Genomic DNA, 57,671 nt, shown 5'->3' on the forward strand with positions numbered 1-57,671 from the left:
GGTGCGCAGCAGCGTGGACTTGCCGCAGCCGGACGGGCCGATGAAGGCGGTCACGCGCTGTTTCGGGATGTTCAGGCTGACGTCGTACAGCGCTTGTTTGTCGCCGTAGAACAGGTTCAGGCCCGGCACTTCGATGGCAACGGTTTCCTGCTCAAGACTCAGGCTCTGTTTGTCGCGGCCCAGGGCAGACATGTTGATGCCGTGGGTATGTGCTTCGTGCTGCATGGGAGGCTCCCTGTGCTAACAAATTCGGTTCGAGGCCGCAGGCCAGGCCCGCGGTTACGCAATTCGTTGTAGGAGCCGGCTTGCTGGCGATGCAGACAACTCGGTCCCGCAGGCTCACCGCGGTGATGCCTTCGCCAGCAAGCCGGCTCCTACAGTTCGGTGTTGATTAGCTATCCAGCGCTTTGTATTTTTCGCGCAGATGGTTTCGGATATAGACGGCCGACAGGTTCAACGTGGCGATCACCAGCACCAGCAGCAGCGCCGTGGCGTACACCAACGGTCGTGCGGCTTCGACGTTCGGGCTCTGGAAGCCGACGTCATAGATGTGGAAGCCCAAGTGCATGATCTTCTGGTCCAGGTGGAGGTACGGGTAGTTGCCGTCCAGTGGCAGCGACGGCGCCAGTTTCACCACACCCACCAGCATCAGCGGCGCCACTTCACCGGCGGCGCGCGCGACGGCGAGGATCATGCCGGTCATCATTGCCGGGCTGGCCATCGGCAGCACGATCTTCCACAAGGTTTCAGCCTTGGTCGCGCCGAGGGCCAACGAGCCTTCACGCACGGTGCGAGGAATTCGCGCCAGGCCTTCTTCCGTGGCCACGATCACCACCGGCACCGCCAGCAGCGCCAGGGTCAGTGACGCCCAGAGCAGACCCGGCGTACCAAAGGTCGGTGCCGGCAACGCTTCAGGGAAGAACAACCGGTCAACCGAGCCGCCGAGCACATAGACGAAGAAGCCCAGGCCGAACACGCCGTAAACGATGGCCGGAACGCCTGCCAGGTTGTTCACGGCGATACGGATAATCCGGGTCAACGCGTTCTGCTTGGCGTATTCACGTAGGTAAACCGCCGCCAGCACGCCGAACGGCGTCACAATCATCGCCATGATCAACGTCATCATGACGGTGCCGAAAATGGCCGGGAAGATCCCGCCCTCGGTGTTCGCTTCACGCGGGTCATCACTGAGGAATTCCCAGACCTTGCTGACGTAGAAGCCGATCTTGGTGAAGGTGCTCATGGCATTCGGCTGATAAGCGTGGACCACTTTGCCGATGCCGATCTCAATCTCTTTGCCGTTCGCATCGCGGGCCGTCAGGCTGTCGCGATTGAACTGGGCGTGCAGGTCGTTCAGGCGGGCTTCGATGTCCTGATAACGGGCATTGAGCTCGGCGCGCTCGGATTCCATGTCCGCTTGCGCGGCGGCGTCGAGCTGACCGGCCAGTTCCAGTTTGCGACCGTGCAGACGCAGACGTTCCAGACCGGCGTTGATCGCGCCGATGTCGACCTTTTCCAGGGTCTTGAGCTGAGCTGCGAGCTGGTTGACGCGAGCAACACGCGCCTGCAACTCGGGCCATGCGGCTTCGCCTTCAGCGATGACTTTGCCGTCCTGTTTGACGTTGACCAGGTAGCCGTAGAAGTTGCCCCACTCGCGACGCTCGATGGCCATCAGCTCCGGCGGCGTCTTCTGGTTGGTCAGCCACTCGCCGACGATCCAGGTGAAGTCGTTGCCGTTCAGGTCACGGTTGCCGACCTTGATCAGCTCGCGGGTCATGAACTCCGGGCCCTGATCGGGCACCGGCAGGCCAGCGCTTTTCAGACGCTCACGTGGCACTTCTTCCTTCTGTACCACTTCGCCGATGACCAGGTGATTGGCCTGGCCCGGTACGTCGTAGCTGGCGTGAATCAAATCCGCCGGCCAGAAGTGACCCAGACCGCGCACGGCAATCACCGCCAGCAAGCCAATGGTCATGATGACCGCGATGGACACCGCGCCACCGCTGATCCAGACGCCGGGGGCGCCGCTCTTGAACCATCCTTTCAGGGAGTTCTGTTTCACAGACTTCTACCTTTCTTAAAGCGACGAGTATTTCTTGCGCAGGCGCTGACGAATCAGTTCTGCGAGGGTGTTCATGACAAAGGTGAACAGCAACAGCACCAGCGCCGAGAGGAACAGCACGCGGTAGTGGCTGCCGCCGACTTCCGATTCAGGCATTTCCACCGCAACGTTGGCCGCCAGGGTGCGCAGGCCTTCGAACAGGTTCATTTCCATGACCGGGGTGTTACCGGTGGCCATCAGCACGATCATCGTTTCACCGACCGCACGGCCCATGCCGATCATCAGCGCCGAGAAGATGCCCGGGCTGGCGGTGAGGATCACCACACGGGTCATGGTCTGCCACGGTGTGGCACCGAGGGCCAGGGAACCGAGGGTCAGGCCGCGAGGCACGCTGAACACGGCGTCTTCAGCGATGGAGTAAATGTTCGGGATGACCGCGAAGCCCATGGCCAGACCAACTACCAGAGCATTGCGCTGGTCGTAGGTGATGCCCAGGTCGTGGGAGATCCACATGCGCATGTCGCCGCCGAAGAACCAGGTTTCCATGTACGGGCTCATGTACAGCGACAACCAGCCCACAAACAGGATCACCGGGATCAGGATCGCGCTTTCCCAGCCGTCCGGCACTTTCAGGCGGATGGACTCAGGCAGGCGGCTGAAGACGAAACCGGCGACCAGGATGCCAACCGGCAAGAGCATCAGCAGGCTGAAGATGCCCGGCAAATGCCCTTCCACATAAGGCGCGAGGAACAGGCCGGCGAAGAAACCGAGGATCACCGTCGGCATCGCTTCCATCAGCTCGATCACCGGCTTGACCTTGCGGCGCAAGCTTGGGGCCATGAAGTACGCGGTGTAGATCGCAGCAGCGACGGCCAGCGGTGCCGCCAACAGCATGGCGTAGAACGCGGCTTTCAGGGTACCGAAGGTCAGCGGCGACAAGCTCATCTTCGGTTCGAAGTCAGTGTTGGCAGCGGTCGATTGCCAGACGTATTTAGGTTCGTCGTAGTTCTCGTACCAGACCTTGCTCCACAACGCGCTCCACGAAACTTCCGGGTGCGGATTGTCCAGCAGCAGCGGCTGCACCTTACCGTTGGCCTCGACGATGATACGGTTGGCACGCGGCGACATGCCGAAAATGCCTTGGCCTTCCACCACCTGATCGACCAGCAACGTGCGGTGAGCGGTACTGTGGAAGACGCCAAGCTTGCCGGATGCGTCGAGGGCTACGAAGCCTTTGCGACGCTCTTCAGCACTGATCTCAACAATCGGTGTAGTGCCCATCTGGAAGGTACGAATCTGCTTCAGACGCAGTTCGCCGTCCGGGTCGCGAGCCATGAACCACTGGGCCAGACCACCTTTGGAGTCACCGAGGATCAGCGAGATACCGCCCACCAACTGGGTGCTGGCGGTAATCTCGGCATCGCCGTTCTCAAGCAGCTTGTAGCGACCGTTGAGGCTCTTGTCGCGCAGGCTGAACACGTCGGCCTGGGCGCGACCGTTGATCACGTACAGCCATTGCTGACGCGGGTCGACAAAGATGTTCTTCACCGGCTCGGTCATCTGCGGCAGATCGATACGCTTCTGCTCGTTGGTGACTTCGCCGGTCATCATGTTTTCTTCGCTGGTCAGCGACAGGACATTGAGTTGCGAACCGGTGGAGCCGACCAGCATCAGGGTCGTATCGGTGGCGTTGAGGCTGACATGCTCCAGCGCACCGCCCGTCTCGTTGAGCGCAATCGGGGTTTCGCCATACGGGTATTCGATGGCTGGCGAGATGGTCTTCTTGCCGTCCGGGTAGCTGACCTTGTACGTGTGGCGAAACACCAGCGCCTGACCGTTGGACAAGCCAACCGCCACCAGCGGATGGCCGGGTTGGTCTTCAGCAATGGACGTGACCGTGGTGCCCGCCGGGATAGGCAGATCGACGCGCTTTAGTTCGGCGCCACTGTCGATATCGAAGAATAGTGCCTGCCCTTTGTCGGAAACCCGCATGGCGACCTGATTCTGTTCTTCCAGGGAGATCATCAGCGGCTTGCCGGCATCTTGCATCCAGGCAGGCGTGATGGCGTCCTTGGCGGTCAGGTCGGCACCCTGGAACAGCGGCGCGACGACGTAGGCGAGGAAGAAAAAGATCAGCGTGATCGCGCCGAGAACGGCGAGGCCGCCCACAAGGACGTACCAGCGGGTCAGGCGATCTTTGAGCGCGCGGATGCGGCGCTTGCGTTGCAGTTCAGGCGTATTGAAATCAATTCGCTTGGGGGGATTAGTAGTCATGGTGGAATTGGCCAGATCATTCATGCGCACACCCTAGCGATCCTGTATGACAGAAAGATGACAATGCAGTGACGCAACAAATCCGCCGCCAGCGGGAACTGGCAGTGGACCGGAAATTTGGGGGCCGGCGTACCGGCATTTGTGGGAGCGAAGCTTGCTCGCGAAGGCGTCATTACATTCAACGTCAACGCTGACTGAACCACCGCGGTCGCGGGAAAGCCTCCCTCCTACAGGTCCGGGTTTACCCCGAACCTAGGGTGTTACTTCTTTACGACTTCAGCGCCGCCTTCCTGCAGACCCAGGTCAGCCAGTGCTTTGGCTGCAACTTTGGCTGGCAGTGGGATGTAACCGTCTTTCACTACAACTTCCTGGCCCTGTTTGGACAGAACCAGTTTCACGAACTCGGCTTCCAGCGGGGCCAGAGGCTTGTTCGGGGCTTTGTTGACGTAAACGTAGAGGAAACGCGACAGCGGGTATTTGCCGTTCAGTGCGTTTTCTTCGGTGTCTTCGATGAAGTCAGTGCTGCCTTTCTTAGCCAGAGCCACAGTCTTCACGGAAGCGGTTTTGTAGCCGATGCCCGAGTAACCGATGCCGTTCAGCGAGGAGCTGATCGACTGCACGACCGAAGCCGAACCTGGTTGTTCGTTCACGTTTGGCTTGTAGTCGCCTTTGCACAGGGCTTCTTCTTTGAAGTAGCCGTAGGTGCCGGAAACCGAGTTACGGCCGAACAGCTGAACCGGCTTGTTGGCCAGGTCGCCGGTCACACCCAGGTCGCCCCAGGTTTTGACGTCGGTTTTAGCGCCGCACAGACGAGTGGACGAGAAGATCGCGTCGACTTGTTCCATGGTCAGGTGCTGGATCGGGTTGTCTTTGTGAACGAAGACAGCCAGGGCGTCCACGGCAACCGGGATAGCGGTTGGCTTGTAGCCGTACTTCTGCTCGAAGGCAGCCAGTTCGGTGTCCTTCATCTTGCGGCTCATCGGGCCCAGGTTAGAGGTGCCTTCAGTCAGCGCAGGTGGCGCAGTGGCGGAGCCAGCGGCCTGAATCTGGATGTTGACGTTCGGGTATTCTTTTTTGTAGTTCTCAGCCCACAGGGTCATGAGGTTGGCCAGAGTATCGGAGCCGACGCTGGACAGGTTGCCCGACACACCAGTGGTCTTGGTGTAGCTCGGGATCGACGGGTCAACAGCGGCGAACGCGTTGGCAGTCGCAACGCCAGCAGCGACAAAAGTCATTGCCGCCATCAAACGCTTCAGTTTCATGCCTTACTCCTAGCAGATAGGGTGTGTTAAGTCGGGGCCAAGTATCAGCAGGCCGTGTGAACACTCTATGGCTGAAATATGACAATTGGATGAAAGGCCAGCATTCGAGTTTTTACCGGATAATTCATGCACCCCAAATCGCTAGCAGGCTATCTCCCACATTGGAATGCATTTCAATGTGGGAGCTAGCCTGCTAGCGATAGGGCCGGTACAGCTACAGACAGTTTCGGGGATCAGCGTCCCTTTTTCCAAAGGTACGCACCAACCAGAATCCCGACACCACATATGATCGCCACATAGTAGGCCGGCCCCATCGGGCTCTCCTTCAGCAGCAGCGTTACGACCATCGGCGTCAAACCACCAAAAATCGCGTAGGCCAGGTTGTAGGAAAACGACAACCCGCTAAACCGCACCACCGCCGGGAAGGCCTTGACCATCACATACGGCACCGCGCCGATGGTCCCGACCAGCAAGCCGGTCAAGGCGTACATCGGGAACAGCCAGTCCGGGTGATTGAACAGGCTGTGATAGAACGTCCACGAGCTGATCAACAACGCCGCACTGCCGAACACAAACACTCGCCCAGCACCGAAACGGTCAGCCAAGGCACCGGAAACCACACAGCCCACGCTCAGGAACACGATTGCCAGGCTGTTGGCCTGCAACGCGGTGGTTGGCGAGAAGTGGTAGACGGTCTGCAGCACGGTCGGGGTCATCAGAATGACCACGATGATGCCGGCAGACAGTAGCCAGGTCAGCAACATGGAAATCAGAATCGCACCGCGGTGGTCACGCAACACGGCACGCAACGGAACTTCTTCGGCCAGGGCCTTGCGCAGTTGCAGTTCGGCGAACACCGGGGTCTCGTGCAACCAGCGGCGCAGATACACCGAGAACAGGCCAAACACGCCGCCCAGCAGGAACGGGATCCGCCAGGCGTAATCGGATACTTCCAGCGGGGTGTAAATGCTGTTGATCGCGGTGGCGACCAATGAACCCAGGAGGATGCCAGCCGTCAGACCGCTCGTCAGGGTGCCGCAGGCATAACCGATATGACGCGCAGGCACGTGTTCGGAAACGAATACCCACGCGCCCGGCACTTCGCCGCCAATCGCCGCGCCTTGAATCACCCGCATCAGCAGCAGCAGGATCGGCGCCCACATGCCGATCTGCGCATAGGTTGGCAGCAGACCCATGATCAGGGTCGGCACCGCCATCATGAAAATACTCAAGGTAAACATCTTTTTGCGGCCCAACAGGTCGCCGAAATGCGCCATTACAATGCCGCCCAACGGACGAGCAAGGTAGCCGGCGGCGAAGATGCCGAACGTCTGCATCAGGCGCAGCCACTCGGGCATGTCCGCCGGAAAGAACAGTTTGCCCACCACCGTGGCGAAGAACACGAAGATGATGAAGTCGTAAAACTCCAGCGCGCCGCCCAGAGCAGACAGCGATAAAGTCTTGTAGTCGTTGCGGGTCAACGGGCGTGCGGGCTGAGTCGGCTGCGCGATGCTAGAGGGCGCTGTGGTCATGGCAAGGGCTTCTCTTATAGTCGGATCTGCAACCCCAACAACGCTGGCGAGGGCTTGGGCAGGTCCGGCACGATAGCAAATTGTTCGAAAAAGCACATAGAGGTGCGTATTTGACGGTCAAAATGAGAACCGGACGGTCGTCTCGGAGTCTACCGATCGATATACTCGCTGCGTTGCAGCTTTGTAAGGGGTTGCTGTGCGAAAACGCGCTGGATGACTGGCAAGGTCATTGCGTGGCTCAGTCGCTTTCGCAGAGTTTCCCCTTTAGGCGCTTTTCGAAAAACGTGACGAACGTAGTATGTTCGGGCTGAATCGTTTTTCCTTGAGACGGCTATTCACCTGAAGTACCAATGAAGAGTCACGGGTCAGAGGCCCCCCCGGCATGATAGAGCTCGAACAAGAAGATCCAATTCCGCAAGGCGATCTGGCCCTGCAAATCACCGCGCTTCCGCGTGAAACCAACGGCTTCGGCGATATTTTCGGCGGCTGGCTGGTGGCTCAGATGGATTTGGCCGGCACCGCAATGGCCAGTAAAGTCGCTGGCGGACGCGTGGCGACCGTGGCGATTGATCGCATGGCGTTCCTGGTCCCGGTGGCGGTGGGCGCTCAGCTTTCCTTCTATACCCAGGCGCTGGAAATCGGCCGCAGCTCGATTCAGATGATGGTCGAAGTCTGGAGTGACGATCCGCTGTCCAGCGAGTGGCGTAAAGTGACTGAAGCCGTGTTTGTGTTTGTCGCGATCGATGGCAGCGGCCGTACTCGTTCGGTTCCGCCTCGCGCGCGTTAAACACTGCGACCTTTCTGCGGTCCATTGCAGTCATTGTTCCTGATCGAGAGTTGCCCCATGAGCACGCCCAACGTTGAAGCCGTGAAACTGGATGAACTGAACTGCTGGCGCATCCGCCACGGTCAGGCCGAATTGCTGGTCGCCCAGCAAGGCGCGCACATCCTCAGTTATCAATTGGCCGGCCAACCGCCGCTGATCTGGCTCAACGACGAGGCCGTGTTCAAGACCGGCAAGAGCATCCGCGCTGGCGTGCCGGTGTGCTGGCCGTGGTTCGGCAATTTCCCGCGCAACCCGCAAAGCGTCCAGGCGATGCGCGTCAGCAACGAACCGCCGACCGCCCACGGTTTCGTCCGGGCGATGGATTGGGAATTGGGCGGCATAGAAGCCGAGGGCGAGAGCCTGAAGGTGGAATTCGTCCTGCCCTACCCCGAAGGCGGTTTTCCGGGCTGGCCGCATCAGGTGGATCTGAAGTTGAGCATCCGTCTGGATGAGCAACTGCACATCAGCTTGACCAGCCACAATCAGGGCTCCGATACCGTCACCATCAGCCAGGCGCTGCACAGTTACTTCGCGGTCAGTGATGTGCGCAATGTGCACGTTGAGGGGTTGGATGGCTTGAGCTACATCGAGACGCTGGATGACTGGAAAACCGTCACTCAGAGCGGCGATTTGCGTTTCACTGGCGAAACCGACCGCATCTACCTCAATGCCCCGGCGAAGCTGAATATTGTCGACCCGGCCTGGGAACGACGCATCGAGCTGACCAGCAGCGGTTCGCGCACGGCGGTGATCTGGAACCCGTGGATCGAACGCGCAGCGGCGTTCAACGATATGGCCGACGATGGCTGGCAGAAGATGCTGTGCATCGAGACGGCGAATGTGATGGATGATGTGGTGACGCTGAAACCAGGCGCCACCCATACACTCGGCGTCAGCATCGCCAGCAACCCTTTATAAGCAACACCACAAAACCAATGTGGGAGCGAGCCTGCTCGCGATAGGGCCATAACATCCAACATCAATGTTGACTGTTAATCCGCCATCGCGAGCAGGCTCGCTCCTACATTTGATCACTGCCAAATTGACTGGCGCTGTTACAAATCCGACTCCTGCACGACCCGCACCTTCGCCGCATCCAGCGCATACGCCGCGTCAGCCAGATCGTTGTTGACCTTCTCGACCTTTAGCGTGCCCGTCACCCACAGCGGTGTGTAGATATCATCCAGCTTCAAGCCTTTGGGATAACGCACCAGCACCAACTGATTCGGTGGCGGTGGCGGCACGTGGATGCAGGCGCCCGGGTACGGCACAAGGAAGAACAACGTGCTGCGGCCCTTGGCGTCGGACTCCAGCGGCACCGGGTAACCACCGATTCGGATGTTCTTGTCGTTCATCGACGGCACGGTTTTGGTCGAATACATCACCGCCGGCAAGCCCTTGCTCTGCTTCATGCCACCTTTTTCGGTAAAGGTGCCATCACCCTCAGGGGAGTTGTGGTCGATTTCGGGCATGGCTTCGAGTGCTTGCTGGTCCGACTTGGGCATCAGTTCGAGCCAGTCGGTTTCCGGCAGTTCGCCGGCATGGGCCAAACTGCTGCCCAAAAGGAGGAGAGTCAAAAAAAGACGGCGCATGGAGGTGCTCGGTAAGGAAAGGACGGTTTAACGCCGAGCATTCTAGCCCTCCCCGCGCGCGCCGCAGAGAGGACTTTGTCGCTTGAATCAGTTCTTTCTGATCAAGCCGTAGATCACCAGCAACACCACCGCGCCGACCAGCGCACCAATGAAGCCTGCGCCTTCGCCCGCGTGATAGATGCCCAGAGCCTGACCGCCGTAAGTGGCCGCCAGCGAACCGCCGATACCGAGCAGGATGGTCATGATCCAGCCCATGCTGTCATCGCCCGGTTTCAGGAACCGAGCCAGCAGGCCGACGATCAAGCCGATAAAGATGGTTCCAATAATTCCCATGACATTTCCCTCTGATTGAATTGGCGGTGTCCTGTCTCACCAATAATGTTCCTCTTTTGACGAGGGTTTGTTGTCGTCAGGAGCGGCAACGCAGCATGACGGCAACAGGCTCCGTTAAAAAGGAACAGTATTGGTGAGACAGGACACCTCGCCAAAGCCTAGACAGACTTTCGCATCCTGCCATGAGAGAACGGCGGCCCCTGAATGGTTCCGCCGCTGCCAAATGAAACTGTTTATTCGGCAATGAGCGCTTCGACCTTGAGGATCTGCTGCTCCAGCGTGGCCTTGTCAGCGCAGCGCAGGTTGGCATGACCGACCTTGCGGCCGACCTTGAACGCCTTGCCATAGTGATGCAGATGGCAATCGGCGATGGCCAGGACCTTCTCGGTCTCCGGCACTTTACCGATGAAGTTGAGCATCGCGCTCTCACCGACCTTGGCCGTCGAACCCAGCGGCAGGCCAGCAACGGCCCGCAGGTGGTTTTCGAACTGGCTGCACTCGGCGCCTTCGGTGGTCCAGTGGCCGGAGTTGTGCACCCTCGGGGCGATTTCGTTGGCCTTGAGGCCACCGTCGACTTCGAAGAACTCGAACGCCATCACGCCGACGTATTCCAGCTGTTTGAGCACACGGCTGGAGTAGTCTTCGGCCAGCGCTTGCAGCGGGTGGTCGGTACTGGCCACGGACAGCTTGAGAATGCCGCTGTCGTGGGTGTTGTGAACCAGCGGATAGAACTTCGTTTCACCATCGCGAGCACGCACGGCGATCAGCGAGACTTCGCCGGTGAACGGCACGAAGCCTTCCAGCAGGCAGGCCACGCTACCCAGTTCGGCGAAGGTGCCGACCACGTCTTCCGGTTTGCGCAGGACCTTCTGGCCCTTGCCGTCGTAACCCAGGGTGCGGGTTTTCAGCACGGCCGGAAGACCGATCGACGCGACAGCGGCGTCCAGGTCGGCTTGCGATTGAATGTCGGCGAACGCCGGGGTTGGAATCCCCAGGTCCTTGAACATGCTCTTCTCGAACCAGCGATCACGGGCGATGCGCAGGGCTTCGGCGCTCGGGTAGACCGGGACGAATTGCGACAGGAAAGCGACGGTTTCGGCCGGGACGCTTTCGAACTCGAAGGTCACCAGATCGACTTCATCAGCCAGCTGACGCAGGTGGTCCTGATCGCCGTAATCGGCCCGCAGGTGTTCGCCCAACGCGGCTGCGCAAGCATCCGGTGCCGGGTCCAGGAAAGCGAAGTTCATGCCCAGCGGAGTGCCCGCCAACGCCAACATGCGACCCAACTGGCCGCCACCGATTACACCGATCTTCATCGTCAACAACCTCAGGCGATGCGTGGGTCTGGATTTTCCAGGACGCTGTCTGTCTGCTCAGCGCGGAATTTTTTCAGCACCGCGTGGAACTGCGGGTGCTTGGCGCCGAGGATACTCGCCGACAGCAAGGCGGCGTTGATCGCGCCGGCCTTGCCGATGGCCAAGGTGGCAACCGGAATGCCCGCTGGCATCTGCACGATCGAGAGCAGCGAATCGACGCCCGAGAGCATCGACGACTGCACCGGAACGCCCAGCACCGGCAGGTGGGTCTTGGCCGCACACATGCCAGGCAAGTGGGCCGCGCCACCGGCACCGGCGATGATCACCTCGATGCCACGCGCCTCGGCCTCTTCGGCGTACTGGAACAGCAGATCCGGGGTGCGGTGGGCAGAGACCACTTTCACCTCGTAAGGAATGCCGAGCTTTTCCAGCATATCGGCGGTGTGGCTAAGGGTGGACCAATCGGACTTGGAGCCCATGATCACGCCAACCAGTGCACTCATCGTCGTGCCTCTTCTCTCTGGGCGCCCGCAGGCGCGTCAAAAACAACAAGCCACGCAGAAATGCGTGGCTTGATTGTACGAAAAATGGCCGGACGAACCGGCCGAAGGCCGCGCAGTATACCTCAATGAAGCAGATAAACAGCCCCCGAAACGACCATCTGTCATACCGCGCAAAGCGCCGGTTTTATTGACTCGGAGGTCAGCCAAAAACAGCGTAAATCTACCCCGATCCTGTAGGAGCCAGGCTTGCCGGCGAAGGCGATCTTACGGACGATTTCGCCGGCAAGCCTGGCTCCTGCAAAACATCATTGACCGGTTGTGCCTTGCGCGGCGCCCCCCTCAAGTTTGCGCCACAACAACCGCACGTTCGCCTTGCGCACCAGCGCGCAGCGATACAGGCGAATCTCCAGCGGCACGTGCCATTGCGGGCCGCCGCAGACCACCAGTTCACCGCGCGCCAGTTCAGCGCGCACGCTGAGTTGCGGTACCCACGCAATGCCCAGGCCTTCCAACGCCATGCTTTTCAGGCTGTCGGCCATGGCGGTCTCATAGATGGTGGTGAAGCGCAGCGCACGCTGGCGCAGCAACATGTTCACCGAACGCCCGAGAAACGCACCGGCGCTGTAAGCGAGCAGCGGCACACTGCCTTCGCCTTCCAGGTCGAACAAAGGTTTGCCTTCCGCATCCGCCGCGCACACCGGGAGCATCTCGGTGTGGCCAAGGTGCAGCGACGGGAAGATTTCCGGGTCCATCTGCAAGGCCGCGTCCGGGTCATAGAACGCCAGCATCAAGTCGCAACCACCTTCGCGCAGCGCATGCACAGCGTCGCCGACGTTGGTCGCCACCAACCGCGTGGCAATGTTCAGGCCTTCATTGCGCAACTGCGCGATCCAGCGCGGAAAGAAACCCAATGCCAATGAGTGAGCGGCAGCCACTTGCATCACTTCGCCCTGCCCGCCTTCCAGGTGATGAAGGTGGCGCAGCACTTCGCCGAGCTGTTCGACCACGGTCCGCGCGGTCACCAAAAACAACTGCCCCGCCGCCGTCAGTTCGACAGGCGTGCGCGAGCGGTTGACCAACGTCAGCCCCAGCGCGGCTTCAAGGCTGCGGATCCGGCGGCTGAACGCGGGTTGAGTCACGAAGCGTCGTTCCGCAGCCTGGGAGAAGCTGCGGGTGGCGGCCAAGGCGCTGAAGTCCTCGAGCCATTTACTTTCCAGATTCATCACGTCCTCCCGGACACGCACCAATTTAGGTCACACGCTCGCCGCCTACGCGGCGTCACATGGGCATTATGCCGAATGTGCATAGGCTAGTGTTTAACAGCATTGGCCGAAAATTCTCTACAAGCCTAGCATTTGCAGTGTTCCGGCACAGACCGGGTCCCTATCGAGATGATTTCTATCATGTCCTCCGCTGCATCTTTCCGCACAGAAAAAGACCTGCTTGGCGTACTCGAAGTACCTGCTCAAGCGTATTACGGCATCCAGACCCTGCGAGCGGTGAACAACTTCCGTCTCTCCGGCGTTCCGATTTCGCATTACCCGAAGCTGGTTGTCGGTCTGGCGATGGTCAAGCAGGCCGCCGCTGACGCCAACCGCGAGCTGGGTCACCTGAGCGAAGCCAAGCACGCTGCCATCAGCGAAGCCTGTGCACGTTTGATCCGCGGCGATTTCCACGAAGAGTTCGTGGTGGACATGATTCAAGGCGGCGCTGGCACTTCGACCAACATGAATGCCAACGAAGTCATCGCCAACATCGCGCTGGAGGCCATGGGTCACCAGAAGGGCGAATACCAATACCTGCACCCGAACAACGACGTGAACATGGCGCAGTCGACCAACGACGCCTACCCGACCGCGATCCGTTTGGGTCTGCTGTTGGGTCATGACGCGTTGCTGGCCAGCCTCGACAGCCTGATCCAGGCGTTCGCTGCCAAGGGTGTTGAGTTCAGCCACGTCCTGAAGATGGGCCGTACCCAGCTGCAAGACGCCGTGCCGATGACCCTCGGCCAGGAATTCCGCGCCTTCGCCACTACGTTGAGCGAAGACCTGGCACGCCTGAAGACTCTCGCACCTGAACTGCTGACCGAAGTGAACCTGGGCGGCACCGCGATCGGTACCGGCATCAACGCCGACCCGCGTTACCAGCACCTGGCCGTTCAGCGCCTGGCCCTGATCAGCGGTCAACCGCTGGTTCCGGCGGCCGACCTGATCGAAGCCACCTCAGACATGGGCGCCTTCGTGCTGTTCTCCGGCATGCTCAAGCGCACCGCGGTCAAGCTCTCGAAGATCTGCAACGACCTGCGCCTGCTGTCCAGCGGCCCACGCACCGGCATCAATGAAATCAACCTGCCGGCGCGTCAGCCAGGCAGTTCGATCATGCCAGGCAAGGTCAACCCGGTGATCCCGGAAGCCGTGAACCAGGTCGCGTTCCAGATCATCGGCAACGACCTGGCCCTGACTATCGCGGCCGAAGGCGGCCAGTTGCAACTGAACGTGATGGAGCCGCTGATCGCCTTCAAGATCTTCGACTCGATCCGCCTGCTGCAACGCGCCATGGACATGCTGCGCGAGCACTGCATCGTCGGCATCACCGCCAACGAAGAGCGCTGCCGCGAACTGGTCGAGCACTCGATCGGTCTGGTCACCGCGCTGAACCCGTACATCGGCTATGAAAACGCCACCCGCATCGCCCGTATCGCCCTCGAAAGCGGCCGCGGCGTGCTGGAGCTGGTGCGCGAAGAAGGCTTGCTCGACGACGAAATGCTCGCCGACATCCTGCGCCCGGAAAACATGATTGCTCCGCGTCTGGTGCCTCTGAAGGCTTAACCGAACGCAGGCTCTTGCTCTTTTAACGAAGAGCACCAAGAGCCACAACGCTCACCAGGTCGAGGGACTAGACACCTCTCACCTTTTGAGGGCTTGGGGATTTATTCCCCAAGCCCTTTTTTTTAACTCATTGGCAGGAAAAAAGACTTTTGTGGAATTGGGGCTCTCGCCCTTCCACACGAGCCTGACTTCAAAAAAGTCAGGTGTTTCAAAGGCTTCGATTCATCGCTTGCACCACAACCGTGCAGACGGACGGCACGCTCATAGGTATAGTGCCGCCCCTCTTCGCGTGAGCGGTCGTCGGTAACGAGGCCCAAACCCATGCGAAACCCGAACTAATAACAAACCTGCGAAATGGGACCGGGACGAATACGCGCCTCATCTGTTGTGCCACGTGCACACCGGTGTAACGCGATGTTTCTGCCTGCCCAACATTTGCCTACACAAAAAACAGCGAGGAATAATCCATGCTCGAAGTCATTAACGACTTCCTCTCAGGGAAAGTACTGATCGTGCTCATTGTCGGGCTCGGTAGCTACTTCACGATCCGCTCGCGTTTCGTTCAATTGCGTCACTTCTTCCACATGTTCGCGGTATTCCGCGACAGCCTGAAAAGCAGCGCCGGCCAACTCAGTTCGTTCCAGGCCTTGATGCTCAGCCTCGCCGGCCGTGTCGGTGCGGGTAACATCGCCGGTGTTGGTATCGCCGTGACCCTGGGTGGTCCGGGTGCGGTGTTCTGGATGTGGGTAACCGCACTGGTCGGCATGTCCAGCAGCTTCTTCGAATGTTCCCTTGGCCAGCTCTACAAGCGCTGCGATTCCGACGGCACGTACCGTGGCGGCCCGTCCTATTACATCCAGCACGGCCTGCAGAAACGCTGGCTGGGCATGATCATGGCGTTCCTGCTGCTGATCACCTTCGGCTTCGCCTTCAACGGTCTGCAATCCCACGCTGTGACCCACTCGCTGAACAACGCGTTCGGCCTCGACACCACCTACACGGGCCTGGCCCTGGCGGTGTTGCTCGGCCTGGTGTTCGTCGGCGGGATCAAGCGCATCGCCAAGGTCGCTGACCTGCTGGTGCCGGTGAAAACCCTGGTGTACATCGGCGTGACCATCTATGTGATCGTGCTGCAATTCGACCACGTTCCGGCGATGCTGATGACCATCGTCAAAAGCGCCTTCGGTCTGGATCAAGCCTTCGGCGGCCTGATCGGCAGCGCCATCGTCATGGGCGTGAAGCGCGGCGTGTTCGCCAACGAAGCAGGCCTTGGCAGTGCGCCAAACGTGGCTGCGGTCGCGTCGGTCGAGCACCCGGTGGCACAAGGTGTGGTTCAGGCGTTCAGCGTGTTCCTCGACACCTTCGTGATCTGCACCTGCACCGCGTTGCTGATCCTGCTCTCGGGCTTCTACACCCCGGGCTTCGAAGGCGACGGCATTGCCCTGACCCAGAACTCGCTGGCTGCCGTAGTCGGTGACTGGGGCCGCAGCTTCATTTCCGTGGCGTTGTCGTTGTTCGTCTTCACTTCGATCCTCTACAACTACTACTTGGGCGAGAGCAACCTGCGCTTCCTGATCGGTGAAAACCGCAAGGCGCTGATCGGTTACCGCGTGCTGGTGCTGGTACTGATCTTCTGGGGTGCAATCGAAAACCTCGGCACGGTGTTCGCCTTCGCCGACATCACCATGACCATGCTCGCGTTCGTGAACCTGATCGCGCTGTTCCTGCTGTTCAAGGTCGGCATGCGCATCCTGCGTGACTACGACGACCAACGCGCCGCCGGGATCAAGACGCCGGTGTTCGACTCGAGCAAGTTCCCGGACCTGGACCTGGACTTGAACGCCTGGCCAGCCAATCCGCCGGCCGCTGCTCCAAAGACAGAAGCCGAGCTGCAAGGCGTACCCGCAGCGCAACGCTGATGGGTAAACGACGGGCGCATCCTCTGCGCCCGTCAGTTAAAGTGCACAACTTGTGGGAGCGAGCCGGCTCGCTCCCACATGTCATCTCTTGCGGAGACTTTCCCATGGTTCCCAACTCCTACCCTGCCGCCCAGCACGTCATGGTGCTCTACACCGGCGGCACCATTGGCATGCAAGCCAGCGCCAATGGCTTGGCCCCGGCGTCCGGTTTTGAAGCGCGGATGCGCGAGTATCTGCACAGCCAGCCTGACCTTGTCGTGCCGCAGTGGCGCTTTCGCGAAATGTCGCCGCTGATCGACAGCGCCAACATGAGCCCGGCGTACTGGCAGCAACTGCGGGAAGCGGTGGTCGACGCCGTGGATGTCCAGGGCTGCGACAGCGTGTTGATCCTGCACGGCACGGACACCCTCGCCTACAGCGCCGCCGCGATGAGTTTTCAATTGCTCGGCCTGAATGCCCGCGTGGTCTTCACCGGCTCGATGCTGCCGGCCGGCGTGACCGACAGCGATGCCTGGGAAAACCTCAGCGGGGCGCTGGTTGCCCTGGGCCTTGGCCTGGCGCCGGGCGTTCATCTGTATTTCCACGGCGAACTGCTGGACCCGACCCGTTGCGCGAAGGTCCGTAGCTTCGGGCGCCATCCGTTCAAGCGGCTGGAGCGTCAGGGCGGTGGTGTGAAGGTCACTTCGCTGCCGGCTCAATTGCATTACAACCAAAGCAAGCAACTGGCGAAAGTCGCGGTGCTGCCATTGTTTCCCGGCATCGGCGCCGAGCAACTGGATGGCGTGCTGAACAGCGGCATTCAAGGCCTGGTGCTGGAGTGCTATGGCAGCGGCACCGGGCCGAGCGACAACCCTGAATTTCTCGCCGCTCTGGAGCGGGCGCGGGACAAAGGTGTGGTTGTTGTCGCCGTCACCCAATGCCATGAAGGTGGCGTTGAGCTGGATGTCTACGAGGCCGGTAGCCGGTTGCGTGGTGTTGGCGTGTTGTCGGGTGGCGGCATGACCCGTGAGGCGGCGTTTGGCAAGTTGCATGGGTTGCTGGGGGCCGGCCTGGACAACGCTGAAGTGCGGCGCCTGGTCGAGCTCGACCTCTGCGGCGAACTCAGCTGACACAAAAACCGCCCTTGTAGGAGCGAGGCTTGCCCGCGAAGGCGTCCTTGAAGACGCCAAAAGCTTCGCGGGCAAGCCTCGCTCCTACAGGTATTTTTTCGCGGCATACAACTTGCTCCATTTCCGGCATCCCAAGGCTGGAAGCGCCCATGCTCCACTCCCACCTCACAACGCTCAATGCGGTTTCGCTGGTGCTCAACACCTTCAAGGCCGAAGGCTTGTCCAGCGACGCGCTGCTGGCGGGAAGTGGCATCAGCGCGGCGGATCTGAGCCGGGCGGACACGCGCATCACCACCAATCAGGAGATGCAGGTCTGCGCCAACGCGGTCGCGCTCAAGCGTGACATCGGCCTGGAACTGGGCCGGCGGATGCACGTTTCGTCTTACGGCATGCTCGGTTATACGCTGCTCACCAGTGCCACCTTCGGTGACGCTTTGCGGTTGGCGATACGTTTTCCGGCGCTGTTGGGAACACTTTTCGCGTTGAGCCTGGAAGAGGACGGCGAGCGCATCTGGTTTGTGGCCGCCGATTACCGGGAGAACCCGGCGCTGGCCGTGTTCAACGCCGAGTTCTGCCTGGTGTCGTTGAAAGTCATCTGCGACGACCTGCTTGGGCACCCGCTGCCATTGCTCGCGGCTCGCCTGGAACATGCCGCACCGGATTATCAGGCAAGCTACGCCGAACACTTCGACTGCCCGCTGCACTTCGACGCGCGAGATAACGCCTTCGCCTTCGACAAGCGCTGGCTCGACCAGCCCTTGCCGCTGGCCGATGTCATCACCCATCAGGCCATGGTCGAGCGCTGTCGCAAGCAGAACACCGAATTCACCGGGCGTCAGGCGTGGCTGGGGCGGATTCGGCAGTTGCTCCGTGCGCAATTGAACGCAGCGCCGGGGCTGGAAGGTTTGGCGTTACAGATGAATTGCTCGGCGCGGACGTTGCGCCGCCATCTCAAGGATCTGGGATGCAGCTATCAGGAGTTGCTCGATGAATTACGCTTCGAGCAGGCCAAGTTGATGCTTTGCGAAGATCAGCTGCCGATCTACCGGATCGCCGAGGCGCTGGGCTTCAGCGAAACCGCGAGTTTCCGCCATGCGTTTGTGCGCTGGAGTGGCGTGGCGCCAAGCCAGTTCCGCCCACACCGATAACCCTTGTGGAAGCGAGCCCTGTGGCGAGGGGATTTATCCCCGTAGGGCTGCGTAGCGGCCCCGGCATTTCAAAGTTAAAACGTGTCTACGACTGCTTCTCAGCCGAACGGGGATAAATCCCCTCGCCACAGGGTCTGCATTCCATGCCCTGAACCGGGGCGCGCCCGCGCCAATAAAGGGCGAATTCCGGTCAGATATTTTGGCCATATCAATCCCCTTTTGGCCTTTCCTGCCGTTCTCCGAATCGCGCTGCGCCGCAAGACTGTGTTCAACCGAATCAGCCTGCGGAGAACAAGAAATGCTGACGATCTACTCGGACGATCACCACCTGCACCACGGCCGTTGTGAATTGATGGACGGGCAACTAATGCCCTGCTTCGAAATGCCCTCGCGTGCCGACCATGTGCTGCAACGTGTACAAAAGCAAAACCTCGGCCCGGTCGAAGCGCCGCAGGATTTCGGCCTCGACCCGATCGCACGCATCCATAGCCGCGACTACCTCGACTTTTTCAAAGGCGCCTGGGCACGCTGGACCGAGTTCAATACCGACGGCGACTTGCTGCCCTACACCTGGCCAGCCCGCACCTTGCGCCGGATCATCCCCACCAGCCTGCACGGCCAGCTCGGCTATTACAGCTTCGACGGCGGCGCTCCGATTACCGCCGGCACCTGGCAAGCGGCATACAGCGCAGCGCAAGTGGCCCTCACCGCGCAAGCGGCCATCCAGCGCGGCGCTCGCAGTGCCTTCGCCCTGTGCCGTCCGCCAGGACACCACGCCGCCAGCGACTTGATGGGCGGTTATTGCTACCTCAACAACGCCGCCATCGCCGCTCAGGCGTTCCTCGATCAGGGCCACAAAAAGGTCGCGATCCTGGACGTCGACTACCACCACGGCAACGGCACCCAATCGATTTTCTACGAACGCAGCGATGTGCTGTTCACCTCGATCCACGGCCATCCGGAAGCCGAGTTTCCGTTCTTCCTCGGCTATGAAGACGAGCTCGGCGAAGGGGCCGGAGAAGGCTTCAACTTCAACTACCCTTTGCCGGCTGGCAGCGGCTGGGACCGTTGGAGTGCAGCGCTGGAGCAAGCCTGCAACGAAATCGAAACATACGGCGCCGACATCGTCGTCGTGTCCCTGGGCGTCGATACGTTCAAAGACGATCCCATCTCCCAGTTCAAGCTCGACAGCCCGGATTACCTGGCCATGGGCGCGCGCATCGCGAAGCTCGGCAAGCCGACGCTGTTCGTGATGGAAGGCGGTTACGCGGTAGAAGAAATCGGCATCAATGCCGTGAACGTTCTCGAAGGTTTTGAAAGCGCCCAATGAGGAATTAGAACAATGAAAAGTCTCAAGCGTTTTATCGCACCGGTACTGTGCGCCACGGTACTCGGTGGCGCCGCCCACGCTGAAGAGCGAACGTTGCGCGTCTACAACTGGTTCGACTACATCACCCCCAAGGCGCTGGAAGACTTCAAGGCGCAGAACACCCAGACCAAACTGGTCTACGACATCTTCGACACCAACGAAGCACTCGAGGCCAAGCTGCTGACCGGCAACTCCGGCTATGACGTAGTGGTGCCGTCCAACGTGTTTCTCGCCAAGCAGATCGAAGCCGGCGTCTTCCAGCCTCTGGACCGCAGCAAGTTGCCGAACTGGAACCACCTCGATCCGAAGCTGATGAAGCTGCTCGAAGGCAACGATCCGGGCAACAAATTCGCCGTGCCGTACATGTACGGGACCATCCTGATCGGCTTCAACCCGGATAAGGTCAAAGCGGCGCTGGGCGACAATGCGCCGGTGGACAGCTGGGACCTGATCTTCAAGGAAGAGAACATCAGCAAGCTCAAGCAGTGCGGCGTTGCCCTGCTCGACTCGCCGTCGGAGATCCTGCCCCTGGCCCTGCAACACCTCGGCCTGGACCCCAACAGCAAGAAGCCGGCGGACTACGAAAAGGCTGAAGCGCTGTTGATGAAAATCCGTCCGTACATCACCTACTTCCACTCCTCCAAATACATGGCGGACATTGCCAACGGCGACATCTGCGTCGCGGTCGGTTATTCCGGCAGCTTCTCCCAGGCCGCCAACCGCGCCAAGGAAGCCAAGAACGGTGTGGTCGTCGACATGCGCCTGCCCAAAGAGGGCGCGCCGATCTGGTTCGACATGCTCGCGATCCCCAAAGGCGCGAAGAACCCGGAAGACGCCTACACCTTCATCAACTACCTGCTGCAACCCCAGGTGATCGCACCGGTCAGCGATTTCGTCGGCTACCCGAACCCGAACAAGGACGCCACGGAAATGGTCGACCCGGCGATCCGCAACAACCCGAACCTGTACCCGACCGAAACGGCGATGGGTACGCTGTACACCCTGCAACCGTTGCCGCGCGATGCTGAACGTGCGCGAACCCGGGTCTGGACCAAGATCAAGTCCGGGACCTGATACCCGACTGAAAACCGAAGACCCGCGGCGACGCGGGTCTTTTTTTGCCTGCAATATTTATGTACCACCCGACTGCTTGGGCCGCCCGATACCTTCTCCCGATTCCGCGCTGCGCAATCAGCAGCGGCGCGTTCTCAGTCAGGAGACGACCATGCCCGAAACCGTTGCCCCGAGTGCAGAAGAGGTACTGACCCAGCTGGTCACTGGCCCCTCGATCAGAGAGGTCGCAGCGACCGCGCTGAGCCCTGCGCTCAACGCGCTGTATCCGCAGCTCAAGATTGATCCGACGCTCGCCACGGTCGTCACCCCGACCTGGGTAGATACCGGCACCGAGGTCGTGTCCGGCCCTAACGTGTATGAATCGCTCACCGATTTGCTGGTACGGCTCGGTTTATCAGGATCGACGGTGACGCTCATCGATGGCGAGCATTTCCTGACCCTGCAACCGGGCGCTGAACCGCAGGCTCAACTGCCGGTAAAAATCGACGCCATCGGGTGTCTGCTCAATGCGCTCGCACCGCAGTTGTTCATCGCCTATCAGCAACAGCAGCTTGATTACTGGAACCAGGAGACAAGCCCTTCGACGCCGCGCTGGCATTCGCTCGCGCAATCGTTGCAGGACATCTGGAGCCCCGATCCCGCCTCAGACTGGGATGCGGATGAAAAAGCCATGGCCCAAGCCGTATTCGATTTTCCGAATCGCGCAACTCGGACACAGGACAAGTACCAGACCAAGGCCTGCCTGATCGACACCGATCGGCTTGAGAACGCCGTCAGCGAACACCTGCGCGTTCTGGATGTCGCCGTGATCGTGGGCACATTGGGCACGCGCACCCTGGTGCTGATGCACTCGATTACCGAAGGGTTCAAGCGTTACGACTCGGTTGCCGCACTGGGCGAAGCAGTGTTCGCACACCCTGGAATGTCAAGCATCGAGCAGACCCTGCAATGGCGTCTGTATGAGCCCGAGGGCAACTTCTTTCACCACCAGGCCTGCGCGCTGATTGCGCTCGAGGTCGAAGCCATCGGCGCATTCAGTAGGGTCCAGCGCACTTCTGCCACACATCTTTCGCCACAAATCAGTGCTGCGGCAAAAGGCTTCACTGAATTTGAAGCCTTGCCAGCGTCACGCTTCAACAAGGTTCAGGGGTTACTGACAGGCTGGCTGAAAAACGCTTCGTCGGCGGACCTCACCCGGTATAGCCGACACTTGATGGACCTGGCGCAGCTTAGGGAACAGGACGCTGGAAAAACCTTCGACGAAGGCATCGCGTCACTGCCGGCGTTTGCGCTTCAGGCCCTGCAAGCGCAGATGATCAAGGATCATTCAGCGGCAGCGGACCTTGACCTGCAAAACATTGAAATCAGCATCACCAGCGTCGTGGTGCTGGGCGCTGTCGTGATACCCGGCAAGACGCAAACCACCACGCTGTCGCTGATCGAGCTGGCGCTGCAAAACCTGATTGCCGTTCCGCTGGGAAACAAGACGGTGGGCTGCAAAAACGGCGACGCTGTGCCCGCCTGGATGACCCCAGCCTATCTGGAAAAGCTCGTCACGCTGGTCGATATCGGCGGGGTTTACCCGGCGCTGATCAAGCGCAAGTTGCTGAATGATCCGCAAGAAGCGTTGCGACGACAGGCACTCTACACACGCCATCTGCGTACCCAGCTGCCCATGCAGGCGCTGCAGCACAAGATGCGCGGCGAGGCGGGTATTGATGAGCGTGGCTACCAGTACGTCAATGCCGTCATGCAGCAAAACGCTGCCGACCGCAGGGTAAACGGGCTGGAGATTGTCATTCGACCGCTGGCCTTCAAGACCGGTGATCGCGCCGGCAGCATAGGCGATGAAGTCGCCAACATGTTCGTCATCGGTCCGCGACTCACCGACAAAGGACCGTGCCTGCTCTACCGACCACTGCTCACCCCCTCGTTGGTGCAGTACCCGAGCGAGGCCAATCTGCTGTATGCAATCAAGCACGAAAAACCGCTTCGCCAATCGATCCTGGCCTGGCTGTCCGACGATGTGCGCTTCAACTATTCCCAGTATGTGTTTTCGGGTGAGTTGCCTTCGGTCTGGACGCTGACCCAATTGCTGGTCGATCCCACGTCAGCCCTGGGCAAGATGGGCGTCGTGACGCTCAGTGGCGCGGCCCTCGATGACGCGCCACTGGCGGCCCTGTTCAAAGCCAACGCCAACGCCATGATCACCCTGGCGGACCATCAATCGGTGTCCAATGCGCAAGCTCGCTGGGCAACGCTCAAGCACGGCACGTGGATGCTGTTCAATGTCGCGCTGCCCTTCCTCGGTCGCACCGCCGGGTTGGCCGCGTGGATCTGGCAGATCATGGACGACTTGCAGGGCATTACCGATGCAGCAGAGAGCGACGACAGCCAACTCGGCTGGTCCGCCCTGACCGATTTGCTGTTGACCCTCGGCATGGTATTGGCCCATCGCGCTGCCACTCGCAACAAGCCCATCTCGCGGTTACCCGAGAAGGTCGAGCCGTCATCCCTCACACCCGAAAGCAAGCCTGTCCACACCATCACGGTCACCCGTCTGCCCGACCTCAATCAGCTTCCACCGGCCCATGAGACGTCGCTGCATGCCATCGCCACGCTGCCGCCTACATCCCTGGGGGTCTTGCTCGATGAACTGGCCATCGCCGAACCCAAAGGAATGGCAGCCGCCTCCAGCGAACCCGGCCCTCACCAACACCTCCGTTCACTCACGGGAAAATGGCATGCGAAGGTTGGCCAGCGATGGTTCGAGGTCACCCTCAACGACAATGACGATGTGCAGATCATTGATTCACACCGGTCTCCCGCACGTACAGGGCCATTGCTGACCAAGAACGCCAGGGGCGAATGGTTTATCGATACGCGGCTGAGGCTCAAGGCCGGGGGCAAGGAGAAAAAACGGCTGGAGCAACAGAACCGGCAACGCCTGGCTGAAATGAAACAGCAAATGATCGCGTTCGAAAGCCAGGCCCAAAGCCGCGAAACAGAACTCAAGGAAGCTCAAAAAAACGCCCAGGCGGCGGCAGCCACCGACACCCATCGCCGCGTGTACCTTGAAATGCTCGACGCACAGACGTCACTCCTCAGCACCAACATGGAACAGCTGAAAGCCTTCAATGCTCGCGAGGCGATTCCCAATTACCGAAAAGCAATGATCAGCCGCCTGGATTTCCAGCTTTCGCTGCTGCAGAAATGGTTCGTTCACCAGCAGCCGGTTTTCGGCAATCAAATGCGCCTTTCCCTCGAACTTCTCGACAACCCGCCAACGGAAAACACACAGACCACGCGGCAAACCCATCAACTCACCGGAGCGTTGACCGCCAGCTACATCAACAAAATCGAATCTGCGCATGCGTGCTTCGAGCAACTGAACCTGCTCGGCAAAGAAGCCATCGAAGTGATCCGCGACGTCAAAGCCAACATGCCGTCCTTCGATGTACAGGACCTCAAACTGTTCCAGATCACACTCGGTCAAGAGTTGTGCCTCGACAACAGCGTTGAGCCCGCACCTGAAGCGCGCCAGGCACTGGAGCGCATTGTCGAAAATGCAGGCCTTGCGATTCAGGCCTCGCTGGACCTGATCGCTGACGAAGAAGTGCTGCACTTGCCGGAGCGGATCGACGGGCTCAGCGATCTGGTGGAGCAACTGACGATCACCGACCAGCGCATCGTCGATCTGCCCACGGAGTTTCCCGGGCAGTTCCTGCAACCACCCCTCGACTTGATGCGCCAACGTCTCGACGGTTTTCAGCAGCGCACCGTGAAACATCTGGCGAACTTGCTGCGGGAACGCCAGGCGCTCGAGCCGCTACCCGGCCCTTCCCGTCCGCCGACCGCTCCCGCCAAACGAATCATCAAGACCCGTTACAAAGGTACGGTGGTGGGCCAGCCACGTGCCGACTCCGTGACGCAAGGGTCAGAACTGATTGATGTGACCTCGGCGTTGACCGGTAAAGTCATCTCGACCTTTCATGAGAAGACCCCGGGGGTCTGGGTTGAAAGAGTGGCCCCGAAACAGGTCACCCCCGGCGGCGTCCAACCAGACTTGAGTGCAAGCACTGCTCAAGGCCAGGCATTGCTGGATGGGTTGGATGCGTTCATTCGTCGAACGCAGGCCCACTCAAAAGGCACGCGACGAATACCCGTGGAAATTGAGGAAATGTTTCATCAGCAGGCTCACCGACTGCAGGACGCCGCCAGCTCAATCGACGCAGCGCTGATCGCCACCAACTCCACCGACGGTGGTCCGGGATCCGCCGTCATAGTGGCCAAGCAACTGAACGACGGAGCAACCAGACTCTACAACCAGGGACGCGTGACGCGAATCAGCATGACCAAACTACAGCCACCGACGGCGGAGCGCGTCCTGTGGCTGCAAAGCGAAGGTCAGGTCGACATCGTCAAGAACCCCGGCCGACGCTTGCTCAAAAGCCGAAAACGAGACTATCTCGAGGAATATGAGATCCGCGATCACAGCAGCCAAAGTGTTCTGTGGTATGCCCACTTCCACTATGCGCAGCCCGCTTCGCCTGCACAAACCTTCACCGCGGCGCACCTGAAAACCGTGCAGCAACGGCTGCTGGGCGGCGCAACCGAGGCCCGCCACGCCAACGACGATCTCCAGGCGATCTCGATCTACCGCAGCGAAATCAGTGCGCAACTGGCGACCACCCTGTTCTTCGCGAAAGTGCCGGCCTCAGGGTCCTAAACCGTGCTGAACCCGAGACCCGCATTCGCGGGTCTATTTTTTTGCCCGCAATATCTATCTACCGCCCCCGATGGGCGATGGCTGATTACCTTCGATGCCCCAAGAGGCTTTCCCGGTCTCGTCATTGCGCCGAGGTATCCGCCATGAGTAACAACACTTCACTGCCCCGAACTGACTCGACACCCTTAGTGGAAACCAGTGACCTGGTGAGCCTGACCAGCCACGGTCCGACGCTCAACGAAGTGGCTTCGTACCTGCTGCGCCAGGCGCTGGAAAAAACCTCGCCAGAATTGCAGATCGACCCTGATGACGCCTACGTCGGCACCCCTCAATGGCTCATCGTGGACGACCATGTCGAGGCGGGCCAAACCGAGTTCGAGTCACTGACCTTGGCGCTGATGCGCCAGGGCCTGTATGGAACAACGACCAACTATCTCGAAGGCGAGCACTTCCTGACCCTCGAGCCGGGCAGCAAAAACCCGGTTCACCTCGCCGTCTGCATCGAGGACATTGCAAAGATACTCAATGATTCGGCGTCGATACTGTTCGTCGAGGCTCAAGCACGGCAACTGGCGTTCTGGAATGCCAAGGGGCATGCGATCCCCCGCTGGCACGAGCTTTCCGACACGCTGCGCAAGGCGTTGAACGTGCAGAAGGTCAAAGGCTGGGACGCCGATGAATGCGCGATGGCGCGGGAAGTGTTCAGCGACCCGGACAAAACCACTCGTAAAAATGTAAAAAGCGAATTTTCCGCCATTCAGGCGTGCCTTCTCGATATCGATACCGTCGAGAATGACATCACCCGCCATCTTTTGATCGGCGGCGCGCTAGTGCTCAAAGCCACGTATCGCAAGCGCCAACTGCTGGTGATGTACACCATCGAGCGCGCGTATGAGTCATTCAGTTCGATGGAAGAATTGGGCAACTCGCTTCCCGCACGCCTGGAAGAACAACGCGCAGGACGCGATCTGACGTGGCGGCTTTACGAGCCGGAAGGCAACGTCTTCGATCACGTGGCGTGGGCGTTGGTGTCGTCACAAATGGATGCCATTAACTCACTGCAGTTTATTGAGGCCGCTGCAGACGAGGTCGAGGTCGAGCCCGATACCGGACTCGACCCCAACGAAAAAGCGCGACTCCTGCAACTGAACAAAGCGATTCCCGATTGGTTGCGCAAAGCCTCATCCGAGGATATCCAAGACTACAGCCGATACATCAATGCGCTCGGCAAGTTGTATCGCCAACCGGACAGCAAATTGGCCAGCGCAGAGATCCCGTCCATCACCGACTATGCCCAGCAGCTGATGCGTGAAGCGATCATCGCCGATCCACTGGCGGTCGGCGCCGCGAATCTTGCGCTCGATGAGGTGCGGATCAAAATCACCAATAGCTTTACCTCCGGCAATTTCACCCTCCCCAACCCCCTTGATCAACGCATTGAAACGCTGGCCGACTTCGCTTTGGAGAACGAAGCGCCCTACATGGCGACCGTATTTTTCAAGAGTGGGGAGACCGTACCGGATTGGTTCACCGCTGAATTTCTAACCACCGTGTCTGCTCGAGTGGACATCGCAAAGGCTTACCCCGAACTGATCAAGCCCAAGCTGCTGGAGGACCCGGTTGCCTCCCGACGTCAGGAAAAATTCTATCGCGATCAATTGCGTTCTTTGCTGCCGCTACAGGCATTAGAGGCCAGATTCAAGCCAGAAACCGGTGTGGACGAGCGCGGTTATCGATACATCTGCGAGCTGCTCGATCCCGATGTCGCCACCAAAACCATCGCCCTCTACCCGCTGACCCTGACACCGCAACATCGCTTGATCAGCAGCAGCGATACCGTCGACAACGTGTTCGTCATCAGTCCTCGAGACGCACACAGCGGACCTTGTCTGCTCTATCGGCCGATGCTCGATGAACCCCTGCTGCAATACCCCTCAAGGCAAAACCTTTTGTACGCGTTGCACCAACCCGGTGACCTCAGGGATACGGTGCTGGCCTGGTTGCCCGATGAAAACCTGAGCGTTGAATATGCCCGCTCTGTTTTTCCCACCGGACTGCCCTCTCCGTGGCTGATCGCGGAACAGATCGTCAATCCATTACAGCGCGCAGACAAGTTCGGGCGCGTGGTGCTCGAAAGCGTCGAGATCACCGGCGACATTCTGTCTGCGCTGTTCAAAAGCAACGCACGGATGCTGGTCAACCTTGCCGACCGGCAATCGCGCTCCAATGCCGAACGGCGCTGGGACGTGTTGAAGGACAGTGGCTGGGCGCTCTTCAACGTCGCCTCGAATTTTCTCAGCGGTGCGGTCGGCACCGCCGTCTGGGTCTGGCAAACCATCAATCAGATTCAACAGGCACTCGATGCCCATGACCAGGATGACCGCTTCATCGAATGGACGTCGGTGTCGGACATTCTGCTGGCGATCGGCATTATCCTCAGCCATCACGCGGTGATGCGACGCAGAAGGGTTTCAAGCAAACCCCGGATCGAGCAGCTGTCGAGGGAGAAGGTTGCACAGCCCCTGGTCGAACACGTGGCTGTCACGCTCAATCCCGCCCCACTGGCCCCGGATCTTCCGCCCAGTCATCTTTCTTCCCTGGCGCTGGCCGGCTCGGTTCCACGCCGAACACCAACCGCACTGGGCGCTTACCTGGACACGCTCAAAGTCGCGGCTCTCGATACTGCCAGCGCAAACGTTACGAAGGCTAAAGAAGCCCCTCCGCATTTTTACCAACATAACTTCAGAAACTACGCACAGGTAGGTGATCGGTGGTTTTACGTCGACGTGAAAGGCGACGAGGGGGTTCATATCGTTTACCCGGAGCAGCCTGACCGCAACGGTCCGATGCTGATGGATAACGGCCACGGGCAATGGGTGCTCGACCTGCGTCTGCGTTTGCGAGGGGGGGCCGGAAATGCGTTCAGCCGCCACCAGGAGGCGGTTGACGAGCAGCGCAGAGGCCATCTGGAGGAGGTCCTGAGCGCCTTCAAAAGCCTGGAAAAGGCGAAGGAAACCGAACTGAAAACGCTACATGACCGCATCGAACAGGCCAACGCCGAAAACTACGATCAACGAACGGCGGCGTACATGGAAAAACTGGGGACAACGATCGGCGAGTATCGCCAGGCGCTGGAACAACTGCGCGAATGGCGCACCCTCGGCGGCACGGAAAACTACCGGGAAGACTTGCTTCGCATGAGCGTGGTGCTGCAGAAGAATCTGTCTTTGTGGTTTGTTCTGAAACGATCCGAGTATGGTCTGGCCTCCCGGGCTTTGACCAAAGGCCAGCAAAACGAACCCGTTGCCTGGCAAACGTTCGTCGACAATGTGCAGAAAGCGTCCGACATCGGTGACGAGATGATTGAAAAGCTGACCCTGTTTACGTCAACACTTGAGGACATGCACGCGGCCGGACGACCAGGCATTGAGCGCGCGATGGAGATCAGAAAACTGGCGCCTTCGTTTACCGTGCTGGATATCAAGGCCAACGAGATCGGCATGGCGCAGGAGTTGTGCCTCAATGACCAGGTTAGCCCCCTGATGCAGCAGGCTCGTAAGGCGATGGGGCATATTGCTGCGAGCGCCGCGAGGGCCGCGATTCAAATGGCGGACCTGATGAAAGGCGAAGGCGAACACTCCGATGTGCAGACGCATGTCGAGGAATTGAACAGTCTCGTGGAGATATTTGCCGACGCTGACCAGCGCCTTCAGGAATTGCCGGGCACGTACCCTGGACTGGTCAAGCAAACCAGGCTCGATCATGTGCAATCGCTCATCGATGAGTTCGCGCAGCTCGCACAAAACCGGTTACAGACGTTGCTCCCGAAACCGGAACCCATGGCCGTGCAGCCGCCTGTAGAACGAGTACAACCGGGTACGTCACGACAACCAATCAAGGTGCGCAAGACCCGGCCGCGGGACTTCGGCAAAAATGAACCCGAAAAAACCACCGTCAATCCGCTCAGGTCATTTACCCCCGCGGTTTATCAACAAACCGTTCCGGTGCTGGATGATGCGGGAACGATCGAGGCCGGCATCGAGCTGAACCTGGACACCAACACATTCATCGAACGCACCCGCAAGGACGCTTTACTCCCAAGACGCATCCCTGCCGACATTCAGGATGTGTTCGATCAGCAGGCATTGAAACTGGAGCAGGCTGCCAGCAGCGTTGATCAAGCCGTGATTAACAGCAGCAAGCACGAAGCCTCGCCTGTCCCGGTTGCCACGTTGAGCCGCGAGTTACGTGATGGGGCCACTCGTCTGCGCAAGGAAGGGGTCAGTGTTCGCGCCGACCTTTACACGCGCCGCAAACCGTCCCAGAGCATTTTCAAATGGATGCATGAAAACGGGCAGCTCGACATCAGCCGCGATAGACGTGGGCGCATACAGACCCGAGGGCTCGGCGACTTTTTCCAGGAGTACCGGATTGTCGACAAGGCCCGCAATCAGCCGTTATGGGTGGCGCACTTCCACTACGAGACGCTGTCGAGTCCGGCGAGTACACCCACCGCGGCCCATTTGAAAGTGTCAGATGACTATCTGAAAACGCTGCCACTGGAACAGCAACAGGCGCTGACCTCCTTCGAACCCATCGATGGGGTGTTCAGGAAGTTACAAGATCCTGCGCTACGAAAACTGTTCCTGGACCTGGAACCACAGGCAAATCCCGAGGCGTAGCCACTTAACGACGCCAGACCTTTTCCAGTCGCCCGAGTGCGGCACTGATGGCCGCCTCGGGCACCGCCGCGAACCCCAGGACCAGCCCGGCGCGCTGGTCCGCAGGTTTTGTCGAGTCGGGCAACCAGTAGCCGCTCAGCGCATTGATCTCGACATCGACGCTGGCCGCCTGCGCCACCAGTTCGCGCTCGCGGGCCTGTGAGTCGACTGCCACGGTCAGATGCAGCCCTGCCGCGACACTCGGCAGGCTGCCGATGCCGGGAATGTTCTGCGGCCAACCGGCCAGCAAGGTATTGCGGCGGCTCAGGGCCGCCCGGCGCATGCGGCGGATGTGCCGCTGGAAATGCCCGGCAGCCATGAACTCGGCCATGACCGCCTGAGTACTGACCTCGGAATGCCGGACGTCCACCGCCCGCCGTTGCGAGAACGCCTGCACCAGCGTTGGCGGCAACACCAGGTAACCCAGGCGCAGTGCCGGGAAGGCGACTTTGCCAAACGTCCCGACGTACAAAACCCGGCCCTGCCGGTCGAGTGCGGCCAACGGAGCCAGTGGCGCGCCGCTGTAACGGTATTCGCCATCGTAATCGTCCTCGACGATCCAGCCTTGGGTGCGTTCGGCCCAGGCCAGTAACTCAAGACGTCGCGCCAGGCTCATCACCACCCCGGTCGGGTATTGATGCGATGGTGTGACATACGCCAGTCGACAATCGCTGAGGCCGTTCAATTCGTTGCAGTCGATGCCCTCACTGTCCACCGCCACACCATGCAATTGCGCACCGGCCACGGCGAACGCATGACCTGCCGCCCGATACCCCGGATTCTCGATCGCCACCCCATCGCCCGGCTCCACCAGCAGCTGTGCACAAAGGCTAATCCCCTGCTGCGCGCCACTGGTGATCACTATTTGTTCAGCCGAACACTGCATCCCTCGCGAACTGCGCAAATACGCGGCGATCATGCCACGCAAACGCTCGTCCCCCGCCGGATCGCCATAACACAGTTGCTGTAAATCCGGTTTTCGCCAGAAAGCCGCATTCAGCTTGGCCCAGACCTCGAAAGGAAACAGATCGAACGCCGGCACACCGACCCGAAAGGCTCGCGGCGGACCGCTCGGCGGCAGGGCCAAATGGTTCTTTTCTACACGCCCCAACGCGCCACTGTGGATAACTTTACTGGATGAAATAACAAGTAAATCCAGCCGATTTGTGGATAAGGCTGTGGGTAACCCTGTTGACAACCCTGTGGATACTTTTGTGGATAATTTTTTTTGCGATGCCGCGGTTTGAGGCAATTGCGCAACGTAAGTCCCGTCACCGACACGCCCTTCGATAAACCCCTCGGCATAGAGTTGATCGTAGGCCCGCACCACGCTGTTGCGAGAAATCGCCAACGCCGCCGCCAGATCCCGAGTGGCCGGCAATCGCGTGCCACTGGCCAGTCGTCCGTCGAGCACCCGCAGGCGCAAGGTCTGATAGAGCTGGCGACTCAGGCCCTGTCGGCGGTCGAGTTCGATACCGGCGGGGTTGAACGACAGTGACAGCGGCGTTTCGCTCATGACAATGGACCTATGAAATTGGTCATTAATGGCTCTTACAACAGACCAATAGCCTGCCTAGGATGGGTGCATTCGCCAAGGAATATTTCCATGTACAACCCCAGCGGTTTTGCCATCAACGATTTGCATGAACTGCAGCAGCAGATACTCGACACGCGTCTCGCCATGGTGGTCACCCACGGCGAACAAGGCTTGCAAGCCAGTCATCTGCCGCTGTTATTCAATCCTGAGCAGGGCCCCAATGGCACCCTCTACGGCCACTTCGCCCGGGGCAATCCCCAGTGGAAGGAACTGCAGAACGGTGCCGAAGCCCTGGTGATTTTTGCCGGTGCCGATGCCTACGTCAGCCCGGGGTTTTACCCGAGCAAAGCCGAGCACGGCAAAGTCGTGCCGACCTGGAACTACGTCGCCGTACACGCTTACGGAACAGCCGAGGTGTTCACCGATGCCGATCGCCTGCTCAACCTCGTGAGCGCGCTGACCGATCGTCACGAAGCGAGTCGCCAGCAGCCATGGAAAGTCACCGACGCGCCCGTCGACTACATCGACGGCATGCTCAAGGCCATCGTCGGGTTTGCCCTGCCGATCCAGCGCCTGGAAGGCAAGCGCAAGCTCAGTCAGAACCGCAGCCCCGCAGACATCGCCGGTGTGCGCGAGGGGCTCGCTGCCAGCCCTGATGTGCACGACCAAGCCCTCGCCCAGTTGATGCGTTAAGGAATGAACATGAGTCAGATTGAAATTCGCCAGGTCTGCGCAGACGATCACGCCGCCTGGCTGCCGCTGTGGCAAGCCTACCTGCGCTTCTACAACACCGAATTGCCCGAAGCTGTCACGGACAGCACCTGGCAGCGCATGCTCGACCAGAATGAACCGACTCATTCGGCGCTGGCGTGGGTCAATGGCAAAGCGGTCGGCATGGTTAACTTCATCTACCATCGCTCGAACTGGAGCATCGAAAACTCCTGCTACCTTCAAGACTTGTTGGTAACACCGCAAACCCGAGGCACCGGCATTGGCCGCAAGCTCATCGAATTCGTGTATACCACCGCTAAAGCGGACGGTTGCTGCAAGGTCCACTGGCTGACCCACGAAACCAACGCCACCGCGATCCAGCTCTACGAGCGCATCGCCGAACGCCCCGGTTTCATCCAGTTTCGCAAAGCCCTTTAAGGTTCAAGGAGAACACCGTGTCGACTTCACTCGCAGACTGGAAAGGCGCCCCGGCGCCGTCGGTTCAAACCATCGAAGGGCGTTTCATCCGCCTGGAAAAACTCGACCCGGCGCGTCACGCCGAGGGTTTGTGGAAAGCCCTGCAAGGCCCGGGATCGGACCCGAAACTCTGGGACTATTTGCCTTACGGCCCTTTCCCGGAACGCAGCGCTTTCAACGATTGGCTGAACAACCATGCGGCCAACAGCGACCCGTATTTTTTCAGCGTGATCGACCGTGCCAGCGGTGATGTGCAGGGCCTCCTGAGTCTGATGTCGATCGTCCCGGCCCAAGGTCGCATCGAAATCGGCCACGTCACCTTCGGCGCGCCGATGCAGCGTTCGCCGAAGAGCACCGAGGCGGTTTACTTACTGGCCAAGGAATCCTTCGCGTTGGGCTACCGGCGCCTGGAGTGGAAATGCAACAACGGCAACGCCCGCTCCAAGTATGCGGCCGAGCGGCTGGGGTTCAGTTTTGAAGGCGTGTTCCGTCAGCACATGGTGGTGAAAGGGCAGAACCGGGATACGGCGTGGTATTCGATTCTGGATTCAGAATGGCCGGCGATAGGTGCGGGGTTTGAGCGGTGGCTATCCGATGAAAACCAGACGGATTCCGGGCAGGTGAAAACACTGGTCGAGTGCCGCGGGTAATTTACGGCGCCTGGACGGACGCCTTCGCGGGCAAGCCTCGCTCACACAGGTTTTCGGTTGACCACACTGTTGTGATCAACACATAACCCGTGTGGGAGCGAGCCGGCTCCGGGCGGCGTTCCGACAATTGGCATCACGCTAACTTTTGGGCAAGCACCGCAATATGCTCCGGCCCAATCCCGCAGCATCCGCCCAGATGGCTGGCGCCGCGCGCTTTCCAGTCGGCCGCCCACTGCACATACCCCGGCGGGTCGAGGTCTTCACGCAACGGGTCCAGACCGTCATTGGCCGTGGCCTCTTTCGGTTGTGGCGGGAAGGCATTGGCGTACGCGCCGATGTGAATCTTCACCCCCAAACGCTGAAAGGTTTCCCGCGCCGCATCGATCGCAGCACCGATCACTTCCGGCTGACTGCAGTTGAACAGCAACGCCTCGACGCCCAGTTCAGCCGCCACCGCAGCGGCCTCAGCTACGGGCTCACCGGAACGTAAACGCGGCACTTCGTCCGTGTCCTCATCCTTCAAGGTAAAGGACAGCCAGAACGGCTTTCCATCCTTCGGCAGACCGGCGTGAATCGCCCGCGCCTCAACGATTGAGCTCTGTGTTTCGGCTAGCCACAGGTCGACATGAGGCGCCAGTCCCTTGACCAACGGCGTCAACAATTCAGTCACCCGAGCAGCGTCAAAAAGGTCTGGGCGATAGGAGCCGAACAACGGTGGCAACGAACCGGCTACACGTACAGCCTTGCCCGAAGCCTCCACCGCACGCCGCGCCAATTCACCGGCCAGCGAAGCGAGGGCCTGCCCTTCTGCTGCAAAACGCTCTTCGCCGATGTGAAATGGCACCACCGCGTAACTGTTGCTGGTGATCACGCTGGCGCCACTTTCGATATAAGCCGCGTGCACCGCTTCCACTGCCCGCGGCGCTTCACTCAAGGCCAGCGCCGACCATTCGGGCTGCCTGAACGGCGCGCCTGCGCGCTGCAGCTCACGACCCATGCCGCCATCCAGAATTACAGTGCTTCCTGCGCTCATATGCTTTTCACTCATATGCTTATGAAAATAACTCACTACCAAGGTAGTTCTTATAACTATTTAATACGCACCATTCGGTTAATCACAACCACTTTTTTCAGGGATCGACTGTGAAATATCAACCACTCCTGGCCCTGGGCCTGACGATTCTGGCTGCCTCCACCCAAGCCTTTGGCGGAGCGACACTTAACCGCATCGAGCAGAAGAACGAACTGGTGGGCGTGTTGATGGAAAGCTACCCACCGTTCTCGTTCCTCAATGACCAGAACCAGCTCGACGGGTTTGACGTCGATGTGGCCAAAGCCGTGGCGGACAAACTGGGGGTCAAACTGCGTCTGGAAACGCCGTCCTGGGACGTCATCGCTGCCGGTCGCTGGAGTGGTCGCTACGACATCTGCGTTTGCTCGATGACGCCCAGCAAGGCACGGGCCGAAGTCTTCGATTTCCCGGTTGAGTACTACGCTTCGCCAGCCGTGATCGTGGTCAATGCCAAGGATGATCGCATTCACAGCGCCAAGGACCTCAGCGGCAAGAAAGTCGGCCTCACCAGCGCCTCCAGCTACGAAAGTTACCTGAACAAAAATCTGGTGATCGAAGGCGCTGAAGACACCCAGTTGCAGTACCCGTTCGAGGACGTGCAAATCGCGCCGTATGACACCGATAACGTGGCGTTCCAGGACCTGGGGCTGGGGGCCGGCGTGCGACTGGATGCGATCCTCACCAACCTCGTCACCGCGCAACCGCGCCTGACCGAAGACAAACGCTTCAAGCTGGCCGGCGAGCCGCTGTATTCGGAGCCGAACTCGGTGGCCATCGAGAAAGGTGACGCTCAGTGGGACGCCAAGGTGCGTGAGGTCTTTGCGCAACTGAAACAGGACGGCACCCTGAGCAAGCTCTCGCAAAAATGGATCGGCGCCGATATCAGTCAATGACTTCTTTCCCAAAACCTCCTCAGCCGCCGCAACCGGTGGCTGAGTCGAGACTGCAACGGATCTTCGGTTTCCGCACGCGGCTGTACCTGACGTGGGCGGCGATGCTGGGTTTGTTCGCCAGTTTCTTTCTGAGCTTCGACCTGAAGTTCTCGATCATCCTCGACAAACTGCCCAACCTGATCGGCCTGCACCTGGCGCCGAACGGCTTCCTGCAAGGCGCGGCGCTGACGCTGTTTCTGTGCCTGGCCTCAATCGTGACGTCGTCACTGCTGGGTTTCATCACCGCTCTGGCGCGGCTGTCGAAAAGCGCCGTGGCCTTCGGCATCGCCAGTTTCTACGCCTCGTTCTTTCGTGGCACGCCGCTGCTGATCCAGATCCTGCTGATCTACCTCGGCCTGCCGCAACTGGGCGTCGTCCCGGGCGCAGTCACCGCCGGCATCATTGCCCTGTCACTCAACTACGGCGCCTACCTGAGCGAAATCTTCCGCGCTGGCATCCTCGGCGTCGCCCACGGACAACGCGAAGCCTCCCTGGCACTGGGCATGCGCGAAACCGTGATCTTCTGGCGCGTCACCCTGCCCCAGGCCATGCGCACCATCATCCCGCCGACCACCAACCAATTCATCTCGATGCTCAAAGACTCGTCGCTGATCTCGGTGATGGGGGTTTGGGAGGTGATGTTTTTGGCGCAATCGTATGGGCGGTCGAGCTATCGGTATATCGAGATGTTGACGACCGCGGCGATTATTTACTGGGTAATGTCGATTGGGCTGGAGCTGATTCAGGCAAGGATGGAGCGGCATTATGGGAAGGCGTATTTGAGTCGGAGTTAGGCTTAAGGTGCACACGCAGACATCAATCTGTAAAAACACCCTGGCCTACAGCGTCAATGCCGATGGCAGCAGCGCGCCAATCAAGGTCGGCGGGTCGGCGAACCTGAACAGCTCAACCCTGGCGGTGAATGCCCCGGGCGTCGATGGCAATGTCGACAGCTGGCACGCCGGCGTTTATGCCTTGCGCCAAAGCGGCCCACTCGCTTCGCGTCTCCGTGCCGCGTACAGCGGTCATCAAGGTGAAAGCAAACGCACGGTGGCCTTCGACGGCTTCAGCGACCGGCCAAAAGGCGATTACGACGACAGCCAACAGGCCTTCGCCGAACTGGGCTATGCAATGGGCAGCGGCCGTCTCAGCGCCGAGCCGTTGCCAACCTCGGCTACCGGCGTTATTACCGCGACAGCTACCAGGAAAAAGGTGGCGCGGCTGCACTTCAGGTCGACAAGCAAACCCAGGACAACTTCAGCAGCACCTTCGGCCTGCGCCTGGCGCACCTGAGTTCGCTGGAAAACGGCATGAGTCTGACGCCCCGCATGACCGCTGGCTGGAAGCACACGTATGGCGATGTCAGCAACTCAACGCGCCAGGCATTCGTGGTCGGGGGGACAGCCTTCAGCGTTGATGGCAGTTCGCTGGACCGTGACAGTCTGGTGCTGAAAGCCGGGCTGGACCTGGGCATTTCGGCGCGGCATTCGGTGGGGGTTGGGTACAGCGGAGAGAGGGGGAGCAATAGCCGCAATCATGGGGTGATTGGGCAGTGGCAGATGAGTTTCTGAGTTTGCGCTAGCCGGCGGTGTCTTGATTACTTGTAAGAAAGGTCTTTCGCTCGAGCGGCCAAAAATCCTCTCGATCAAGCGAGCGGCTATTTTCTACTCAACAATCTGACACCGCCCGCAAACGCGCCGGAACCGGCTGACATCGGCATAGAAGCGCTCTATTTAGAGTTTGACCTCCCGTTAATTGAGGTCAAACACGATGCCCGTTCAACACAAATTTCGCCCACAACACTTGGCACTGGCCATTGCGCTTGCGTTGGGTTGTACCGAAATATCACTCGCCCAACAGCTGCCTGCCGAAACCCTAACGCCTGCTGCTGAAACCCCGGCTCAACTCCTGGCGGCTCTTGAAGCATTCATCACCGACCCCGACACCATCAAGGTCCCAATCAGCAAGGTAGCGGAAGGTGCAAATCCGAAACTCAGTGATAAAAATGAGTTAGTCATCGTTTCTGGTCGCGGAAGCCTCACTGGGGCAGTTGACGGTGGTGGCGGTACCAACTTCCTGCAACTTGATACCGCGAGCGGCGGCACGTTAGGCGAGAGTCGTCGCTTCGAAGGTCTGGAGCTAAAACGAAGTACGTGGAGTTTGAATGGTTCCGGTGACTTCAATACCGGCGTTCTAGTCCGTCCCAAAGCAACGCTGATAAACGATGGGCATATCACAGGAGGAGCGCTGGCCCAGGGTACGCTTGTCAATACTGGCAAGATTGGCGGCGGCGTGACGGTGCAATCAGGAGGAATCCTGAAAAACTCGGGGGAAATTAGAGGTGACGTTGTTATTGATGAAAAAGGTGCATTTGTTGGCAATGGATTAGTTGGCGCCCTGCAGGTGAACGGGAAATTCTCCGTAGACAAAATGCACGGCGCCCCGAAAATATCAGGTGACTTAACACTTTCTAAAACAGCCGAACTGACCTACGAGGTCGATGCCGACCGCAAAAGTGAAGCGATATTAGTCGGTGGCACAGCAAGTCTTGGTGGCGCCACGCTGAACATCGTCGCAGCACCCGGTGACTACCCTCTGGTTAGCGCAAACACGATCCTTGTTGCCGATAAAGTAGAAGGCAGATTTGGAAAAGTTCTCAACAACCTTGCGTTTTTAACGCCTGAGGTCGACTACACAAAAGAGAAGAAAGTTGATCTGATCTTCACCCGTAACGGTGCGCCCTTCGAGAGTGCCGCGAGCAGCGAGAACGGAAAGGAGCTCGCTAAAAGCATCGAAGAGCCGAAGGACATACCGCAGGAACAGGCCTCATCAGAAATTCCGCTACCTATCGCTGAAAACCTGAATCAACCGGCAAGCACCGACACTCCCGACACCGCAACCACGCCGACCGCTCCAGCCGAAACACCCCCGACAGCCGCGGGTCCATCATCAACCTCCGATTCACCCAAGCCCGCCACTGCTTCAAATCCTTCAAAAACGACCAATCCCGTCGCTACAGCACCAAAACCAACCACCTCCGCAAACGCCGCTGTCAGCGCCCTGCTCGGCAGTGACAAAGTGACCGCCTCCTACGCAATCGAACAACTGGCCGCCGGCAACAACGCCAACCTCGCCAAGGCAACCCTGAACAGTGACAGCCCGGTCAGCGCCTCCCTGCTCTCGACCATGCGCCAACTGGACAGCGCCAGCGCGTACAACAAACCCGGCCACCGATCCAACGCACCACGCCAGGCCGCCGGCAGCGAAGGAAACGGCAGGGTCTGGCTGCAAGCCTTGGGGCACGGCGGAACGCTGGATCGCGACCACGACGCTCTGCAAACCTCTACCAAAGGCCTTGTCCTGGGCGCGGATTGGGGCGTCGATGAGGAATGGCGTATCGGTGTGATGGGCGGCAAGTCCGACACCCGCCTGGACAGCCGCGAACTCGACGGCGATCTCGACAGCTGGCACTTGGGTGCTTATGCCCTGCGCCAGAACGGCCCGATGTCACTGCGCCTGGGCGCGACCTACAGCAATCACGACGGGAGCACTAAACGCCGGGTTGCCTTCAACGGTTTCAGCGACCGCCCCGAAGGCCGTTACGCGGCCAGCACCCAGCAGGCCTTCGCCGAAGTGGGTTACAACCTGGGGCGAGCCAATGTCAGCATCGAACCGTTTGCCAGCCTTGGCTACCAACGCTATCAGCGCGACGGTTACACGGAAAAAGGCGGCGCGGCAGCGTTGAAAGTCCAAGGACAAACCCAGAACAACCTCAACAGCACGTTCGGCCTGCGACTGGCGAAGATCAACACGCTGGATAACGGCATGCAACTGACCCCGCGGTTCAGTGCCGGCTGGAAACACACCTACGGGGATATCGACAGCGACACCCGTCAAAGACTGGCAACGGGCGGGAAGAACTTCACCGTTTCCGGTGCGCCGCTGGACCGTGACAGCTTGCTGGTTGATGCAGGTCTGGACCTTGGCTTGTCAGCGAAACACTCGCTAGGAGTCGGCCTCAGTGGTGAGGTCGGCACTGATAGCCGCAATCATGGCGTGATGGGGCAGTGGAAGATGGCGTTCTGATCAACGACTGATTCACCGCAATACCTGTGGGAGCGCGCCTGCTCAGGGCGACGTTCCCACATTTTCCAATGCGAAACTCCGGACGAAAAAAAAGGGGAGCACATGCCCCCCCGAGGTTTAAAACGGTGTATCGAGGCTGTTAACTCAGCCTTCGATCTCGATCAGGATTTCGCCCGGGTTCACCCGGTCGCCCTTGGCCACATGGATGGCGGTGACTTTACCGGCGATGGCCGCCTGGACTTCGGTTTCCATCTTCATTGCTTCGGTAATCAGCACGGCTTGCCCCGCTTTCACGGTGTCGCCTTCCTTGACCAGCACGTCGACGATGTTGCCCGGCATGGTGGTGCTGACGTGGCCCGGAGCAGTGGCCTGCTTGCGCTTGCTGCTACCGCCGCTGACGAATTCGTTGAGCGGTTCGAACACCACTTCTTCCGGCATGCCGTCGATGGACAGGTAGAAGTGACGTTTGCCTTCGGCCTTGACGCCGACACCGGTAATGTCGACGCGGTAGGTTTCACCGTGGACGTCGATGACGAACTCGGTTGGCACGCCTTCGCCACCAGCCGAGGTCACACCGCCTGCTTCAGGAATCGGCAGCAGTACTTCTGGCGTCAGGGTGCCGGCCGCACGTTCTTCGAGGAATTTGCGGCCGATGTCCGGGAACATGGCGTAGGTCAGCACGTCTTCTTCAGACTTGGCCACGGCACCGATTTCGGCACGCAGCTTGGTCATTTCCGGCTTCAGCAGATCGGCCGGACGCACATCGATCACTTCTTCGTTACCAATCGCCTGACGACGCAGTTTCTCGTTAACGGTGCCCGGCGCCTTGCCGTAGCCGCCTTGCAGGTAGAGCTTCACTTCGTTGGTGATGGTCTTGTAGCGCTCGCCGGCCAGCACGTTGAAAAACGCCTGGGTGCCAACGATTTGCGAGGTCGGGGTTACCAGCGGCGGGAAACCGAGGTCTTCACGAACCCGCGGGATTTCGGCCAGCACTTCCGCCATGCGGTTCAGGGCCCCCTGCTCTTTCAGCTGGTTGGCCAGGTTGGAGATCATCCCGCCCGGTACCTGGTTGACTTGCACGCGGGTGTCGACGGCGGTGAATTCGCTTTCGAACTGGTGGTACTTCTTGCGCACGGCGTAGAAGTACAGGCCGATCTCTTGCAGCAGTTCCAGATTCAGGCCGGTGTCGAACTCGCTGCCTTTCAGGGCAGCGACCATCGACTCGGTGCCTGGGTGGCTGGTGCCCGAGGCGAAGCTGGAGATCGCGGTGTCGATGTGATCGGCACCGTTTTCGATGGCCTTGAGTTGGCACATCGTGGCCAGGCCAGCGGTGTCGTGGGAGTGGATGAATACCGGCAGCGACTGCTCGGATTTCAATGCCTTGACCAGTTCGCCGGTGGCGTAAGGGGTCAGCAGGCCGGCCATGTCCTTGATCGCCACCGAGTCGCAACCCATGGCTTCCATTTGTTTGGCTTGAGCCACGAACGCGTCGATGGTGTGCACCGGGCTGGTGGTGTACGCGATGGTGCCTTGGGCATGTTTGCCGGCCGCTTTTACGGCTTCGATGGCCACGCGCAGGTTACGCACATCGTTCATGGCATCGAAGATGCGGAATACGTCGATGCCGTTGACCGCAGCCTTGGCGACGAAAGCCCTGACCACGTCATCGCTGTAGTGGCGGTAGCCCAGCAGGTTCTGGCCACGCAGGAGCATTTGCAGGCGCGTGTTAGGCAGCGCAGCGCGCAGCTGGCGCAGACGCTCCCACGGGTCTTCCTTGAGGAAACGAACGCAGGCGTCGAACGTCGCGCCGCCCCAGCATTCCAGCGACCAGTAGCCGACTTTGTCGAGCTTGTCGCAGATCGGCAGCATGTCTTCGGTGCGCATGCGGGTGGCGAGCAGCGATTGGTGGGCGTCGCGCAGGATTGTGTCGGTAACGTGGATTTTCTTGGACATTGTTTTATTCCTCACAGGCCTGCGTGGGCGGCGATGGCGGCGGCGATGGCCAGGGCCAGCTCTTCGGGTTTGCGCTTGATCGAGTAGTTGGTCAGTTCAGGGTGGCTTTCAACGAAGCTGGTGTTGAACTGGCCGCTACGGAATTCCGGGTTACGCAGGATTTCCTGGTAGTACGCGGCGGTGGTCTTGACCCCCTGCAGACGCATGTCGTCGAGGGCGCGCAAGCCACGGTCCATCGCTTCTTCCCAGGTCAGCGCCCACACCACCAGTTTCAGGCACATGGAGTCGTAGAACGGCGGAATGGTGTAGCCGGTGTAGATGGCCGTGTCGGTGCGCACGCCGGGGCCGCCGGGTGCGTAGTAACGGGTTATCTTGCCGAAGCTCGGCAGGAAGTTGTTTTTCGGGTCTTCGGCGTTGATCCGGAATTGCAGCGCGAAACCGCGGTGCTGGATGTCTTCCTGTTTCACCGACAGCGGCAGGCCGGACGCAATGCGGATCTGCTCACGGACAATGTCGATCCCGGTGATTTCTTCGGTGATGGTGTGTTCCACCTGCACGCGGGTGTTCATCTCCATGAAGTACACCTCGCCCTCGGCGAGCAGGAACTCCACGGTGCCGGCGTTCTCGTAACCCACAGCCTTGGCTGCGCGCACCGACAGGTCGCCGATGTAGGCGCGCTGTTCCGGGGTCAGTTGCGGGCTTGGAGCAATTTCGATGAGCTTCTGGTTGCGGCGCTGGATCGAGCAATCACGCTCGAACAGGTGCACCACGTTGCCAAAGCTGTCGCCGAGGATCTGCGCTTCAATGTGTTTCGGATTGACGATGCATTTTTCCAGGAACACTTCAGCCGAACCAAACGCTTTGGTGGCTTCTGAAATGACTCGCGGGAAGGCTTGTTCGAGTTCTTCACGGCTGTCGCAACGACGAATACCCCGGCCGCCACCACCGGAGGTGGCCTTGAGCATGACCGGATAACCGATGCGATCACCTTCGATCAGGGCTTCGGCGATGTCCGCGACGTTGCCTTCGGTGCCTGGAGTGACCGGCACGCCCGCCTTGATCATGCTGCGGCGCGCTTCGGTCTTGTCGCCCATGCGGCGGATGACTTCAGCCGATGGACCAATGAATTTGATGCCGCGTTCAGCGCAGATATCTGCCAGCTCGGCGTTTTCCGAGAGGAAGCCGTAGCCGGGATGCAAGGCATCACAACCGGTTTCCACCGCCAGATTCACCAGCTTGCGCGCATTCAGGTAACCGGCCAGTGGCTCGGCACCAATGCTGTGGGCCTCGTCCGCACGCTTCACATGCAAGGCATGGCGGTCGGCGTCGGAATAGATCGCGACCGAGCGAATGCCCATCTCGGCGCACGCACGCACGATTCGCACGGCAATTTCACCACGGTTGGCGATCAGGATCTTTTTTATCACTTGGAGGTTCCCTTGAGCCGGTGGTACCCACGACCCGCTAGACAGGTCGACGCGTGACTAAATGTTTCGATTTAGTCGCAGCCCCACACTAGCCCCCACAAGGGATTAACAAAAATGAATAATAATTGGGTCAGGCATAAGTAAAGACTTATAGTTGACTCATCAGCCTGCGGTGAGAGCGCCTAGAAAATGCGTAAGTCCTTGATGCGTATGACATTGCGTCAATTACAAATCTTCAATGAAGTCTGTGATTTGCGGTCCTACAGCCGTGCAGCCGATGAAATGTCTCTCACCCAACCGGCCGTGAGCCTACAGATTCGTCAACTTGAAGAGCTGATTGGGCAACCTCTGTTCGATTACGTCGGCAAAAAACTCTACATGACTGAGGCCGCCGAAGCACTCCAGCGCGCCAGTCGGGACATTTTCGGGCGCCTGGAAAACCTCGATATGCAACTCTCGGACATGCAGGGATCGCTGCAGGGCCAGCTGAAACTGGCGGTGGAATCCAGCGCCAAGTATTTCGTCCCGCACTTGTTTGCTGCGTTCAAGCGCCAACATCCGGAAGTGAATCTGCAACTGACGGTGGTCAACCGAGGGCAGGTGATCCGTCGATTGTCTGATAACCGCGACGACCTGGTGATCATGTCCATGGTGCCGCAGGACATGGGGCTGGAGTTTCTGCCGTTCCTCAACAATCCGATCGTTGCCGTCGCGCCGCCGGACCATCCGCTGTGCCACATGGGGCCGCTGCGCTTGCAAGACCTCGAGCCTTACACCCTGTTGCTGCGCGAACCCGGCTCCGGAACGCGTCTGGCGTGTGAAGAGTATTTCAAAGAGAAACGCGTGCACTTCAACCAGACCCAGGAGGTCGCTTCGGCCGAAGCCCAGCGTGAATGTGTGCTGGCGGGTCTGGGCGTCGCGCTGTTGACGCGCCACGCCCTGAACCTTGAGTTGGCGACCGGTGGATTGATCGAGTTACCGGTCGAAGAACTGCCGCTGTACCGCAGCTGGTGCCTGGTGCAGGCCAAGGCCAAACGGTTGTCACCGGTGGCCCACGCATTCCTTGCGTTTATCCGCAGCGAACGGGTGCAAATCAGCGCCCTGGTTGAGCGTTTCGACGGGAAGTTGCGGGAGCTGCCTGCCAGTAGTTGAGCTCAAGCTCAGGGAAATCACCGATCTCGGCCAGCAGCTGACGGCGTTCGCAGCGGTCTTCGATGGCGCGGCGAAACTCCATGCGGCGCTGATCTTCTTGCTGACGACGGGTTTTGACGGCGCTGTTGCGTTCTTCGTAGGGCTGGGCCATTTCGAGTCTCCCAAGGCGATTACGGGAGTTTCAAGATAGGCGCGAGGGATGACGGTTTGGCGGCGGGCGGGTTACAGAACGATGAAACTCGCAGACTTACCGCAAACCTGTGGCGAGGGAGCTTGCTCCCGCTCGGCTGCGCAGCAGTCGTAAATGAGCTTGATGCGGTTGGTCAACAATTGCTGTGAATGGTTTTGGGGCCGCTGCGCAGCCCAGCGGGAGCAAGCTCCCTCGCCACAATTCCAGCCATTATCAGTCGTCGAGTGCTTTCACTGATTTTGGCGACAGCCGCAAGCTGCGCAGGCTGCGTTTGACGCTCTTGAGGTGATTGACCAGGCTCGGCCCGCGCGCCATGGCCACGCCCATCGCCAATACGTCGATCACCACCAGGTGAGCGATACGCGAGGTCAGCGGCGTGTAGATTTCAGTGTCTTCATGCACATCAATCGCCAGGTTGACGGTCGACAGCTCGGCCAACGGCGTCTGGCTCGGGCACAACGTGATCAACGAGGCGCCGCTCTCGCGCACCAGGTTAGCGGTGATCAACAAATCCTTGGAACGCCCGGACTGGGAAATACAGATCGCCACATCGGTCGGTTTCAAGGTGACCGCTGACATCGCCTGCATGTGCGGATCGGAATACGCCGCCGCAGTCAGCAGCAAACGGAAGAACTTGTGCTGGGCATCCGCCGCCACCGCGCCCGATGCGCCAAAGCCGTAGAACTCGACACGCTGGGCCTGGGACATCAGCGACACAGCCCGCTGCAATTCCACCGGATCGAGCTTCTCGCGAACCTCCATCAAGGTGTGCAGGGTGGTGTCGAAGATTTTCAGGCTGTAGTCGGCGACCGAATCGTCTTCATGGATCGCAAACTGGCCAAAACTCGCGCCTGCCGCAAGGCTCTGCGCGAGCTTCAGTTTCAAGTCCTGGAAACCGGAACAACCGATGGCGCGGCAGAAGCGCACGATGGTCGGCTCACTGATGCCCACGCTATGGGCCAGGTCGGCCATGGAGCTGTGCATCACCGCCGCCGGATCAAGCAGCACGTGGTCGGCGACCTTGAGCTCCGACTTGCGTAAGAGGTGGCGTGACTGGGCGATGTGTTGCAGCAGATTCAAGGGGCTGGACTCTTTGTTATTGGCAGGTGCCGGGGATGTAGCAAGCTTGTAGTTATACTACATGAATCGGCTTTTTGCCTGCTCAATGCATAACTCGATGCCCCCATTCCACGCCACATGCGCTCCATGTAGCACTGCGGCCCCCGTAACAGCTGCTACAGGGGTTTCGTGTCTAGTTGTAAAAGTACAGCCAGGTCATCGGCCTCGACTGGACGGCTGATCAGGTAACCCTGCACTTCATCGCAGCGCTCGGCTTTCAAGAATTCCAGTTGCTCTTCCCGCTCGACCCCCTCGGCCACCACTTTCAGCGACAAGCCGTGCGCCATGGCGATGATCGCCCGGGTGATCGCTGCGTCCTCGCTGCCCTCCCCCAGCCCGCGAATAAACGCCTGATCGATCTTCACGTAATCCACAGGAATGCGCTTGAGATAGCTCAGGGACGAATACCCCGTGCCAAAATCGTCGATCGCCAGTTTCACGCCCAGATCCCGCAACTGCTGGAACGTCGCGATGATGTGTTCGACGCTGTCCAGCAACTGGCTTTCGGTGAGTTCGAGTTCCAGGTAGTGCGGCGCCAGGCCGGTTTCCTCCAGTACCTGCCGCACCAGACTGACCAACTTGCCCTGGCGCAATTGATGGACCGACAAATTGACCGACACGCGAATCGGCTCAAGCCCCTGCCGTTGCCATTCGCAGGCCTGCCAACAGGCTTGGCGCAACACGAACTCGCCGATAGGACCAATCAGCCCGGTTTCCTCAGCCAGACCGATAAAGTCCCCCGGAGGCACCCGCCCCATGGTCGGATGATCCCAACGCACCAGCGCTTCGGCCGCGTTCAGGCGTCCGGTGGCGAGGCAAAGTTTCGGCTGGTAATAGACTTGCAGCTGCTTCTCTTCGATGGCTTTGCGCAGCTGATTTTCAAGCTGCAATCGCTCAAGGGTGCTGGCCTGCAAGCTTTCGGTGTAGAACTGGAAATTGTTGCCGCCCAAGTGTTTGGCGTGCTGCATGGCAATGTTCGACTGGCTGACCAGCGCGGAAATTTCCCTCGCGGTGTCCGGCAACATGCTGATGCCCATCGAGGCGCTGACCACCAGTTCATGGCCATCGACGGTGATCGGCAAACGCAGTTTGGTCGACAACCGGGTCGCCACGCGCGCCAGGCTCGACAGGTTGCCGTAGGCATCGAATATCACCGCAAATTCGTCACCGGAAAGCCGCGCGATGGTGTCCGCCTCGGGCAATGCGTTGACCAGCCGCCGGGCCATTTTCTGCAGCAACTGGTCGGCGACTTCATGGCCAAGGCTGTCATTGAGCAACTTGAAACGATCCAGGTTGATATGCAGCAGCGCCAAACTGCGACGCCCGCCCTGACGCACCCGCTGATGAGCCTCGCGCAGCCGTTCGCGGAACAGCGAGCGGTTGGCCAGGCCAGTGAGTTCATCGTAATGGGTCAGGTAGCGCATGCGCTCTTCGGATTCCCTTCGAGCGGACAGATCGGCGAAGAAGCCGACAATATGGCTCACCTTTCCCCGAGCATCCCGAACAGCGTTCAGTTGCAGCCACTGCGGATAGAGTTCGCCGTTCTTGCGGGTTTCCACCAGTTCGCCCTGCCAGGTGCCGTGCTGTTCCAGAGCATGATGGATAGCGCCGTAGTGTCGGCGCGCATCGCGGCTGCACGGCAACTCGACGACATTGCGCCCGAGCATGTCGTCGATGTCGTAGCCGGTCACCCGGCTGAAAGCCTGATTGACCGCGATCAGCGCGTAATTGGGGTCGAAAATCACGATGCCTTCACTGGCCGCCTCGAACACCGTCGCCGCCAGTTGGCGCTGTTCTTCCTGGCCCTTGCTCGCGCTGATGTCGCGGCGGGTGCCGACCATGCGGATCACCCGACCATTTTCGCTGCGCTCGACCGCTCGTCCACGGTCCTCGATCCAGACCCAGTGACCGTCGCCGTGCCGCACCCGGTATTCGATCTGGTAATCCTCGCTGCGGCCTTTCAGATGCTCGACGAGAGCACGGCGCAGCGACGGCAAGTCTTCGGGGTGAAGGCGCGGCTTGAGGTGGCTGAGCATCGCTGTGACGTATTCCGGTTCCAGGCCGAACAACTCCTGAAGCTGGGTGTGATGGACTTCGTCAGTTTGCAGGTTCCAGTCCCACAGCCCGAGTTCACTGGCCTTCAACGCCAGCGCCAGCCGTGCTTCGCTCTTGCTCAGGGCCTGGTTGGCCGCGTCCAGTTCGAGGCTGCGCTGGGCGACCCGGTTTTCCAGCTCGACTTGGGCTTCGCGTAACTTGTCTTCGGCGCACCGGCGGTGATCAATCTCTTTGGCCAATTCGTGATTGAGCTGGTCACCGCAGCTCTGCGCCTGCTGTAGATGCTCGATCAGGGCCTGATTCTGAAAGCGCCGCAGCAAGCCGCTGTCGATCAACCGATTGACCTGCCAGGCCACCACGCTCAACGCGCCCAATAAAATCAGACCGAACCAGCCCCAACCCTGGCCTTGTTCATCACCACCCCAGAAGAGATAGGCGATGGCGGGCAACAGGCAGGGTAAGGTAAAGGACAGGAACGCCGGAAGGCTGACCGCGTAGGCGACGCTGGCTGACAGGGCGGCGGCGCCGATCAGGCCAAACACCCAGGCTTGTTGCATGAAATTGTCAGCGGGGACCAGGGCAATGCCGGCACCGGCCAGGGTCAGGCCGGTCATGGCAGAACCCAGCAGAAACATTCGACGCCAGACCGGATGGGCCTGACGGTTGGGGATGGCCGAATCGAAGGCCGCGACCTGGATCACCCGCAAGGCCACCAGCGATAAAAGCCAGATCAGCCAGACGCTGACAATGAAGTAGCGCTGCGGGCTCCAGAGCAATGCGGCGCAGACCAGTCCGTTGATCAGCATGAACAGCGTAGGCAGCAGGGAGCCCTGGTAAAGCAGGCGCGTGCGCTCGACCGCCATTTCCATGGCGTACCGTTTACGGATAACCCGAGGCTCCACAGAAGGGCCCGACAGGTCGGAGCTGAGGGTCATAGGCAATGTTCTTGTTCTTATAATGATGAGCATGAGCCCGAAACGTGGACGGAGCATACACAAGCCAATGCCCTTACCAAACTGCCCCGGATCATAAAATCGACAAAATTTCCGGCCCCCGCCGCCCCCTGAAATCCCTTCGAGCGAGCCCCGCCAACGCTTGCAGCCAGTGACTGACCGGTCGTCATTCGTGCTTCTTTCATCGGCTAATGCAAAGCTCGGTTTGCCCGGTGTGACGGCGCACCCTAGAATGCCCCGATGCGCGATGATCTCTCCCTTCTGCTGAACTCCCTCAACGATGCCCAACGCCAGGCCGTAGCTGCCCGCGTGGGTCGTCAGTTGGTCCTGGCCGGTGCTGGTTCCGGTAAAACCCGAGTGCTGGTGCACCGTATCGCCTGGTTGATCCAGGTCGAGAACGCCTCGCCCCACTCGATCCTGTCGGTGACCTTCACCAACAAGGCTGCTGCCGAGATGCGTCATCGCATCGAGCAGCTGATGGGTATCAACCCGGCCGGCATGTGGGTCGGAACCTTCCACGGCCTGGCGCATCGCTTGCTGCGGGCGCATTGGCAGGACGCCGGCCTGAGCCAGACCTTCCAGATTCTCGACAGCGACGACCAGCAACGGCTGGTCAAGCGGGTGATCCGCGAGCTGGGGCTGGACGAGCAACGCTGGCCGGCCCGTCAGGCTCAGTGGTTTATCAACGGGCAGAAAGACGAAGGTCTGCGTCCGCAACACATTCAAGCCAGCGGCGACCTGTTCCTGGCGACCATGCGCAGCATTTATGAGGCCTACGAGGCCGCTTGCCTGCGCGCCGGTGTTATCGACTTCTCCGAATTGCTGCTGCGTGCCCTCGACCTGTGGCGCGATCACCCGGGCCTGCTGGCCCATTATCAGAAGCGCTTCCGGCACATTCTGGTGGACGAGTTCCAGGACACCAACGCCGTGCAGTACGCCTGGTTGCGTCTGCTGGCCAAGGGCGGCGACAGTTTGATGGTGGTGGGCGACGACGATCAGTCGATCTACGGCTGGCGTGGCGCGAAAATCGAGAACATTTATCAGTATTCCGACGATTTCCCGGATGCCGAGACCATTCGTCTGGAGCAAAACTACCGCTCCACCGCCGGGATTCTCAAGGCTGCGAACGCCCTGATTGCTAACAACACCGGGCGCATGGGTAAAGAGCTGTGGACCGATGGCGGCGAAGGCGAAGCGATTAATCTGTACGCCGCGTTCAACGAGCACGATGAAGCACGCTACGTGGTGGAAACCATTGAAAGCGCGCTGAAAACCGGCTTGGCCCGTAGCGATATCGCGATTTTGTACCGCTCCAACGCCCAATCGCGCGTTTTGGAAGAAGCCTTGCTACGCGAGCGCATTCCGTACCGCATCTACGGCGGTCAGCGTTTCTTCGAGCGGGCAGAAATCAAGAACGCCATGGCCTACCTGCGTTTGCTGGAAGGCCGTGGCAACGATGCAGCGCTGGAGCGGGTCATCAACGTTCCGGCCCGTGGCATCGGCGAGAAAACCGTCGAAGCCATTCGCGACCATGCGCGCCACAGCGATGTGTCGATGTGGGAAGCCATGCGTTTGCTGGTCGCCAATAAAGGCCTGACCGGTCGCGCAGCTGGCGCGCTCGGCGCGTTTATCGAGCTGATCGAGAACCTTGCCGCCAAATGCATGGACATGCCGCTGCACCTGATGACCCAGACGGTTATCGAACAGTCGGGGCTGATTGCCTACCACGAAGCGGAAAAAGGCGAGAAAGGCCAGGCCCGGGTAGAAAACCTTGAGGAACTGGTCAGCGCCGCGCGCAACTTCGAAAACGCTGAAGAAGACGAAGACCTGACGCCGTTGGCGGCATTTCTTGGCCATGCGTCGTTGGAGGCTGGTGATACCCAGGCCGACGAGCACGAAGACAGCATTCAGCTGATGACCTTGCACAGCGCCAAGGGCCTGGAATTCCCTTATGTGTTCCTCGTGGGCATGGAAGAAGGCCTGTTCCCGCACAAGATGAGCCTGGAAGAGCCGGGGCGTCTTGAAGAAGAGCGCCGTCTGGCTTACGTCGGCATTACACGGGCGATGCAGAACTTGGTGATGACCTACGCGGAAACCCGACGTCTGTACGGCAGCGAGACCTACAACAAGGTGTCGCGTTTCGTGCGTGAAGTGCCGAAAGGCTTGATCCAGGAGGTACGGCTGTCCAACAGCGTCAGCCGTCCGTTCGGTGGTGGTCAGCAACAGAGCTCCAGCAGCCTGTTTGGCGGCAGCGAGATCCCGGACACCGGGTTCAGCCTCGGTCAGGCCGTGCGGCATTCGGTGTTTGGCGACGGCGTGATCCTGAACTTCGAGGGCGCCGGGGCTCAAGCTCGCGTGCAGGTGAACTTCAGCGAAGGCAGCAAGTGGCTGATGGTGGGTTACGCGAAGCTGGAGGCGATCTAAAGCCCGCCAGAGAACTAATGCAGGAGTGGGCTTGCTCGCGAAGGCAACGCTGCGGTTTTTCAGAAACACCGCGTTATCGTTCTTCGCGAGCAAGCCGGCTCCCACAGGGTTTTGTGTGGCATCCAAGCGATCGGTTGAACTTATAAAGGTGCAAACCATGGGCTCAGGCTTCTTTTCCTCCTGGACATTCTGGGCCCTGTTGTCAGCGGCATTTGCTGCCATGACCGCCATCTTCGCGAAGATCGGCATCGAAAACGTCAACTCCGACTTCGCCACCCTGTTACGCACAATGGTGGTTTTGGTCAGTCTGGCCTTGATTTTGTACGCCACGGGCCAATATCAGTCATTAGGATCTATCTCCGCCAAGAGCTATGTGTTCCTGCTGCTGTCAGGGCTCGCCACCGGCGCATCGTGGATCTGCTATTTCCGTGCGTTGAAGCTCGGCCCGGCGTCGCTCGTCGCCCCAGTCGACAAGCTCAGTGTGGTGCTCGTGGCGGTGTTGGGGGTGGTCCTACTGGGAGAACGGCTCGAGTTGCGCCAATGGGGCGGAATCAGCCTGATAACGGCCGGGGTGGTCATGCTGGCCTTGCGACGCTAGATATCCTTCCTACAGAACTTATCCACTCGTCCTACAGACCAAAGTTAACAGGCCCTATTGCGCTGACCGAAGCTGAACGCAACCTGTCAGGCAAAAGCCCGAAACACTCTGCCGCTAGCCAGTAACAGTTCAGCTGTGCAACATGGCGCGCGTGCCATCCACAAATGGGAATTCCCTTTATGAAACGTTTTCTTAGCATCGCCATGGCGTTGTGCATCGGCCTGACGATGAGCCTCGACGCCAACGCCAAGCGCTTTGGTGGCGGCAAGAGCTCCGGCGCTGCGCCGACTCACCAGACCAGCCAAATGGCTCCTTCTTCTGCCGCCGGTGGTGCTGCTGCCACTGCGGGCGCGGCCGGTGCCGCTGGCGCTGCCGCCAAGGCCGGCGGAGCTTCGCGCTGGCTCGGCCCTCTGGCCGGCATCGCTGCCGGTGGCCTGCTGGCCTCCATGTTCATGGGCGGCGGCTTCCAGGGCATGCAGATCTTCGACATCCTGATCATGGCGGTCATTGCGTTCCTGATCTTCCGCTTCATCGCCGCTCGTCGTCGCAAGCAACAGGAGCATCTGGCTCCAGCTGGCGCACCGATGCAACGTGAAGTGTTCGAGCAGAAGCCAGCCGGCATGGGTTCGATCTTCGGCGGCTCGGCAGCACCTGCTGCCGCTCGTCCGGTAATCAACGCGCCAGCCTGGTTCAATGAACAGAACTTCATTGAAGCGGCCCGCAACCACTTTCAGTCCCTGCAGCAACACTGGGACGCCAACGAAATGGACAAGATTGCCGAGTTCGTGACCCCGCAACTGTTGGAGTTCCTCAAGCGCGAACGTGCCGACCTGGGCGAAGGTTTCCAGTCCACCTACATTGATAACCTCAATGTTCAACTGGACGGCGTGGATGATCGTGCCGACAAGACCATCGCCACCCTGACATTCACCGGCGTGTCGAAGACTTCGCGTTTCGACCAGGGCGAAGTGTTCAGCGAAAGCTGGAACATGGAACGTCCACAGGGCGAAAACCAGCCTTGGCTGGTGGCCGGTATCCGCCAGAACGGCTGATCCCCTCCGCGTTACGCATGCTGTAATAGAAAACCCCGGCCTCGGCCGGGGTTTTCTATTTCGCAGTTGCATCTGTAGCGAGCTACTGTATAAACCGCCCCAACTAAACCGCGCCATCAGCAAGAGGATCCCGGACGTGGAAGAAATCATCGAACAACTGCGTGAAGCCAACGAACCGGTACCGGTCCCCTTGGAGTTGCCTGACGAAGACCAGATCGTGGAAATCGAGGAACAACTGTTCATCGACATTCCCTTCGTCTTCAGAGAGTTTTTGCTGACTGTCAGCGACGTCGTCTACGGCAGCCTGGAGCCGGTGACCGTCACCGACCCGCAATCCCACACCTACCTGCCGGACGTTGCAGCCAACGCCTGGGACGCAGGCGTCGACCGCAGCATGATCCCGATCTGCCAGGACGGTGATGACTACTACCTGGTCGAAGAAGACGGCACCGTGGTGCTGTGGCAGGCCGAAGAAGAACTGATCGCCGAAGAAACCTGGGAATCGGTGTGGCACTGGGCGCGGGACGTCTGGCTGGAAAGCTGAGTCGTCTGACGCGCCGCTTGGTCAATGCCCGGCCGATTCCTTGTGGTTGTCCAGCGTTTCGAGCAACGCCACCTGCATCCGTGTGTGCACGCGGATAAACCAGCGCCAGAGCAGCGCCGCCACCGTGGCGGCGACCACGACGATCAGTACCAGCAACTTGTTGGTCGGCAAGATACTGGCCGACAAGGCTGCCAGCAGCAGGAAGATCACCAGCAGCGAGAGGATCGGGATCACTTCGGCGATCACCCGACGCAATCGCTGCGTGTGGCGCCCTGCCATCTCAGGTTTCACGCCCATCTCCGCCAAGAGCATCGACAGCGCCTTGAGCTTGCGATAAGCGGCGATGAGGAACGGCAGCGACAACAGCAACGCCCCACCCCAGATCAACGCTTTCTGCCAGCTCGGATCGCTGATCCAGTCTTGCAGGTACACGGACATGCGTTCGGCGAAATACGCGCCGGAAAAGAAGATCGCAATCACCAAAGCCAGATTGACCCCGACCTGCAACAGAATCCTTTGGATCATCGACGCCAGCAACGCGCCCTCGCCCTGGGGCTGGATGCTGCGCAGCCACTCGCCGTACATCCCCAACACCCGACCCAGTCGCTGCGGCATCACCGCAGCAAGCTTGATCGACAGTGGATCAGCCGCGCGGATCAGATACGGCGTCAGCAACGTGGTAATCACCGAGACCGCTACGGCGACCGGGTAGAGGAAGTTGCTGGTGACCTGCAGCGTCATGCCCAGCGCGGCGATGATGAAGGAGAATTCACCAATCTGTGAAAGCCCCATCCCCACGCGCAGTGAGGTGCGTCCGTCATTGCCGGCGATAAAGGCCCCGAGGCCGCAGGAAAGCATTTTACCGAGCACGACGGCTACGGTGATCACCGCAATCGGCCAGGCGTATTGCAGCAGGATCATCGGATCGAGCATCAAGCCGATGGCCACGAAAAAGATTGCACTGAACAAGTCGCGAACCGGCTCGATCAAGCGCTCAATCTTCAGCAATTGCCGCGACTCGGCCATGATCGCCCCAATCAGGAACGCGCCCAGGACCATGCTGTATTCGAGCTTGACCACCAGCAGGCAGAAGCCGAAACACAATCCCAAGACGGTGATCAACAGCATTTCATTGCTTTCGAACTTCGCCACGTAGGCCAGTAATCGCGGCACCAGCAAAATGCCGATCACCAGCGCAACGATCATGAACAGCGAGAGCTTGCCCACCGTGGAAAACACTTCGCCGGAACTGACCGTGCCGCTGACCGCGATGCTCGACAGCAAGGCAATGATGCCGATGCCGAGGATGTCCTCGACGATCAGCACTCCGAAGATCAGCTGGGCGAAGCGCTCGTTCTTCATCTTCAGGTCGTTGAGCGCCTTGACGATGATGGTGGTCGAGGAAATCGCCAGGATCGCGCCGAGAAACAGTGAATCCATGGTGTTCCAGTCGAACCATCGGCCGATTTCGTAGCCGATCCAGATCATCAGCACAATTTCGAGGAACGCCGCGATGAATGCCGTGGCACCGACCTTGAACAGTTTGCGCAGGCTGAACTCGAGGCCCAGGCAGAACATCAGGAAAATCACCCCGAGTTCAGCGAGGGTCTTGATGGTTTCTTCGTCGTGGATCAGGCCGAACGGTGGTGTGTGCGGGCCGATGATGAAGCCGGCGACGATATACCCCAGCACCACCGGCTGTTTGAAGCGGTGGAACAGCACGGTCACCACACCTGCGACCAACATGATCACTGCCAGGTCCTGAATAAAACTGATGGCATGCATGGTGTGGGGCTCCTTGAGATGGACGTTCGGAGGTTAACACCGCGACTTCCGCCAGAAAGGCGGTGCAATATATGGAAACAGATCGATCTGGCGTGACGGCGGCGACCCGCCCGGCGTCCCGATAACTGTGGTTTGAAAAAACCGACCAGGCATCCGCAGAGGTGCCGCCCCTCCGACATTCTGCCTTGACCCGTGAGAACGCTATGGAACCCGGAAACGCCCAGCTGTCGATGACGGTATTGATGACCCCCGACATGGCCAACTTCTCTGGCAATGTTCACGGCGGTACCCTGCTCAAATACCTCGACGAAGTGGCCTACGCCTGCGCCAGCCGTTACGCCGGCCGCTACGTGGTGACCTTGTCGGTGGACCAGGTGATTTTCCGCGAGCCGATTCATGTCGGCGAACTGGTGACCTTCCTGGCCTCGGTCAACTACACCGGCAACACGTCCATGGAGGTGGGCATCAAGGTGGTGACCGAGAACATCCGCGAGCGCTCGGTTCGCCACACCAACAGCTGCTTTTTCACCATGGTGGCGGTGGATGACGACCGCAAACCGGCCGCAGTCCCGCCGCTGCAACCGCAGAACAGCGAAGACAAACGCCGCTTCATCCAGGCCCAGCAACGTCGGCAGATTCGGCAGGAACTGGAAAAGCGGTATCAGGAAATCAAGGGTGATGCCTGAGGCCTGCGGGTAACTTCAGATAGCCATCGCGAGCAGGCTCGCTCCCGCTTTGGATCGGGGGTGTTCGCAATTCCCCTGTGGGAGCGAGCTTGCTCGCGATGGGCTCACCGCAAATTCAGAGACTGATCGCAGTCGCTTCGAACTTCACGCGTGGATGCGCAATCCGGTCCTGAGCCCTCACAAGCTCCAGCTCATAGCTGGCACACGCCTGGGTTTCCAGCAGCACTTCATGCACTGCTGCCGCCGTGAACTCGAAGGCCGCCAACAGGCTGTCGCCCAACAGCACACGTGCCAGGAACAGCCCCGACGTCAAGTCACCCACACCCACCGGCTGACGCGGAAACGCCAGCAACGGACGCCGCAGGTGCCAGCTGCCGTCAGCCGTTACCAACAACATCTCGAAGCCATCCGCCGGTTTGCCGGGATAGTCCAGATGCTTGACCAACACTGCTTTAGGCCCGCGCGCCAGCAGTGCGCGCGCCATCGCCAGGCAATCGAACAGCGACTGCGGCTTGCGCCCCGAGAAGCTGTCCAGCTCCAACTGGTTCGGGCACATGAAGTCCGCTACCGAAGCCGCCTCCTCCAGCAGGAAATCGCTGACTTCGGCCGGCACGCTGCAGCCCTTCTCCGGATGGCCCATCACCGGGTCGCACAAATACAGCGCCTTGGGGTTCATCGACTTGATCCGCGCCACGCCCGTCAGGATCGCCCGGCCCTGAGCCGCACTGCCCAGGTAACCTGACAGCACCGCATCGCAGTTGCCCAGCTCGCCAATCGCCGCGATCCCTTCGACCAATTCGGGGATCTGGTGCGGCGCCAGCACTTCACCGGTCCACTGGCCGTATTGCGTGTGGTTGGAGAACTGCACAGTGTTGAGCGGCCAGACATTCACCCCGACCCGCTGCATCGGGAAAACCGCGGCGCTGTTGCCAGCGTGGCCGAACACCACGTGGGACTGGATGGCGAGCAGGTGGGGCGTGCGTTTCATGCGGTGTGTTTTCCGTCAAACGATTGAAATTCGAGCCGCGCAGTATGCGACGAAACACGGCCTGTACGACAGACCGGCGACGCAGTTAAGCTGGCACTATCTTGTTGGAGCAACCTGTTGATGCTGACCCTCGGAAATATCTTCGTGTTGATGCTGCTCGCCACCGGCGGCGCGTGGCTGTGGCATAACCACGGGCTGCGCGAGCGCGCGCTGGAACGGGTCAAGCTGCATTGCACCAAGCTCGGCATCGAGCTGCTGGACGGCAACGTGGCATTGAAAAAGATAGCGTTCATCAAAGATGCCAACGACCGGCGGCGCCTGGCCCGGGTGTACAACTTCGAGTTCACCGTGACCGGCGAAACCCGCCACAACGGCACCATCACCCAATTCGGCGCCCACAGCGCGCAGATCGAACTGGCGCCTTACCCGATGCCGTTCGACGACACGCCTGCGGTGGTCGACGTGGAGAAGCCTCGCGCTGAAGTGATCGAGCTGAGCCAGTGGCGGCAAGAACACACCAAGTGGCGTCCTTAACCGGTCCGACAGTCGACCAACGCTTTCTGCAGTGAATCCATATTCTGCGGATCACCAAAAATCAACTCGATCCGAGAATCCTGGCGCCATTCGCTGGGCCGCCATTCCAACGGCGAGTTATCCAGCGCATTCACCGAAACCCAGCCATC

At 59.8% G+C, this 57,671-nt stretch carries 44 protein-coding genes and 1 pseudogene (2 of these 45 cut by a window edge); 24 read left to right on the forward strand and 21 right to left on the reverse strand.

Annotated features, from left to right (window positions below; all coding sequences use genetic code 11):
- The 5 genes from pstB to ACA075_RS30000 all read right to left on the reverse strand — a co-directional run.
- Positions 1–225, reverse strand: partial view of a phosphate ABC transporter ATP-binding protein PstB gene (gene pstB / locus ACA075_RS29980; RefSeq protein WP_497296692.1) — the start only. 609 nt of this gene lie to the left of the window's left edge; only the first 225 of its 834 coding nucleotides appear in the window; its start codon is at positions 223–225; the stop codon falls past the left edge of the window.
- Between the two features lie 166 nt (positions 226–391).
- A complete protein-coding gene (gene pstA / locus ACA075_RS29985) occupies positions 392–2,062 on the reverse strand; it encodes a phosphate ABC transporter permease PstA (protein WP_497296694.1) in 1,671 nt (556 codons plus the stop codon).
- A gap of 15 nt (positions 2,063–2,077) precedes the next feature.
- Positions 2,078–4,360 carry an ABC transporter permease subunit gene (locus ACA075_RS29990; protein WP_497296695.1) on the reverse strand — a complete coding sequence of 761 codons (2,283 nt, stop codon included), beginning with the start codon at positions 4,358–4,360 and terminating at the stop codon, positions 2,078–2,080.
- A 236-nt stretch (positions 4,361–4,596) separates the two neighbouring features.
- Positions 4,597–5,598 (reverse strand): phosphate ABC transporter substrate-binding protein PstS, encoded by a 1,002-nt coding sequence (locus ACA075_RS29995; protein ID WP_497296696.1) that lies wholly within the window; start codon positions 5,596–5,598, stop codon positions 4,597–4,599.
- Between the two features lie 233 nt (positions 5,599–5,831).
- Positions 5,832–7,130, reverse strand: a complete 1,299-nt coding sequence (locus ACA075_RS30000; RefSeq protein ID WP_497296697.1) for an MFS transporter — start codon at positions 7,128–7,130, stop codon at positions 5,832–5,834.
- Positions 7,131–7,512: 382 nt separating this feature from the next.
- On the opposite strand from ACA075_RS30000, the gene ACA075_RS30005 reads away from it, so the two are divergent.
- Both ACA075_RS30005 and ACA075_RS30010 read left to right on the forward strand, forming a co-directional pair.
- Entirely contained in the window at positions 7,513–7,917 is a 405-nt protein-coding gene (locus tag ACA075_RS30005) for an acyl-CoA thioesterase (RefSeq protein WP_007896491.1), read from the forward strand.
- A 57-nt stretch (positions 7,918–7,974) separates the two neighbouring features.
- Positions 7,975–8,874 carry a D-hexose-6-phosphate mutarotase gene (locus tag ACA075_RS30010; RefSeq protein WP_497296698.1) on the forward strand — a complete coding sequence of 300 codons (900 nt, stop codon included), beginning with the start codon at positions 7,975–7,977 and terminating at the stop codon, positions 8,872–8,874.
- Positions 8,875–9,011: 137 nt separating this feature from the next.
- Here the strand turns inward: ACA075_RS30010 and ACA075_RS30015 are convergent, their stop codons facing one another.
- The 5 genes from ACA075_RS30015 to ACA075_RS30035 form a co-directional block, all read right to left on the reverse strand.
- Positions 9,012–9,548, reverse strand: a complete 537-nt coding sequence (locus ACA075_RS30015; RefSeq protein WP_497296699.1) for a DUF3299 domain-containing protein — start codon at positions 9,546–9,548, stop codon at positions 9,012–9,014.
- 87 nt (positions 9,549–9,635) lie between these two features.
- The gene (locus ACA075_RS30020) at positions 9,636–9,881 is read right to left on the reverse strand and encodes a GlsB/YeaQ/YmgE family stress response membrane protein (RefSeq protein WP_010465333.1); all 246 of its coding nucleotides are present in this window, start codon (positions 9,879–9,881) and stop codon (positions 9,636–9,638) included.
- 233 nt (positions 9,882–10,114) lie between these two features.
- Entirely contained in the window at positions 10,115–11,197 is a 1,083-nt protein-coding gene (locus ACA075_RS30025) for a 5-(carboxyamino)imidazole ribonucleotide synthase (protein ID WP_497296700.1), read from the reverse strand.
- An 11-nt stretch (positions 11,198–11,208) separates the two neighbouring features.
- On the reverse strand, positions 11,209–11,700 hold the full coding sequence (gene purE, locus ACA075_RS30030; protein ID WP_008150032.1) for a 5-(carboxyamino)imidazole ribonucleotide mutase: 492 nt from the start codon (positions 11,698–11,700) through the stop codon (positions 11,209–11,211).
- Between the two features lie 305 nt (positions 11,701–12,005).
- Entirely contained in the window at positions 12,006–12,923 is a 918-nt protein-coding gene (locus ACA075_RS30035; protein ID WP_497296701.1) for a LysR substrate-binding domain-containing protein, read from the reverse strand.
- Between the two features lie 180 nt (positions 12,924–13,103).
- Between ACA075_RS30035 and aspA the strand changes: the two genes are divergently transcribed.
- The 3 genes from aspA to ACA075_RS30050 all read left to right on the forward strand — a co-directional run bounded on the left by aspA (position 13,104) and on the right by ACA075_RS30050 (position 17,556).
- Entirely contained in the window at positions 13,104–14,528 is a 1,425-nt protein-coding gene (gene aspA, locus ACA075_RS30040; protein WP_010465341.1) for an aspartate ammonia-lyase, read from the forward strand.
- A 467-nt stretch (positions 14,529–14,995) separates the two neighbouring features.
- On the forward strand, positions 14,996–16,447 hold the full coding sequence (locus ACA075_RS30045) for an alanine/glycine:cation symporter family protein (RefSeq protein WP_497296702.1): 1,452 nt from the start codon (positions 14,996–14,998) through the stop codon (positions 16,445–16,447).
- A 104-nt stretch (positions 16,448–16,551) separates the two neighbouring features.
- A complete protein-coding gene (locus tag ACA075_RS30050) occupies positions 16,552–17,556 on the forward strand; it encodes an asparaginase (protein ID WP_497296703.1) in 1,005 nt (334 codons plus the stop codon).
- Here the strand turns inward: ACA075_RS30050 and ACA075_RS30055 are convergent.
- Positions 17,549–17,707: a hypothetical protein gene (locus ACA075_RS30055; RefSeq protein WP_497296704.1), complete on the reverse strand. Its 159-nt coding sequence runs from the start codon at positions 17,705–17,707 to the stop codon at positions 17,549–17,551. The two genes, ACA075_RS30050 and ACA075_RS30055, sit on opposite strands and share 8 nt — an antisense overlap.
- Here ACA075_RS30055 and ACA075_RS30060 point away from each other — a divergent pair.
- The 5 genes from ACA075_RS30060 to ACA075_RS30080 all read left to right on the forward strand — a co-directional run bounded on the left by ACA075_RS30060 (position 17,706) and on the right by ACA075_RS30080 (position 30,558).
- Positions 17,706–18,704 (forward strand): AraC family transcriptional regulator, encoded by a 999-nt coding sequence (locus ACA075_RS30060; protein ID WP_497296705.1) that lies wholly within the window; start codon positions 17,706–17,708, stop codon positions 18,702–18,704. The genes ACA075_RS30055 and ACA075_RS30060 overlap by 2 nt on opposite strands.
- Before the next feature lie 298 nt (positions 18,705–19,002).
- Positions 19,003–20,034 carry a histone deacetylase family protein gene (locus ACA075_RS30065; protein WP_497296707.1) on the forward strand — a complete coding sequence of 344 codons (1,032 nt, stop codon included), beginning with the start codon at positions 19,003–19,005 and terminating at the stop codon, positions 20,032–20,034.
- A gap of 12 nt (positions 20,035–20,046) precedes the next feature.
- Positions 20,047–21,147: a polyamine ABC transporter substrate-binding protein gene (locus ACA075_RS30070; protein WP_497296708.1), complete on the forward strand. Its 1,101-nt coding sequence runs from the start codon at positions 20,047–20,049 to the stop codon at positions 21,145–21,147.
- A gap of 151 nt (positions 21,148–21,298) precedes the next feature.
- Complete coding sequence (locus ACA075_RS30075; protein WP_497296709.1) at positions 21,299–25,876, forward strand: dermonecrotic toxin domain-containing protein; 4,578 nt, start codon at positions 21,299–21,301, stop codon at positions 25,874–25,876.
- 143 nt (positions 25,877–26,019) lie between these two features.
- Positions 26,020–30,558, forward strand: coding sequence for a dermonecrotic toxin domain-containing protein (locus ACA075_RS30080; RefSeq protein WP_497296710.1), 4,539 nt, complete (start codon positions 26,020–26,022; stop codon positions 30,556–30,558).
- Positions 30,559–30,562: 4 nt separating this feature from the next.
- On the opposite strand, the gene pdxR is transcribed toward ACA075_RS30080, so the two are convergent.
- Positions 30,563–32,113 carry a MocR-like pyridoxine biosynthesis transcription factor PdxR gene (pdxR, locus tag ACA075_RS30085; RefSeq protein WP_497296711.1) on the reverse strand — a complete coding sequence of 517 codons (1,551 nt, stop codon included), beginning with the start codon at positions 32,111–32,113 and terminating at the stop codon, positions 30,563–30,565.
- 90 nt (positions 32,114–32,203) lie between these two features.
- On the opposite strand from pdxR, the gene ACA075_RS30090 reads away from it, so the two are divergent.
- The 3 genes from ACA075_RS30090 to ACA075_RS30100 are packed head-to-tail and all read left to right on the forward strand — an operon-like array spanning position 32,204 to position 33,972.
- Entirely contained in the window at positions 32,204–32,827 is a 624-nt protein-coding gene (locus tag ACA075_RS30090; RefSeq protein ID WP_497296713.1) for an FMN-binding negative transcriptional regulator, read from the forward strand.
- 9 nt (positions 32,828–32,836) lie between these two features.
- The gene (locus ACA075_RS30095; protein WP_497296714.1) at positions 32,837–33,283 is read left to right on the forward strand and encodes a GNAT family N-acetyltransferase; all 447 of its coding nucleotides are present in this window, start codon (positions 32,837–32,839) and stop codon (positions 33,281–33,283) included.
- A gap of 17 nt (positions 33,284–33,300) precedes the next feature.
- Positions 33,301–33,972: a GNAT family N-acetyltransferase gene (locus ACA075_RS30100; protein WP_497296715.1), complete on the forward strand. Its 672-nt coding sequence runs from the start codon at positions 33,301–33,303 to the stop codon at positions 33,970–33,972.
- Between the two features lie 133 nt (positions 33,973–34,105).
- On the opposite strand, the gene ACA075_RS30105 is transcribed toward ACA075_RS30100, so the two are convergent.
- Positions 34,106–35,005 (reverse strand): homocysteine S-methyltransferase family protein, encoded by a 900-nt coding sequence (locus ACA075_RS30105; RefSeq protein ID WP_497296716.1) that lies wholly within the window; start codon positions 35,003–35,005, stop codon positions 34,106–34,108.
- Positions 35,006–35,115: 110 nt separating this feature from the next.
- On the opposite strand from ACA075_RS30105, the gene ACA075_RS30110 reads away from it, so the two are divergent.
- The 4 genes and pseudogenes from ACA075_RS30110 to ACA075_RS30125 all read left to right on the forward strand — a co-directional run bounded on the left by ACA075_RS30110 (position 35,116) and on the right by ACA075_RS30125 (position 40,062).
- Positions 35,116–35,937 carry an ABC transporter substrate-binding protein gene (locus ACA075_RS30110; protein WP_497296718.1) on the forward strand — a complete coding sequence of 274 codons (822 nt, stop codon included), beginning with the start codon at positions 35,116–35,118 and terminating at the stop codon, positions 35,935–35,937.
- Positions 35,934–36,770, forward strand: coding sequence for an amino acid ABC transporter permease (locus ACA075_RS30115; RefSeq protein ID WP_497296719.1), 837 nt, complete (start codon positions 35,934–35,936; stop codon positions 36,768–36,770). Before ACA075_RS30110 ends, ACA075_RS30115 begins: the two co-directional genes overlap by 4 nt.
- A gap of 124 nt (positions 36,771–36,894) precedes the next feature.
- Positions 36,895–37,547 (forward strand): annotated as a pseudogene (locus ACA075_RS30120) (autotransporter outer membrane beta-barrel domain-containing protein); the annotation flags it as partial.
- 199 nt (positions 37,548–37,746) lie between these two features.
- Complete coding sequence (locus ACA075_RS30125) at positions 37,747–40,062, forward strand: autotransporter outer membrane beta-barrel domain-containing protein (RefSeq protein WP_497296720.1); 2,316 nt, start codon at positions 37,747–37,749, stop codon at positions 40,060–40,062.
- A gap of 144 nt (positions 40,063–40,206) precedes the next feature.
- Here ACA075_RS30125 and oadA read toward each other — a convergent pair whose 3' ends face one another.
- Both oadA and ACA075_RS30135 read right to left on the reverse strand, forming a co-directional pair.
- On the reverse strand, positions 40,207–42,015 hold the full coding sequence (gene oadA, locus ACA075_RS30130) for a sodium-extruding oxaloacetate decarboxylase subunit alpha (protein WP_497296721.1): 1,809 nt from the start codon (positions 42,013–42,015) through the stop codon (positions 40,207–40,209).
- An 11-nt stretch (positions 42,016–42,026) separates the two neighbouring features.
- Complete coding sequence (locus ACA075_RS30135) at positions 42,027–43,442, reverse strand: acetyl-CoA carboxylase biotin carboxylase subunit (protein WP_008156643.1); 1,416 nt, start codon at positions 43,440–43,442, stop codon at positions 42,027–42,029.
- A 189-nt stretch (positions 43,443–43,631) separates the two neighbouring features.
- On the opposite strand from ACA075_RS30135, the gene ACA075_RS30140 reads away from it, so the two are divergent.
- Entirely contained in the window at positions 43,632–44,594 is a 963-nt protein-coding gene (locus ACA075_RS30140; RefSeq protein ID WP_461977983.1) for a LysR family transcriptional regulator, read from the forward strand.
- Here ACA075_RS30140 and ACA075_RS30145 read toward each other — a convergent pair.
- The 3 genes from ACA075_RS30145 to ACA075_RS30155 form a co-directional block, all read right to left on the reverse strand.
- Positions 44,536–44,745, reverse strand: a complete 210-nt coding sequence (locus ACA075_RS30145) for a PA3496 family putative envelope integrity protein (protein ID WP_008030742.1) — start codon at positions 44,743–44,745, stop codon at positions 44,536–44,538. The genes ACA075_RS30140 and ACA075_RS30145 overlap by 59 nt on opposite strands.
- Positions 44,746–44,997: 252 nt before the next feature.
- A complete protein-coding gene (gene hexR, locus ACA075_RS30150) occupies positions 44,998–45,864 on the reverse strand; it encodes a transcriptional regulator HexR (protein ID WP_008027445.1) in 867 nt (288 codons plus the stop codon).
- Between the two features lie 155 nt (positions 45,865–46,019).
- Complete coding sequence (locus ACA075_RS30155) at positions 46,020–48,893, reverse strand: EAL domain-containing protein (RefSeq protein WP_497296722.1); 2,874 nt, start codon at positions 48,891–48,893, stop codon at positions 46,020–46,022.
- Between the two features lie 258 nt (positions 48,894–49,151).
- Between ACA075_RS30155 and uvrD the strand changes: the two genes are divergently transcribed.
- The 4 genes from uvrD (at position 49,152) to ACA075_RS30175 (ending at position 53,529) form a co-directional block, all read left to right on the forward strand.
- Positions 49,152–51,335: a DNA helicase II gene (gene uvrD / locus ACA075_RS30160; protein ID WP_497296723.1), complete on the forward strand. Its 2,184-nt coding sequence runs from the start codon at positions 49,152–49,154 to the stop codon at positions 51,333–51,335.
- A 157-nt stretch (positions 51,336–51,492) separates the two neighbouring features.
- Entirely contained in the window at positions 51,493–51,933 is a 441-nt protein-coding gene (locus ACA075_RS30165) for an EamA family transporter (protein ID WP_497299353.1), read from the forward strand.
- A 179-nt stretch (positions 51,934–52,112) separates the two neighbouring features.
- A complete protein-coding gene (locus ACA075_RS30170; RefSeq protein WP_497296724.1) occupies positions 52,113–52,985 on the forward strand; it encodes a Tim44 domain-containing protein in 873 nt (290 codons plus the stop codon).
- Positions 52,986–53,121: 136 nt separating this feature from the next.
- Positions 53,122–53,529 (forward strand): SMI1/KNR4 family protein, encoded by a 408-nt coding sequence (locus tag ACA075_RS30175; protein WP_007943369.1) that lies wholly within the window; start codon positions 53,122–53,124, stop codon positions 53,527–53,529.
- Between the two features lie 21 nt (positions 53,530–53,550).
- On the opposite strand, the gene ACA075_RS30180 is transcribed toward ACA075_RS30175, so the two are convergent.
- Entirely contained in the window at positions 53,551–55,314 is a 1,764-nt protein-coding gene (locus tag ACA075_RS30180; RefSeq protein WP_497296725.1) for a cation:proton antiporter, read from the reverse strand.
- Between the two features lie 203 nt (positions 55,315–55,517).
- On the opposite strand from ACA075_RS30180, the gene ACA075_RS30185 reads away from it, so the two are divergent.
- Positions 55,518–56,000, forward strand: coding sequence for an acyl-CoA thioesterase (locus ACA075_RS30185; protein ID WP_219094686.1), 483 nt, complete (start codon positions 55,518–55,520; stop codon positions 55,998–56,000).
- Positions 56,001–56,115: 115 nt separating this feature from the next.
- Here ACA075_RS30185 and pdxY read toward each other — a convergent pair whose 3' ends face one another.
- The gene (gene pdxY / locus ACA075_RS30190) at positions 56,116–56,988 is read right to left on the reverse strand and encodes a pyridoxal kinase PdxY (protein ID WP_497296726.1); all 873 of its coding nucleotides are present in this window, start codon (positions 56,986–56,988) and stop codon (positions 56,116–56,118) included.
- 120 nt (positions 56,989–57,108) lie between these two features.
- On the opposite strand from pdxY, the gene ACA075_RS30195 reads away from it, so the two are divergent.
- On the forward strand, positions 57,109–57,522 hold the full coding sequence (locus tag ACA075_RS30195) for a DUF3301 domain-containing protein (protein ID WP_010465383.1): 414 nt from the start codon (positions 57,109–57,111) through the stop codon (positions 57,520–57,522).
- Here ACA075_RS30195 and ACA075_RS30200 read toward each other — a convergent pair.
- Positions 57,519–57,671 carry the 3' end of a CobW family GTP-binding protein gene (locus tag ACA075_RS30200; RefSeq protein ID WP_497296727.1) on the reverse strand. It continues 813 nt past the right edge of the window, so 153 of the gene's 966 nt are visible here — the last part of the coding sequence; the start codon falls outside the window, past its right edge — the gene reads right to left on this strand; it ends in the stop codon at positions 57,519–57,521. The two genes, ACA075_RS30195 and ACA075_RS30200, sit on opposite strands and share 4 nt — an antisense overlap.

The organism is Pseudomonas sp. LBUM1663 (assembly GCF_059695905.1).

What these genes read in the sequence shown, in the direction of transcription:
- ACA075_RS29990 (WP_497296695.1), bottom strand. Translation starts at nt 4,360, where the DNA reads ATGAATGATCTGGCCAATTCCACCATGACTACTAATCCCCCCAAGCGA.
- ACA075_RS29995 (WP_497296696.1), bottom strand. Translation starts at nt 5,598, where the DNA reads ATGAAACTGAAGCGTTTGATGGCGGCAATGACTTTTGTCGCTGCTGGC.
- ACA075_RS30000 (WP_497296697.1), bottom strand. Translation starts at nt 7,130, where the DNA reads ATGACCACAGCGCCCTCTAGCATCGCGCAGCCGACTCAGCCCGCACGC.
- ACA075_RS30005 (WP_007896491.1), top strand. Translation starts at nt 7,513, where the DNA reads ATGATAGAGCTCGAACAAGAAGATCCAATTCCGCAAGGCGATCTGGCC.
- ACA075_RS30010 (WP_497296698.1), top strand. Translation starts at nt 7,975, where the DNA reads ATGAGCACGCCCAACGTTGAAGCCGTGAAACTGGATGAACTGAACTGC.
- ACA075_RS30015 (WP_497296699.1), bottom strand. Translation starts at nt 9,548, where the DNA reads ATGCGCCGTCTTTTTTTGACTCTCCTCCTTTTGGGCAGCAGTTTGGCC.
- ACA075_RS30020 (WP_010465333.1), bottom strand. Translation starts at nt 9,881, where the DNA reads ATGGGAATTATTGGAACCATCTTTATCGGCTTGATCGTCGGCCTGCTG.
- ACA075_RS30025 (WP_497296700.1), bottom strand. Translation starts at nt 11,197, where the DNA reads ATGAAGATCGGTGTAATCGGTGGCGGCCAGTTGGGTCGCATGTTGGCG.
- purE (WP_008150032.1), bottom strand. Translation starts at nt 11,700, where the DNA reads ATGAGTGCACTGGTTGGCGTGATCATGGGCTCCAAGTCCGATTGGTCC.
- ACA075_RS30035 (WP_497296701.1), bottom strand. Translation starts at nt 12,923, where the DNA reads ATGAATCTGGAAAGTAAATGGCTCGAGGACTTCAGCGCCTTGGCCGCC.
- aspA (WP_010465341.1), top strand. Translation starts at nt 13,104, where the DNA reads ATGTCCTCCGCTGCATCTTTCCGCACAGAAAAAGACCTGCTTGGCGTA.
- ACA075_RS30045 (WP_497296702.1), top strand. Translation starts at nt 14,996, where the DNA reads ATGCTCGAAGTCATTAACGACTTCCTCTCAGGGAAAGTACTGATCGTG.
- ACA075_RS30050 (WP_497296703.1), top strand. Translation starts at nt 16,552, where the DNA reads ATGGTTCCCAACTCCTACCCTGCCGCCCAGCACGTCATGGTGCTCTAC.
- ACA075_RS30060 (WP_497296705.1), top strand. Translation starts at nt 17,706, where the DNA reads ATGCTCCACTCCCACCTCACAACGCTCAATGCGGTTTCGCTGGTGCTC.
- ACA075_RS30055 (WP_497296704.1), bottom strand. Translation starts at nt 17,707, where the DNA reads ATGGGCGCTTCCAGCCTTGGGATGCCGGAAATGGAGCAAGTTGTATGC.
- ACA075_RS30065 (WP_497296707.1), top strand. Translation starts at nt 19,003, where the DNA reads ATGCTGACGATCTACTCGGACGATCACCACCTGCACCACGGCCGTTGT.
- ACA075_RS30070 (WP_497296708.1), top strand. Translation starts at nt 20,047, where the DNA reads ATGAAAAGTCTCAAGCGTTTTATCGCACCGGTACTGTGCGCCACGGTA.
- ACA075_RS30075 (WP_497296709.1), top strand. Translation starts at nt 21,299, where the DNA reads ATGCCCGAAACCGTTGCCCCGAGTGCAGAAGAGGTACTGACCCAGCTG.
- ACA075_RS30080 (WP_497296710.1), top strand. Translation starts at nt 26,020, where the DNA reads ATGAGTAACAACACTTCACTGCCCCGAACTGACTCGACACCCTTAGTG.
- pdxR (WP_497296711.1), bottom strand. Translation starts at nt 32,113, where the DNA reads ATGAGCGAAACGCCGCTGTCACTGTCGTTCAACCCCGCCGGTATCGAA.
- ACA075_RS30090 (WP_497296713.1), top strand. Translation starts at nt 32,204, where the DNA reads ATGTACAACCCCAGCGGTTTTGCCATCAACGATTTGCATGAACTGCAG.
- ACA075_RS30095 (WP_497296714.1), top strand. Translation starts at nt 32,837, where the DNA reads ATGAGTCAGATTGAAATTCGCCAGGTCTGCGCAGACGATCACGCCGCC.
- ACA075_RS30105 (WP_497296716.1), bottom strand. Translation starts at nt 35,005, where the DNA reads ATGAGCGCAGGAAGCACTGTAATTCTGGATGGCGGCATGGGTCGTGAG.
- ACA075_RS30115 (WP_497296719.1), top strand. Translation starts at nt 35,934, where the DNA reads ATGACTTCTTTCCCAAAACCTCCTCAGCCGCCGCAACCGGTGGCTGAG.
- ACA075_RS30125 (WP_497296720.1), top strand. Translation starts at nt 37,747, where the DNA reads ATGCCCGTTCAACACAAATTTCGCCCACAACACTTGGCACTGGCCATT.
- oadA (WP_497296721.1), bottom strand. Translation starts at nt 42,015, where the DNA reads ATGTCCAAGAAAATCCACGTTACCGACACAATCCTGCGCGACGCCCAC.
- ACA075_RS30140 (WP_461977983.1), top strand. Translation starts at nt 43,632, where the DNA reads ATGCGTAAGTCCTTGATGCGTATGACATTGCGTCAATTACAAATCTTC.
- ACA075_RS30145 (WP_008030742.1), bottom strand. Translation starts at nt 44,745, where the DNA reads ATGGCCCAGCCCTACGAAGAACGCAACAGCGCCGTCAAAACCCGTCGT.
- ACA075_RS30155 (WP_497296722.1), bottom strand. Translation starts at nt 48,893, where the DNA reads ATGACCCTCAGCTCCGACCTGTCGGGCCCTTCTGTGGAGCCTCGGGTT.
- uvrD (WP_497296723.1), top strand. Translation starts at nt 49,152, where the DNA reads ATGCGCGATGATCTCTCCCTTCTGCTGAACTCCCTCAACGATGCCCAA.
- ACA075_RS30165 (WP_497299353.1), top strand. Translation starts at nt 51,493, where the DNA reads ATGGGCTCAGGCTTCTTTTCCTCCTGGACATTCTGGGCCCTGTTGTCA.
- ACA075_RS30170 (WP_497296724.1), top strand. Translation starts at nt 52,113, where the DNA reads ATGAAACGTTTTCTTAGCATCGCCATGGCGTTGTGCATCGGCCTGACG.
- ACA075_RS30180 (WP_497296725.1), bottom strand. Translation starts at nt 55,314, where the DNA reads ATGCATGCCATCAGTTTTATTCAGGACCTGGCAGTGATCATGTTGGTC.
- ACA075_RS30185 (WP_219094686.1), top strand. Translation starts at nt 55,518, where the DNA reads ATGGAACCCGGAAACGCCCAGCTGTCGATGACGGTATTGATGACCCCC.
- pdxY (WP_497296726.1), bottom strand. Translation starts at nt 56,988, where the DNA reads ATGAAACGCACGCCCCACCTGCTCGCCATCCAGTCCCACGTGGTGTTC.
- ACA075_RS30195 (WP_010465383.1), top strand. Translation starts at nt 57,109, where the DNA reads ATGCTGACCCTCGGAAATATCTTCGTGTTGATGCTGCTCGCCACCGGC.